This is a genomic window from Paraburkholderia nemoris, from assembly GCF_905221015.1.
Taxonomy (GTDB): Bacteria; Pseudomonadota; Gammaproteobacteria; order Burkholderiales; family Burkholderiaceae; genus Paraburkholderia; species Paraburkholderia nemoris.
The window spans coordinates 1-57,229 of the sequence record NZ_CAJNBO010000024.1 but is presented as its reverse complement, the minus strand read 5'-3'; the positions used below and the strand labels follow the sequence as shown (position 1 = coordinate 57,229).

Here is a 57,229-nt window from a genome sequence, read left to right as displayed (position 1 = left end):
GGATGCATGCGATGCAGCATGTCCAGATCTTCGTCGTGCAGATCGTGGCTGATCACCACCACGCCATCGCAATCACGGCCGATCAGAAAACGCACCGCCTCGATGGCCTGCTCGCGCGGCGACACTTCCCCGCAACCCGTCGCCACCACCACGTGACGGCGCACCGCGCGCAGTTCGGTGTCGGTCTGCTTGAGAATCGTGCCGTAGTAGGAGCCGAAGAAAGTCGGCACGAAAATACCGATCATGCCGAGCGATTGCGTCGCCATGGCCCGGCCGATGGACGACGGCCGGAAATTCAGCGCTTCGATCGCGGCCTTCACGCGCGCGGCGGCATCGGCTGAAATGGGTCCCTTACCGGAAATGGCTCGTGAGGCAGTCGACATGCCGACGCCGGCCAGTGCCGCGACATCCTTGAGTGTTGCCACGCGGTTCTCCGTCAAGCCTGTTGTATTCAACGACGCTGAATCCCGTCACTACAGACGCGCGCCGCCTTCTTCCTCGAACAGCGAAATATGAGCGCCATCGAACGAGAATGTCGCGGCATCCCCTATCGCCACCGGTGTCTTTGTCTGGTCGATCGACGCGATTTGCACTCCATGATAGTCGAGCCAAATGACACGGTGGTTGCCCATCGGCTCGATCAGTGAAATGTTCGCGCGCTCGCTCATTTTTGTGTTTGAGCCGCTTGATCCGATTGAGCCGCTTGACCCTTCCCCCGCGTGCACGTCTTCCGCTCGTACGCCGAGTACGCAAGACAGACGATCCGTTGGCAGGTTTTTGAAAGGATAGTGCGACACATCGAGCTGCAAATCCGCTGTACAAAAGTGTAGCGCGCCGTCGCGCGTCTCGAGCGTGCCCTTGAGCACATTCATTGCCGGCGAGCCCAGAAACGTCGCGACAAACAGATTGTTCGGCCGTGCATAGACTTCGGCGGGCGTGCCGAACTGCTGGATCACGCCGCCGCACATCACGGCCATGCGCGTGGCGAGCGTCATCGCTTCGACCTGATCGTGGGTCACGTAGATCATTGTCGCGCCCAGACGCTGGTGCAATTGCTTGAGTTCGCGACGCAATTCGGTGCGCAATTTGGCGTCGAGATTCGAGAGGGGCTCGTCGAACAGGAACACATCGGCCTCGCGCACGATTGCACGGCCGATCGCCACGCGCTGCCGCTGGCCGCCGGAGAGTTGCGCGGGCTTGCGCTTGAGCAGCGGTCCGAGTTGCAGCATCTCGGACGCCCGTTTGACACGCCGTTCAATCTCCGCCTTCGGCGTGCCGTTGATGCGCAACGCAAACGACAGATTACGCTCGACACTCATGGTCGGATACAACGCATATGACTGGAACACCAGCGCGATACGGCGATCTTTCGGATCGGCCCAGGTCATGTCTTCCCCGGCAATTTCGATGCTCCCGTCGGTCACGTCGATCAGGCCCGCAATGCTGTGCAGCAAAGTGGATTTGCCGCAACCCGATGGGCCGAGCAGCACAACGAACTCGCCCGCACGCACATCGAGATTGAGATTCTCGATCACCGTATTCGCGCCGAGCTGGATCTTCAGATTGCGCACCGATACGTTGGCCGGATTCGACAGGCCCGCGGTGTCCGCCACGTGGCCGACATTCGCTGCATCCGCCGGATTAGCCACGTCTGCCGCATTGATCAAATTAGCCAGGTTTGCCATGCTCTATCGCCCTATCCCTTGACGGCGCCGGACGCAATGCCGCGCACAAACCAGCGGCCCGAAATAAAGTAGACCGCAAGCGGCACCATGGAGGTCAGAATGGTCGCCGCCATATTGACGTTATAGAGCCGCTCGCCAGTCGTCGTATTGATGATGTTATTCAGTTGCACCGTCATCGGCAGGTTTTTCGTGCCGGCGAACACGAGGCCGAGAATGAAGTCGTTCCAGATGCCCGTCACCTGCATGATGACCGCGACGACGATGATCGGCGTGGACATCGGCAGCATCAGCTGCAAAAAGATGCGCCAGAAACCGCCGCCGTCGATGCGCGCCGCCTTGAACAGCTCCTGCGGAATCGACGCGTAATAGTTGCGAAACAGCAGCGTCATCACCGGCATGCCGAAGATGGTGTGGATCACCACGATACCCGGCAGCGAACTGAACAGATGCACGCTCGCGAGCACGCGCACGAGCGGATAGACCATCACCTGCACGGGAATGAAGGCGCCCATCAGCAGCACGCCGAATAGCAACCCTGCGCCGCGCGGCCGCCAGAACGACAGCGCATAGCCGTTCACCGCGCCGATCACGATCGATAACACCGTGCTGGGCACGACGATACGCACCGAATTCCAGAAGCCGACCTGGATACCGTTGCAATCGAGTCCCGTACAGGCGGATTGCCACGCGGCGCTCCATGCATCGAGTGTGAAATGCGCGGGGAAAGCGAGCAGATTGCCGAGGCGAATCTCGCTCATCGGCTTCACCGATGTGACGAGCATCACGTATAACGGCAACAGGAAGAACAACGCGGCGGTGAGTAAAAACGCGTAGACGCCGAGGCGTGCGGGTGTAAACGAACGGCGACGCCGGCGTGCCCGGCTCGGCGTGCCCCCCTTCAGTGGCGGACTGAGCGTGTTCATCACACCTCCTTGCGCAACGCAGCGCGGCTGCGGGCATAGAAGAACGGCGCGAGAATTGCCAGCACCGTAGCCAGCAGCACGATCGACGCGGCCGATGCGAGGCCGATATTGGCCCGGCCGAACAGGTAATCCATGATGAACTTCGCCGGCACTTCGCTCGCGGTGCCGGGGCCGCCTTGCGTCATCGCGACCACAGCATCGTAAAGCTTCACGACCATCACGAAGAGCAGCACGAAGGCTGTGGACAGGGAAGGCCCGAGCATCGGCACGACAATGCTCGCATACACGCGCCAACGCGGAATCCCGTCGATACGTGCGGCTTTCCACAGCTCGTCGTCGATACCGCGCAAGCCGGCCAGCAGCAGCGCCATCACGAGACCGGACGCCTGCCACACCGTCGCGATGACGATGGTGTAAATCACCCAATCCTGATCGACGATCCAGTCGAAGCGCGCATGCACGAAACCGAGCTTATGCAGCACGGCCTGCGCACCCAGCTCAGGATTCAGAATCCACTGCCAGACCAGACCCGTTGCGACAAACGACATCGCATACGGATAGAGAAACACCGTCCGCAGCGCGCCTTCGGCCACCACGCGCTGGTCGATGAAAATCGCCAGCAGCAAACCAATCACCATGCACGCGACAATGAAGCACGCACCGTAGATCACGATGTTTTGCAGCGACAGCAACCAGCGGTCGTTATTGAAGAGCCGCGTGTACTGCGTGAGGCCCGCGAAGTCGCCGGAAGGAAACGTGCGCGAATTGCTGAGAGATACGCGCGCGGTCCAGACCATCGTGCCGAGATACGCGAACACGACGGTCAGGACCATCGGCAGCAAGGCCAGCCATGCCGCTATCGGTAAACGCTTTTTTAGCGGCTTTTTCAGCGGCCCCTTGCGATGACTCGAGTCGGCGGCTGGCAGCTTGAGCGCGTGCATGCTGAGCGCCTAGCTCTTCAACGCACTGGCAAACGCCTTCTGCGCATCGTCGACCGACTGGTTCTTGTTCCAGAAGTTCGTGATGACGTCGATCAACGCGCCCTGCGTGTCAGGCGAGAGCAGCATTTCCGGATTCGGCAACTGACGCGACTTGTCCTTCATGATCGCTATACCCTCCTTCGCGCAGATGTCGAGACTGCTCGCGTCCACATCGGGTCGAATCGGAATCGAGCCTTTCTTCGCGCTGAATGCGACTTGCGCGGCCGGCGAGGTCATCACCGTGGCAAGCAGATTCTGCGCCTTGATTGCGTTGGCGTTGTCGGTTTTCGGAAACACGAACACGTCGCCCGCAACCAGATAAGGCGAATGCGGACCGAAACCCGGGAAGCAACCGAAGTCCTTGCCGGCAGTCTGGTTGGCCGCCGAGAATTCACCCTTGGCCCAGTCACCCATGATCTGCACGCCCGCCTTGCCGGAAATCACCAGCGCGGTGGCATCGTTCCAGTTGCGGCCAGGCGAGCCCGCATCGACGAAATCATGCAAGCGCTTGAACTGCGCGAGCACCTTCTTGAACGCATCCGATTTGACCGCGTTCATATCGCGATCGCGGTACACCTTCAGATAGAGATCGGGACCGCCGACGTCGGCGAAGACCGCGTCGAACGTGATCTTTTCCTGCCACGGCTGACCGCCGAGCGCGAGCGGGATCACGCCCGCCGCTTTCAGCTTGCCGAGATCGGCGAGGAATTCGCCATAGCTCTTCGGCTCGGCGGCAATGCCGGCCTTCTGGAACACCGGCTTCGAGTAGAAGAACCAGGCCGGCATGTGAATATCGACTGGCGCGGCGTAGTAGTGACCCTTCACCCGGATGCTGTCGATGATCGATTGCGGGAACACGCCGTTCCAGTTTTCTTTCGCGGCGACGTCGTCGACGTTGTTTAGCAGCCCCTGATCGATCAGGTCGTGAAACTGCTTGGAGGTATTGAACTGCGCGGCGGTGGGTGGATCGCCGCCGACGATCCGGTTGATTGCGGTGGAGCGCGCCTGATCGGCGCCGGCCACCGCGTTGTCGACCCACTGGCCACCGGCCTTGTTGTACGCATCGGCGAACTGGCGGATCGCGGCGGATTCGCCGCCGGAGGTCCACCAGTGGATTACGTTGGCCTTCAAGGGTTCCGCCGCGTGCGCGACGATGCCGTATAACGCCAGTGCCGCAACCACGCCTCGCAAGACCATTTTTCTGCTGTGCATTCCGTCTCCCCCGGGCTTTGCGCCCGTGTTCCAAGTCGACATACCAACCAGCTTCAATTGCCGTTAAGCCCTTGCCTTACGCTCCTTCAAAAATTTCTCCACTAACTCCGCACTCCGTTTGATCGTGCGCTTCTGCGTACTGTAGTCGACATGTACGACACCAAAGCGACGCTCATACCCAAACGCCCACTCGAAGTTATCCATCAGCGACCACAGAAAATAACCGCGAATATCCACGCCGGCCTTGATCGCCTGATCGACCGCTGCGAGATGGCGCTTGAGGAACGAGATGCGCTGCGTATCCTCCACATGACCGTCGGTCACTTGATCATCCGAGGCCATGCCGTTTTCGGTGATGTAGATCGGCGGCAGGTTGTGATAAGTCTTCTTGAAACCGGTCAGCAGATCGCGCAAGCCATCGGGATACACCTCCCAGCCCATCTGCGTGCGCTCGACGCCTTCAAGCGGGACGTCCCGGAATCCATGCGCGCCGTCGCTCGCGACGTTGGTGCGGAAGTAATAGTTGATGCCGAGGAAATCGAGCGGCGCGGAAATGGTCTGCATGTCGCCGTCGAGCACCAGCGGTTCAGTGCCCGGCCACAGTTCGAACAGGTCTTGCGGATACGAACCCTTGAGCAACGGATCGAGAATCCACGCATTGTGCTGGACTTCGAACAGATGCGCCGCGCGCTGATCCGCCGCGCTGTCGCTATTGGGCGTGCCGCGGCCGATGTTGGCGACGATACCTTTCTCCGAAGCCGGATCGTTGGCGCGCAAAACCGGCATCGCAAGGCCGTGCGCGAGCAGCAGATGATGCATCGCCTGCGTCGCAAAGCGGTCGTTGGCGAGACCCGGCGCGTGGTGGCCGTTGCCGTAGCCGAGATACGCCGAACACCACGGCTCGTTGAGCGTCGCCCATGCGTCGACCGTGCCGGCCAGTTCGCGGCTCATCAGGTCGGCGTAGTCGGCGAAACGGTAAGCGGTGTCGCGATTGAGCCAGCCGCCGCGATCTTCCAGATGTTGCGGAAGGTCCCAGTGATAGAGCGTCACGAAGGTCGTGATGCCCTTCTCTTTCAGACGGTTCAGGAGGCGCTTGTAGAAGTCGAGCCCTTTGCGATTGGGCGCGCCTGCCGCGTCCATCACGCGTGGCCACGCAATCGAGAGCCGGTAGCCTTCGAGACCGAGAGAGGCCAGCATCTCGACGTCCGCTTCCCAGCGATGATAGTGATCGCAAGCAACGGCGCCGGTGTCGCCGGCCAGCACCTTGCCGGGTATCGCCGAGAAGGTGTCCCAGATCGACGGCAAGCGGCCGTCTTCATTCACCGCGCCTTCGATCTGATACGAAGCGGTGGCGGCGCCAAGCAGGAAGTTCTTGCGCCACAGCGTGGAGTCCGCGGGCGGGGTGAAGGAATCGGCGAGCGAGCCCCTGGAAACTGCTGGGGATAGGGTGTCGAATACAGCGGATGCGTCGTTTGCCACGGATTCTCTCCTGCGCTGAGGTCATTGAACCGGGTACGGCAAAACTCGATGTGGATGCTGCCGGGCAGCTAGAGTGGAAGCGCTTCCACAAAGACCAGCGAACGATAGCAGTGGCGGATTGAACGCAGCAATCAGGGTTTGTCTGGAGGACTTGCTGGCATGCGCGGCGCCACGATGCGCCGCGCATTGAGTGTCCCTACGCCATGAGAGAGCGTCGCTCGGTTATGGCACTAACCTTTAGCCAAGATCGGGGCCAGCCTGGTTGGCTCAACTAATGGCAGGTTCAACCGCTGACTGTCCTAGTCGTAGTTCAGAACCACGGAACGCGATGGATCAACCTCCATCATCCCCCCTGAACTGGTCGGCTCGTCGATTGGGTGCGGCGTGACGTTCAGGTGTTGTTTGATGTCGGGTCGGCCCAATGCGATCGTATTGAGCATTGCAACTCCAAGTTGTCGTGCCAATTCGTCGTCAAACTTGAACTCTTCATCGTCCAGAAAAAACGGCACTTCCATGACTCCGCGAACGACCGTAGCCAGCTTGGCTGAATCGACAGCTTGCATGATCAACTGCTTAGGATCTTCGGTGTAGGTCAGAACCATGGAATATGGCGGATGTTTGGCCATTAATACCCTCTGCACTCTTGATAGATTTTGAATGCTCTCTGTTTACGCAGTGCGACGGCCCGGGCGCCGCCTATGTGGACAATCGCATTGCACATTTCGATTTGAGCTTCATAGCGCGCGAAGCATTCGCTCAAGATATCTCCGGCGGCGCGGCCCGCGCCGCCGGACGGTCGTGATAAGAGGACAGTTCGCACCTTTCCCACGAACACCATCAGGCTCGCTCCTGCCCCCTTGATACGATGACCAAACATGGGGCCATTGCGCTCGACCCTCTCGCCAATTACTCGTCTGACGGTCTGTCGGTCGGTGCCTCTGTAAAAGTTATGTATTGCTTGATATCGGGTTGACCCAGCGCGATCAGACTGAGCACGCCAGCACCAAATCGACGCGCAAATTCGTCGTCAAGTCTGAACTCGAATTCATCCAGTAAGACGGGCATTTCAATTGCCCCTTTCAACGCCGTGGCCATCCTTGCTCGCTCGACTGACTGCAAGATCAGCTGTTGACGGTCTTGGTCGTAAGTTACTACCACGGAACATGGTGGAAATCTAATCATCAGCGCCCCCTGCACTCCTGATAGTCATCAAATGCATTCTTCTTGCAAAGCGCGAGGCCCGCCAAACCACCCATATATTTGGCAAGCGAGTTACACCTGAACATATCGGACTCATACTTCGCGTGACAGTCCGCCTCACGCCACTCATTATCCCCGCTGCTCCCACACTTGACCATCCCACCGTTGCCACTTCCGGCTCCGAAGAGAGTGCTGTAAAGCGTTGACCTCTTCGCGGAGCTGGTCAGATCCGGCACAAGCGCAGGATACGGAACCTGCGACTGATCGCTCAGCATCAACTCAGTTGTCTCGCCCCACTTCGGAAGTGGTTCGCTCAGTTCACTACCAAAAAGCTTCCCCGTCAACTTGGCTTTCCACGCCATATAGCATTCAACGCAGAGCCCCGGAACGAAGGCCTTGGAGTCAGACTGAAGACCTGTGAGGTTCGCGGGTGGCGAAACCGGATCGTTACCCAACTCCCAATTGGTGAGCCACACACCAAGTTCAGCATCGCTGATCGGCTGCTGAACACCGCCATTCGCAGCCACCGTCGCTGTACGCGTCGACACCGTGCCGTTCGCAGCATAGCCGTACCGAACCACCAGTTTGCGGGCGAGTCCGCCGTTGACCACACCGGCCTTCTCGTCGTACTGAAAAACAGATACGCGCCCGCGCTCGTCGTAACTGATGTCCGCCTGACCGCTATTGCCAGCTATAGCTGTTGCACGATTCGCGGCGTCACGACTGAGCGTTCGCATCGACCAACCCGACACAGCGTCCCGTGTCGTTGCGATGTTGCCCCTTGCGTCGTACGTGTAGGTCCAGTCTTCAATCTTCGCGGCGTTCTGGGTTATCGTGGCCGACAGAAGACGGCCGGCATTGTCGTAGCGTGCGCCGACCGTCAGTTGGCTCCCCGTCCCGATCGCCTGCAGCCCCTGCTCGCCCGTCAGGTCGGTCGTGTTCCGCTCTGCGTAACCCGTAACGTTGCCGCGCGAGTCATAAACGAATGCGCGGATCTTGCCTGGCGTAGCGACCAAGTGCGGACGCAGCGAGCTGGCATCGTCATACTCAATCGTTATTACCGTCTTCTTCCCGGCGACTGTTGCAATCGCCTTCGTTGGCCGGTTGGCGCTATCCCATGTGTACTGCGTGTCTCCCTCAGGAGTCGTTCTCTGCGTCAGATTCCCTGCGATATCCCACTTGCGCGATATCGTTCCGGCCGGTGTAACGATTGAGCCAGGACGCCACTCATCCGGGAAACTGAAACTGTACGTGCTCGTGCCGTACATGTCGCTGAGCGTAGTCTTGCTGGAGTCATAGCTAAATGATGTATTGCGCGTCGTATCGGGATGGGAGACCGATATCACGCGTGCTTTGGCATCGTAAGTCCACGTCGCTATTCTCGATCCGGATTCGTCCTTTACGCCTGTCAACGCGTTGGGGAAACGGACATCCTCGTACAAATATTGACGAATGGAACCATCTGGATGGGTTACCGAAGCAAGATTACCTTTTACGTCGTACGCATACCGAGTGACCTTGCCCATGGGATCAACCATGCCAACAATTCGATCGCTATCGTCATACTGAAGATTGATCCTGAATCCGTTCGGCCCTATCTGATCGACCGGCCACTGGTTGATCTGCACCATTCGCTGTCTGTAGTCAAACCCAAACTTGCGGAGCATCCCCGTGCGAGTTGTTTCGGAATAGAGATTTCCGTTGCCCGAGTAAACTTCAGTCGTACCGAGTAGTTCGTCTGCCAGGTGGTAATCTCCATTGCCAGCTTTCGTCAAGGAGAGCCCACGATTTCCCAACGTGGCCCACGCCTTGCCGTTCCACTTGAACGTCAGAGGTTGCTGGTTACCCCGATAAGCAACGATTTGCGGCGTGCTCGCATTAACCGCCGTCAGATCAATTCTGCGCTGCCAGTTGTTGACCCAGTTGCGACCCATCGCTGCCTGCGAGGTGTCATAAAGCCTCGAAAAATAGGTGCGCCCAAAGAAGAGCGGGAGCGCATCACCGCTCGCAAAGTCAGTCTCGGAAAGCGTGACGATGCCCTCTGCCGGCAACACCGGGTCCGCTACCGGGCAGGAACCTTCCGGAGAAGGAGGGACCGGTGCGCCACTGCAATAGTCCCTTATCCAGTCCGAAGCATTGGGACAGTTGTAGTAATTCATGCTGCTGTACGGATCGTCTGCACCCCTCGACATGGGTGTCGTGCCGGCCACCTGGATAGCGCACGTCGGGGTTCCGGGAGTTCCGAGAGACTTCTGATATGCCTGCAAACATTGCATGTAGTCAGCCGCGTTGGCGCCAAACGCGACTATAAGCAGCATGGATGCGGCCAGCAGGCGAGCCGCCATGCCCGTCTGAGTCTCGGCAATTTTTCTATTTTTCATAGTCATCCTTATTAGCTTTACTCGGTTTAATCACAAGCAACCTATAAGGAGCATTCCATCCCCACTATCCAATAATTCATAAAATTACAATTTCCAGAATTCCCACACGCGCTTCTTTCAGACTTCCTACGTAACCTGTATGGAATTACGCAAGAGCCCGTCAGCCATCAACGCATCGCAGTAAGAAAACCAGAACGTCAGGCGTGAGCCAGCTCCACGCTGTCCCGTTGGACGCGAGATATACCTGCATGAAGATGGACGGGGACCGAGGGTCCGGTCAGAGATAGCCAGAAGGAAAAAGACAGGGTGCAGCGGCTGCCGCCCCAAAAGAGCGATGCAACGCGCTGGGCACCGCGTTAAGTGCCCAGCGTAACGCGCCGTTAAGACTTCTCTACCGGTAAACTAAACGCACCCCCATCATAAGCCTCGCAATACGCCTTCCAATCAGCCCCCACCTGCGCCTCACACTGCGTCGCGAGTTCAATCAACGGCAATTGCCAATCCTTGCGATTGCCGAACGCGATCAGTTCGTCCGCAATCGACGACTTCTGCCGGCCGCCGCTGCGCAGTTGCGCCCACGCGCTCAATTGAGCCATGCTGTTGACCACTTCTTCGAGCCGCGGCAGCTTGCCGTCCCAGTCGCTCAATGCCACACGGTCTTCCGAAGGCTGCAAGCTGCGCAGCACATACGAGCATTGATTGAAATCGACTGCATGCAGGAACGCCTGCGAAACCGCCTGATTGCGCCGCTGAACTTCAACCACACGCTGCGCCTCGCTCTGCCACTTCGGCTGCGGCGTTCGTACATGCGGCGTCACCGAAGAAGGCAGCGCCTCTTTCAGATCGAGCAGATAGTTACCGTCCGGCGAGCCTTTGCCTTCGACGAGGATCGCGTAGCGGTCCACGCCCAGGCTGCCGGTGCCGGCAATCCGCCGCGCCACGTCGATGATGCGATAGAAGTCCGGATTGGGTTGACCGGCGGCGAACTGATGCATGAAACCGGTGACTGTGGCGCGCGCCTTGTCACTCACCGGTAGCGCTTTCTTGCCATCCACTTTGAGCATGCGCGTCTTGCCCTTGAGCGTGGTGCGCCGGTCCAGATGCGCGGCGCGGGTGCGGCTCGCCAATGCGTCGAACAGATCGCGCACCATGCCGGTCGACGTCTCCGCTTCGATCCAGCGCGCTTTGCCGAAGGCGAGCGCGGCGCTATAGGAGTCGACCGCGGTATGGCAAAGCGCGAGTGCTTGCGCGCGGCTCAGCTTGAGGTCGTTCGCGCCGACCAGCACGCTCGTGAGGAGCCGCACCAGTTCGTAAAGACTCGGCGCGAGACAGGCTTCGTCGAAATCGTTGTTGTCGAAATAGACGAGGCGGTTGTCGCCCTTGTAGCTGCCGAAATTTTCCACATGCATATCGCCGCAAATCCACACCGGCGGCGCTTCGTCGAGCACCTTGTCGCGCGGCAGACGCGCGTAAAACAGATGACAGGTGCCGCGAAGAAACACGAACGGCGAGCTACGCATGAGCTTGTATTTCATTGCGAGCCGTTCAGGATCGCGGCCGGTATTGAAGCTGGCGATGGTCTGTGCGATATCGGACATGTGTTTCTCCTTCATGCGACTCGATGCGGATTCAGTACGGGTTCAATGCGAGCGGAACGAATCCGCGAGCGCATGGAGATTGAGTGGCTTCACGCGAATCACACCGCCGCGCGGGCTATCGATATCGGCGACCAGCATGAACGACAGCGACACGATCAGCGGAACGATCAGCAACAAGCCGGCTCCCGCTTTCAAACCACGTGCGCCGTAGCCGACCAGCACATTGGCGCACACGGCGATCAACACCATCAGCACCCACGCCGCGACAGGAATGCGATTCCACCACGCGGCCTGCGTGTAACCCTGCGTATTGAGCACGTCGTTCATTCCGGCAACAGCGAGCGCGGCCACCGGTGTGGGCTGCGCGGCAGCGGCATTCTTCACTGCGGTCCACATTACGCCCTGCAGGCGCGACGTCTCGGCGTTGACTTTGGCGAGCTCATCGGCGTCACGCGTCGTGTAGAACAGCACGCGTTCGTCGAGATAGGTTTTCAGCAAGCCGCGGACGATCGCCGCATCGGCGGCGGGCAACAGATCGGCGCGGACGTATTCGGTGCCGATCGCATTCGCCTCTTCTTCCTCGTAGTTCTTGCGTTGATCGTAGCGGCCTACCGCCATCGAAAAAGTGAAACCGATGATCAGCGCGAGCAGCGTCAGCGTGGCAGCCTGAATCACGCTGAAGTCGTCGCGTGCATCCTCGTCGATCTTTCTGAAGCGCCGCAGCAGCGACGCGCCGATGCGCGCCGACAGCCACAGTGCGACAAAGCAAATCATGAAAACAAGTGCCGGATAGTCGAAGAGGTTTTGCATGACGAGCGTTTTTCTTATCAGAGTTTTGTTGGCAGGAACGCTTTGAACAGCGATAAAACGTGCACGGCCACTGCATCATAAGAGACGCAGCGTGGATGGGGAAGCATGCAGGCGGCAACTGGACAGGCTCGCAACCTGCAGCATGCCGACCGTCAGGAGCCTGTCATCAAATAGTAACGTCCGTCCGCGCTGACGTTGAAGCCGAATCCGCATTCCGTCGGCGAGCCGTGTGTCGCTACGTCGAGCGTTTCCGGTGCGGAGAGTTTGAACTCGATCAGGCATTTGTCCGCACGCTTGTCCGTGGGTTTGTCCGCGTGTTTCTCCGCGTGTTTGTCATAAGGCGCGAGATTGGTGATCCTCGCGGTGGCGTCGAGCGGCGCACTACCTCCGTCATCGTTCACAGGCACGCGCGCCACGCCGTCGTAGAACCGCACGTAGGCCGACAGGCTGCCCATGTTCGCGCTCGGTTGACCGTCGGCGCCGACAGTCGGATACACGAAGTCGCCATCGATCCGGTAGACGCCGTGCCGCCCTTTCACCGGCTTCACCTCGATACTGTTCCACGCGCCAAAAAACATATAGCTGGCAAAGTGCGCGCCGGTCGGCGGCACACCGGCCACCACCGCTTTGTCCGCAATCGCTTCGAGACGTTGACGCGCGGCCGCTACCGCGCGGCCTAGCAGCGCGTCGTTGGGATACTCGTTGCCGCGGCTCACCGCGGTCCGGTAGTACGCGCGCGCATCCGGCAGCGCGCCCAGCTTCACTTGCACGTCGCCCTGATGGACCAGCGCCATCGCTACGCGAGCCCGCGCCGAACTGGTCGCTTTCGGCGAGTTCTCTTCGTTCGCCTGCATGGCGGTGGCCTCGGCGAGCGCGGCTTCCATCGCGACCAGCGTTTGCGCGTCCTTGAGGCGCCCTGCTTCGAGCGCGGCCACGCCCAGCGCCGCGCATGACGCGTTCGTGCGGCACGGCACGTCCTTGCCCGCCAGCAGGTTGCGGCGATAGAGTTCGGCGCGCGAATCGGCCGCTTCCGTTTGCGCAGCGACGAGCGCAGGCATGAGGGCTGCAATGGCAGCAGAAACGACAACGGCAACGGCGGCGATTTTGACGTTCATGAGCAGGAGAGGACGGTGGCGACGACGTGTTTCGAACACGCGCTTCAAGTAGCCGTATGCGCCGCACGTTTGACGTGGGTTGCCACGGATGCTGGCCGTGATGCTGACAGAAAACCGGCGATTGCGCGAACCCTTGCAAGGCGGCGAAACGGGCGGCCTTTCGCACGATTCGCTCGCAACGCCCGGCACGCGGCACTCCGTGACGTTTGAGCATGCACGGCGGCTTGCATGAAATGCGTTCGACCGGTCATGCGGCACGCATCAAGCCGCTTGTCATACGCGAGTCATGCCCGAGCCCTACATGATTTTGCGCATGGGCAATACGTTCGTTTGAAACTGTTCCCGTATGGGGGAACAGCAGAACGAAAAACGACACGCCTCTATCCGAGAGTCTGCACCCCGGCCTGCACCCCGAACTTCTTACGATACGCGCCTGGGCTCGTCAACGCGATACGCCGGAAATGCCGCCGCAGCGATTCTTCGGAACCGAAGCCCGCCAACTCAGCCACGCGCGCCATCGGCAATGGGGTCGGCGCCTCAAGCAGTTCTCGCGCGATCGCCACGCGTTCACGCACCAGCCATTCGTAGGGCGCCATGCCCGTAGCGTCGTGGAACTGCCGCTGCAGCGTACGTGGGCTCATCGCCGCCCGTTCGGCCAGCGAGCGCAAGGTGTGCGGCAACGCGGGATGGCGGCGCACCCAGTCCATCAGCTTCGCGAGGCGGCCGCCTTCGTCTTGCGGCATCGGCCGCGGCACGAACTGCGCCTGACCGCCTTCGCGATGCGGCGGCACCACGAGCCGCTGCGCGACCCGGTTGGCGATCGCGCTGCCGTGATCGCGCCGCACGAGATGCAGCAGCATGTCGAGCCCTGCCGCCGATCCAGCCGAAGTGATGATCTGTCCTTCGTCGACATATAACGCATCCGGCTGCACGCGTAATTGCGGATAGCGCTGCTGCAATTTGTCGGCGTAGCGCCAGTGTGTCGTGACGGTCTTGCCGTCGAGCACACCCGCAGCGGCCAGCACGAACACGCCCGAGCAGATCGAGCACAGGCGCGCGCCGCGTTCGTAGGCGGCGCGAATCTTTTTCAGCAGTGGCTCGGGCGGCAATTCGTCGGCATCGCGCCAGCCGGGGATCACGATCGTGTCAGCGCGATCCAGCAGCCTGAGCGTGTACGGCGCGGCGACGGTGATGCCGCCCGCTGCGCGAATCGGACCGGGTTCGCTCGCACATACCGCGAAGCGATACCAGTCCACGCCGAGCTCAGGACGCTCGAGCGCGAACAGTTCGGTCACGCAGCCGAATTCGAAGGTACAGAGCCGGTCGTAAGCCAGCGCGACGACAAGGTGATTGAGCATGGCGTGATGTTACCGGAGATTGACGATTGCGCCACTACCCCGGCACGTGGAGCGTCGCGACAATTAAGGCTCCAGAATCGCTTCGCCAGACCACCACGCTCACTGCTCAACCGGAACCCCGCCATGCCGACGCTCGCCCCCCTCACCGCCCACAACGCCGTCACCGCCATCCCTGCCGCCGATAGCGCTGCCGCCCTTGCCCACTTCCAGGCGTCGCTGCAATTCGAAACCGACTGCTCGGACGTGTCCGCAGCACTCGCGAGCGGCACGCCCGGCTTCGTGCTGCTCGACGTGCGCAGCCCGGCGCTGTTCGAGCAGGGCCACGTGCCGGGCGCGCTGAATCTGCCGCACGGCAAGATCGTCGCATCGAAGCTCGCCGGATACCCACAGGACACCCTGTTCGTCACCTACTGCGCAGGCCCGCACTGCAACGGCGCCGCACGCGGCGCACTGCGTCTCGCGCAGTTGGGACGCCCCGTCAAACTGATGATCGGCGGCATCACGGGCTGGCTCGACGAAGGATTAACCCTGGTAGACATCGCAGCCAGCCGGGAGGTGGTCAACGTCCATGACTAACATACGGAAAATCAATTAAATAAACGCCACCAACTGTCGATAACAAGTTCAGCCGCTTCCCTCTCGCGGTTGGACTTAACATGCAGAGCTCATACAATTTTTGGCTGGTCGGAATCTCGTTCGTCGTGGCGACGCTGGCGTCGTACACGGCGCTCGATTTGACGGGCCGCATCTTCCTGCTGGCATCGACTGGTCTGCGGCACGCGTGGCGTCTCGGCGGCGCCGCCGCGCTCGGTGTCGGCATCTGGTCGATGCACTTCATCGCCATGCTCGCGTTCTCGCTGCCGATTCCGCTCGGCTACGATTTCGCGACCACGGCTTATTCGCTCGGACTCGCGATCGGCGTGTCGTATCTGGCGCTGTTCGTGACGACTCATGCGCGGCTCACGCCGCTTCGACTCGTGGCCGGCGGCGTACTGATGGGCATCGGCATTGCCGGCATGCACTACACCGGCATGGCGGCGATGCAAATGGAGCCGGGCATCCACTATCAGCCGGCCTGGTTCGCCGGCTCGCTGGCGATTGCGATCGGCGCCTCGACCGCCGCGCTATGGATGGCGCGCGCACTCAGTAACGACGGCGAACGCCACGTTTTGCGCAAACGTTTCATTGCGGCACTGGTGATGGGCATCGCGATCAGCGGCATGCACTACGCCGGCATGGCGGCCGCCGAGTTCCCGCCCGGCGCCGTGTGCGGCGCGGCCAAGGGCGTGAACGCCGCATGGCTCGCGACTTCGGTGATCCTGTTCACGTTTGCGATTCTGATCGTCACGCTGATACTGTCGCGCTTCGACGCGCGCACCAGCTTTCTGGTCGGCGCGGTCTCCAAGCTGAACGGTCAGATCGTGCGGCTCGCCACGCTCGACACGCTGACGGGCCTGCCCAACCGCAGCACGCTCACCGAACGCATCGACCGCGCCATTCATAGCGCGCGCCGGCAGCGTTCGCTGTTCGCCATCCTGTTCATGGATCTCGACGGCTTCAAGACCATCAACGATTCACTCGGCCACTCGGCCGGCGACAAAGTGCTGTCCGCGTTCGCCCAGCGTCTTCTGCTATGTGTGCGCACGAGCGACACCGTCGCGCGTCTCGGCGGCGACGAGTTCGTCGTGCTGTCCGAGAACCTGACGTCACGGGAAGACGCCGGCACGATGGCCGAAGGCGTGCTCGAACGGATGCGCCAGGGCATATGGACCGATTCGCAGCCGCTGCAGGTGATGCCGAGCATCGGCATCGCGCTCTTTCCCTACGACGGCGATACCGTCGACACGCTGCTCAAGCATGCCGACGCGGCCATGTACGAAGCCAAGCGCGCGGGCCGCAGCACCTATCGCTTCTTTGAACAAAGCATGAACGAAGCCGCGACGCGCACGCTGCAAATTCAAAGCGCGCTGCACGAAGCGCTCACCGCCGGCCATTTCTCGCTGCACTTCCAGCCGAAGTTCCACGGCAGCGGCGACTCGCTGGCGGGTGCCGAAGCGTTGATCCGCCTGAATCATCCGCAACTCGGCGCACTCGCGCCGCTCGAGTTCATTCCGATTGCCGAGCGTTCGGGCCAGATCGTGCAGATCGGCTACTGGGTGCTGCGCGAGACGTGCCGGCAGATTCGCAATTGGGTCGAGCAGGGCCTGCCGTCGATGAAAGTGGCGATCAATCTGTCGCCGCGTCAACTGTCGCAACCGGACCTCGTCGCGACCATGCTCGAGATCGTGCAAGCCGAAGGCGTGCAATGCGCGCAGATCATGTTCGAAATCACCGAAACCGTCGCCATGCAGGACGCGCAGAAAACCATCGAGATGATCCGCGCGTTCCAGGCAAGCGGCTTTGAAATCGCCATCGATGATTTCGGCACCGGCTATTCGAGCCTCGCCTATCTGCAACGCTTTCGCGTCAAGCAGCTGAAGATCGACCGCTTCTTCACCAACGGGCTCGACGAGCACGGAGCGGAAGGCAGCGCGATCGTTTCCGCGATCATTGCGCTCGCCCACTCGCTGGAAATGGACGTGGTGGCCGAAGGCGTCGAAACCGAATCGCAGCTCGACATGCTCAAGTCAATGATGTGCGACGAGATGCAAGGCTTCCTGCTGGGCAAGCCGCTCACCGCCGAGGACTTCGGCGAGCTGCTGCGGACCAGAATGGTGGCCGCATGAACATCCTGATCTGTTTGAAATGTGTATACCGTTGCGACGCCGTTCGCCCATCATGGCGCGCCCGCTGCGTCGCCTCGTTTTATCTATAAGCAGGAACAAACAGATTGGCTGCTGGAGACTTCATGAAAATTGACGTAGCGACGTTCCAAACGGTGTGGCTGATCACGTTCCTGTGCAGCGCCCTCATCACGACAGCGCTTTCGCGTATGTTTGTGCAGGTCAACGCCTTCCGTTTCTGGGCCGTCGGTTTTTATCTGCTTGCCAGCGCCACGGCATGCTTCACGTTGCACAAGATCTGGCCCAGCGATCTGCTGTTGCTGGCCACCGCGACGCTGGCGTTGCAAAGCCGCATTCTGATCTGGACGGGCACGCGCGATCTGTTCGGCGCATCGGCGCCGTGGCGCGCCGGCCTCGTCGTCACTGCCGTGTTCTGCGTGCTGTATGGGAGCGTGCTGGCATGGAATGCGCCGCTGGCGGTCCGCGCCAGCCTGCTGGCGCTGTTTTTCGCGCCATGCCGCGCGGCGACGCTGTATGAAGTGTGCCGGCGGCGCCGTCCGCAACTTGGGGTGGCTCGTACGCTGGTGGCGGTGGGTAGCGGCATCGCGACGCTCAATGCCATCGTGCCGCTCGTGCTGGTGTTGCTCGACCGCTCCAACATGACACTGCTGTACGGCAATCCTCGCACTACCTCGGCGCTTTATGCGGTCGTGTTTGCAGGCGATCTGCTGCTGACCATCGGCCTGATCGTGCTGGCCTTGCACCATCTGATCGTCGAACGCGACATGCTCGCCACGCTCGACCGCGGCGCGCTGGAGCGTCTCGCCGAGTCACGGGAAATGCGCGGACTGCACGAATCACGCACGCCGCTCGGCGGCGTACTCGGCCACGACACGTCAACGCAACGCCAGTCGCTGCCGGGGCCGGTTTGACGCGCCGCTTAGTCGCTTAGTCGCTTTGCCGGTCAGCCGGCCTTGCGCGCCTCGCGGGCGGAATCGGCCACCGACACGAGAATCGGCGTCGCCGCCTGCGCGGCTTCACGCTTGGTAAGCTTGCCGTCCACCGAGGCGCCGCAATCCATCCGCAACTGCTGGTAGTAAATGTTGCCGGTCACGTGCGCATTGCTCTGCAACTCGACGAAATGATCGGCGATCACGTCGCCGACGATCCGGCCGTTGACCACCACGTCATAGCCATGCACGTTGCCCTCGATCGAGCCGCGGTCACTCAATACCAGCAGCGTCTGGGTGCCGGGTTCGCCGCTGACGTTGCCCTTCACGTGGCCGTCCATGCGCAGACCGTCGCTGAATACGAGGTCGCCCGTGATCCGCACATCGTGTGCGATGAGGGTGGCGAGCTTGGTCTGCTGGATGCCCGCGTGTTTTTTCTTGCTGAACATGAGTATTTCCTGGAAATGAAAATGTTCGTCGCGTGATGCTTGGCGGGCGACGAGCCGGGAGGTTGGTTGCTGGGTTGACGTATTAGCCGCGCGGCGCCCCCGCCTGTGCCGGCGGCTTCGTCTTGCTTTGGCCGCGCAGGAACTGCAATTCGGCATTCAAGCGGGCGACGTCGGCAGCGGCGCCGTCGGCGGTTTTCTGCACCGCGGCGCGCGCCGCGGATTCCTGCGCCAGCGCAAGCCGCGCACGGGCAAGTTCCGCCTGCTCGCTGCCTGCATCGACGGGCGCCGCGTTGCATTGTTCGGCCGGTGTAGCGGCGCGTTGCGCGTGCCACGTCGCGACGGACGCCGCGCCACCCGCCGCACTGAGCACGCACACGATCGCCCACATGGCCACGCGCAGACCGAGCGGCCGCGTGGGCTGCAACGTATAGGCGCGGTGAGTCAAACCGCCCGCATCGCGGGAAAAACGTCGTTCAGCCATGGGGCGTGGGCGCGAAGAGCGCGAGGTAGGCAGCCGGGTCGACCGGCGCGCCGTTGACCAGCACTTCGAAATGCAGATGCGGGCCGGTGGAGCGGCCGGTCGAGCCGACGTCGGCGACATACTGGCGCGGTAGCACCAGATCGCCGACGTGCACGACGATGCGCGACGCGTGGCCGTAGCGGGTCACGAGGCCGTTGCCATGGTCGATTTCGACCGCGTTGCCATATCCCGATTTTTCGCCGGCGAAGATCACCCGGCCGCCCGCTGCCGCAAGAATCGGCGTACCCGTTTTGGCGACCAGGTCGATACCAGGATGAAAACTCAAACGATGCGTGAACGGATCGGTGCGATTGCCGAACGACGAGCCGAAGCGCGCGCCGTCGGCGGGCATGCGGCCGGGAAAAGCGGCGTACGCGATCGCGTGGTCGGCGGTTTGTTGCTCGAGCGCGGAGAGCGTCGCGGCGATGCAATCCAGTTGCTGCCGGGTGCGCGCGGCATCGGCATGACTGGCCGGTTGCGGCATGACGTCCGTACAGCGGCGCGGCGGCAGTGAGGGTCCACCCTCGCCTTCGCTGTCGGTAGCGGACGTGTCCGGTTCAGAGGCAGAGCCTGGGGCGGCCGGTACGACCGGTGCGCGCGGCGCCGGTCGCGGTGTATTCAGACGTTGCTCGAAATCGCGCAACGCGCCGACCTGCATCGTCAGACGCGCGATGCGCGGTTCGATCTGCGCCACGGATGCATTCAACTTGCCGAGTTGATCGATTGCGTACTCGTGCTCGACACGGTTCGCCGTCTGATCGCCAGCGCCGCCGTGCGCCGGCCAATGCACTCCGATCGCGATGCCCGCGGCGAGCGCCAGCGCCGCTGCGCCGAACGCCGTAGCCACCGCGATGGTCAGCGCGGTGCGGCGTGTGACGAAGCTGACCGAGCCGCTGGAAAGCTGACTGCCGGCGCGAAACACGGAGAACATCAACGGCTCCCGGCGCGTGCCGTACGGCCCGCGCAAGGCTGCGTACGGGCGGCACAACGCACGTTCATCGTGTGCGGCTTGTTGAACGTGTTGAACGTGTTGAACGTGTTGAACGTGTTGAACGTGTTGAACGTGTTGAACGTGCTGAACGTGCTGAACGTGCCAAAGCGGGAGAGAAAATCGGCGGACAAGGCTAACGGCATGCGACATTCGCCGGACAACATGCCGGCGGCGATAATAGACAAAGGGCGCCGATTATCGCCTGGCATCACGAACCATCATCTCAAATACAGATGGCCGCAAGCGAATCCGCACTCAAGCCGCCTATGCCGCCACGTGCGTTTCTGTCCGATCAAGCCCCACCAGTTCCCTGAGCCGCGCGACCAGTGCATCGCCTGCACGCGTCATCGGCATACGCAACTCGTCGCGTATCAGGCCTTGCGCGGCGAGGAGAGCCTTCACCGGCGCCGGATTCGGTTCGGCGAACAGCGCCTGGATCAGCGGCGCGAGCTCATGAAAAATACGCCGTCCTTCGTCGAGCTGGCCCGCTGACAGCGCACGATACAGCGCGACGAACCGTTCCGGCCGCAGATGCGCCGAGGCCGCGATCGCCCCGCTCCCACCCAGACACAAGGTGTTGAAAATGTTGATGTCTTCGCCGGTCAGCACCTGCAAGCGTCCATCGCGAATCAGCGCGAGCGTGGTATCGAGCGAACCGGCGCAATCCTTCACCGCCTGAATCCGCGGATGCGCGGCGAGCGTCAGCAGCGTGTCGAGTTCGAGCCGCACCCCCGTTCTATAAGGAATGTCGTACAGCACGACGGGCTTGTCGCTCGCATCGGCAAGCGCCATGAAATGCCCGACGATGCCCGCTTGCGAAGGCCGGATGTAATACGGCGCGGCCATCAGCACACCGGCGATCGGCAGTGCGTTCAGTTGCTCGATACGCTCCTTCATGCTCGCCGTGTGATTGCCCGACACGCCAACCAGCACCGGCAGCGCTGGTGCGTCTGCACTGTGGGTGCTGTGAGCGCTGTGAGCGGCGGCTCGCGCTTCGTCGAGAATCGTCGCGAGCACGGCGTCCTGTTCGGCGTCGTCGAGCGCGGCCGGTTCGCCGGTGGTGCCGAGCGCGACCAGCCCGGCGATGCCCGCTTCGGCATAGCGGCGCACCAGCGCGCGCAACGCGGCGTGATCCACTTCGCCATCGGCGAACGGTGTGATGAGCGGAACCCAGATACCCGAAAAAATAGACATGTCTTTACCTCGATGACGACCGTATCGATTCCGATCAGCGGTGCGAGGGAGGAAAAACAGGGAATGCCGCAGGCGGGCGTTGACCGGCTGTTCCGTCGCAACATCTGACGGAACAGCAGCTCCGGTCAGATGAGCGGCTGTTTTTTGGCTTTGGCGCTAACGCTCGGGAAATCCGCGCGTGCGACCACGACGCTCGCAAACGCGAGACGGGCGATGGTTGACGAACGGAGTCGAAGCGTTTGGCCGGGATGCATGAAACGCAGTGTAACCGCGTCCGGGGCGAGTTTGCAAAGCAGGTTGGCAAACGGGCCTACCGAGGGTTTGCCAAACCCGGTTTGCCAAACTCGCAAAATTGCTTGACTTCTGCGACAGGGAAACTAATATACGCACCGCGTACATAGCCGGTACGCAGCCCTTTCCCGACAGGTGCCCGCATGAGCGTCCCACAACAAGCTTTCCTGCGCGACGCGATGCGTCGCATGAACATGACCCGCGAAACGTTCGCAAGCCGCATTGGCGTGTCACGCCGCGCGCTCGACACATGGCTCTTGCCGGACGATTCGCAGGAATCGCGGGCCATGCCGGAGATCGTGGAGCGATTCGTGTCGGAAATCGTGGTGCATGGCGAGCCGGGTGAAAACTATACGCAAAGCGTAGACTCACAGTCGCTGGCGAGCCAGATGCTGTTCGAGGGCAAGCCGCAGTTGCTGTCGGTCGATCAGTTCTCGCGCGACTCGGTCGAGGCGCTGTTTCGCGTCGCCGACATCATGCAGCCGATCGCGCGGCGCCGGAAAATCTCCCGCGTGCTCGAAGGCGCCGTGCTCGGCAATCTGTTTTTCGAGGCCAGCACGCGGACCCGCGTGAGCTTCGGCGCAGCTTTCTGCCGGCTCGGCGGTTCGGTGTGCGACACCACCGGCTTCACGTTTTCGTCGATGGCCAAGGGCGAATCGATCTACGACACCAGCCGCGTGATGAGCGGCTATGTGGATGCGCTGGTGATCCGCCATCCGGAGCAAGGCTCGGTGGCCGAATTCGCGCGCGCCACCAACGTGCCGGTGATCAACGGCGGCGATGGCCCGGGCGAGCATCCGAGCCAGGCGCTGCTCGACCTGTACACGATCCAGCGCGAGTTCTCGCGGCTGGGCAAGATCGTCGACGGTGCGCATATTGCGCTGGTCGGCGACCTGAAATATGGCCGCACGGTGCACTCGCTGGTCAAGCTGCTGGCGCTGTATCGCGGCATCAAGTTCACGCTGATCTCGCCGCCCATGCTCGAAATGCCGAGCTACATCATCGAGCAGATTTCGCGCAACGATCATGTGATCGAGCAAACCCACGATCTGCCCGCCGGGCTGCGCGGCGCCGACGTGGTGTACGCCACGCGCATCCAGAAAGAGCGCTTCACCGACGAATCTTTCGAAGGCTATACGCCGGACTTCCAGATCAATCAGGCGCTGATGGACAGCGTGTGCGGTCCCGACACGCTGATCATGCACCCGTTGCCGCGCGACAGCCGGCCTGGCGCGAACGATCTGAGCGTCGATCTGAATCACGATTCGCGTCTAGCGATTTTCCGCCAGACCGATAACGGCATCCCGGTGCGGATGGCGATTTTCGCGGTGCTGCTGGGCGTCGAAAAGCTGGTTCAGCATTCGATGCGCGACGCCGCATGGCGCCCGCCGGTTTATCTCGGTCCGGACGACGCGGTGTTTCACGGCATCGATTGATCAGGATTCGAGATTGAAAAGACGGCCTTGCGGATCGCCCGCAAGGCCGTTTCTGCATGCGCAATTTATATCTTCAGTACCCACGCGATTAAATCCGGACTAGACTGAATTCGTTAGTTCCCCCCTCAACCGCAACATCAACAGTGTCAGTCGCCTTTAAAGAAGTCGCTTATTGCAGTGCGTCACGGATCGATTCGATCCCGGATTCACCCACATACGAACAGGACGACTCATCATGGCTGACACGAGTTATATGGCGCGCAAATCCGTCGCGGATATTGTTGCGAGCGCGGAAGGCGGTGAGAACCATCTGTCGAAGTCGCTGGGCCCGTTCAGCATTACGGCGATGGGTATCGGCGCAATCATCGGCGCCGGCATCTTTGTCCTGACCGGCACGGCCGCAGCCCACTATGCGGGCCCGAGCATCATTCTTTCGTTTGTTCTCGGCGGGATTGCCTGCGCCTTTGTCGGACTCTGCTACTCCGAGCTGGCTGCCATGCTGCCTGTCTGCGGCAGCAGTTATACCTACACCTATGCCACGCTCGGCGAATTATTCGCGTGGATCATCGGCTGGGATCTGATCCTCGAATATGCGATGGGCGCGGCAACCGTTGCGGTCGGCTGGTCGGGCTATATCGTGAGTCTGCTGCACAACGTCGGGATAAACATTCCACCCACCATGGCGGCTGCGCCCGGCACCACGGTCACGCTCGCCGATGGCAGCACGGTGGCCGGTGTCGTCAATTTGCCGGCGGTCTTCATTATCGCCGTGCTGACCACCCTGCTCGTGCTCGGCACCAAGGAGTCCGCGCGGCTCAATAACATCATGGTGGCGGTCAAGCTGACCGTGGTATTGGCGTTTATCGTCATCGGCGCCTTCTTCGTGCATCCGGCCAACTGGCATCCGTTCATTCCGCAGAATACCGGCGAATTCGGCAACTTCGGCGCGAGCGGCATTCTGCGCGGATCGGCCGTCGTCTTCTTCGCTTTCATCGGTTTCGATGCGGTGTCCACCGCAGCCCAGGAGGCACGCAAGCCGCAGATCGACATGCCGATCGGCATTCTGGGCTCGCTGATAGTCTGCACGCTGCTCTACATTGCGGTCGCCGGCGTGCTGACCGGACTCGTGCCGTATGCCGAGCTCAACGTCCCGGATCCGATCGCGAAAGGTGTCGATGCGATCGGCGTCACCTGGTTTTCCGTGCTCATCAAGATCGGTGCGCTGACCGGCTTGACGACGGTGATACTCGTGCTGCTGTATGGCCAGAGCCGTATCTTCTTCACGATGTCGCAAGATGGCCTGCTGCCGCACCTGTTCGCGCGCGTCCACCCGCGCCTGCAAACACCCCATCTGAGTCAGATGATGATCGGCGCCATCGTCGCCGTTGTGGCGGCGTTCACACCGATCAACGTGTTGGGCGAGATGGTCAGCATCGGCACCCTGTTCGCATTCATTCTCGTGTGCGGCGCCGTGATCTATCTGCGCCGCAGCGACGCGGGAGCCGCGAGGCCGTTCCGCGCGCCGGGCGTGCCGGTGATCCCGATCCTCGGGATTCTGTTTTGCCTGCTGCTGATGGCAGGACTGCCACTCGTCACGTGGTTACGGCTCTTCGTCTGGCTCGTGATCGGGCTCATTGTTTACGGGATCTACGGTCGCAATCATTCGCGGCTTCGCTATCCGGAGCGGGCACCCGACTGATATCACAGACGATGCGGTATTTCACGGTATCGATGGACGACTGATCGACTGATTGACCGATCACGATCTGCCCATATAAAGCGGCCTTGCTGAAAACCAGCAAGGCCGCTTTTTTCCGCCATCGCTCGAACGCCCGTCACGGGCGCTTCGTCACCCCGTCATCCATGACTTCTGCTGGATTGTCCGCAGCGCGTAAGACACGCAAAGTGGCATCGCCGTCCATCGCGTCCGCGCACGCCGGCACTCTCCCACAGCAGGACATTCATCATGACTTCGCGACGCTATCTAACTCGAGCCTGCCGCGCTGCACGCTCAGCAATCGGCCACCGCAACGAACCGGGGAGCTGAAATGGGCATCGACCATTTTTCCAATCGGCTCCGGCTGCGCGCCGCACGTGGCAATGCCCTTCCTGATGGCGCATCGCCAGGCGCACTGCTGGCGCAATTGCGCGACGAATGCGAGGCGATGGCGCGCTACGCGTTGCATCACGGCCTACCCGTCGCGCCTGAAACCATCGCGCTACTGAGCGCGCTGATCGACTGCACCGCGCCTGAAAACCCGCCACCCGGCACTGCCGGCGACGCGCCTCGTTACGCCGCCACCTCGCAGCACTCGCTTGCATCGATTCACCGAAAACTCGCCGCGCTCATCGCGCCGGCCACACCGCAAGCCGTCACGCTGCTCGATGCGCAGCACCGTCTCGGCCGCCCGTTCGCGTGGCTCGGTCCAGTGCCGCTGATCAGGCTGTTGACGGTCGCGGCGATTGCGTTTCTGATCGCCGTGGTTGCAACGGGGCTTTCTCCCGACGTCTCCGCGGACAACGTCGAGCGTGGCTTCCTCGATTCACACGGTACGCAGCTGTTGTGGAACGCGCTGTTCCTGCTCTTTTGCGCGGGACTCGGTGCATCGTTCGCGACGCTGTTTCAGGCCCATCGTTATATCGCCGCTTCGACGTATGACCCGAAGTACGACGCATCCTACGGCGCGCGCCTGATTCTCGGGCTCATTGCCGGGTTGATCCTCGTCGAGATGCTGCCGTCGCGCCTCTTTGATCAGGGCAGCATGCACAGCTTCGGCAAGCCCGCCCTCTCGATGCTCGGCGGCTTCTCGGCAACGGCCGTACACCGACTGCTGCAAAGACTCGTCGACACGCTCGACACACTCGTGCGCGGCGATCGCTCGTCCGACGCGGATGCCGCCCAGCAAACACGCCGCGCCCAGGCCGTGAGCGAACGCACGCAATGGCAGAGCGAGATCGCCGCGAGCCTGCTCGAGCTTCAGCAGTCGCTCGATCGTCCGGATGCCGGCGACACCGTACGCCAACGCCTCGCGGATCTCACCCGCGCGATGCTCGCAGGCGAGCCGGCCCGGCTGTCCGTTACCCCCATTCCAAACGACCCGGAGTGACACGATGCTCTTCCTCTACAACATGCCCGCCGCCTTGATGGGTGCGCTGATCGTCGGCGCGACGCTCGCCGCGGCCCTGGGCGGCTATCTGCTGTTTCGCCGCTGCTTCCCGGTTCAACTCGATGCCGAACAGCGCGGCATGACAGTGGCGATGATGTCCGCGGTGACCACCATCAATTCGCTGCTGGTCGCGTTCGCCGCCATCACGGTCTGGGGCACCTACGACGCCGCGGCGGGCACGGTCTCGTCCGAGGCCGCGTGCGCCACCGAACTCGCCCACGATCTCGCGTCGTTCGGCAAGCCGGATGCGCTCACCGCGAGGAGCGAACTGATCATCTATATCGAGCATGTCGTTCGCGACGAATGGCCGCAAATGCAGCAGTACGCCCGCGCGGATGCCGGAACCCAGGCCGCGTTCGACAAGATGTTCGCGACGACCAACCGGATCGTGCCGTCGAACGATCGCGAGCGGGCACTCCTGACCGAAGTACTCGCCCGCGTAAATGAAATGACCAAGCTTCGCGAGCATCGGCTGCAGGCACTCGATGTCGCCATGCCGGTAACGCTGTGGGGTGTCATGCTGATCGCGAGCGCCCTCTCGCTGGTGCTGCTCTACGTGTTGCCCGTGACGCGCTTTCATCTTGGGCTCGTGACCATCTGGGCAACGACGCTCGGGCTCGCGTTCTTTTTCGTGCTGGCCGTCGACCGGCCGTTCGCCGGCGAAGTCAGCGTGAGTCCAGCGCCCATGCAGCACGCCATCGACACCCTTGCCGCTGAAGACGCCGGACATCAGATTGCACCGGCCTAGCCGGTCTTGCATCAGGCCCGTGCGCCGGGCCGGATGCAAGCGTGGCATTTACTCATGCGTGACGCATACGAGCGTCTGGCCGTGCACGTTTTCAGGTGTCACGTGACGTGCAAGCCAGAGCGCCGCCTCCGTGCGATTGCTGACGCCGATCTGCCGAAAAAGTGCGTACAGGTGGTTCTTGATGGTCCCCTCCGCGACGTTGAGCACCCGGCAGATCTGCTTGTTCGACTTCCCTTCGGCAAGCAGACGCAACACCTCACGCTGCCTCGGCGTCAGGCGCTCGAATGCCCGATCACTGGACTGCGCCTGGGCCGGCCCCAGCTCGGCGCCCAGGCCATAAGTGGGCGGAACATAGATCGCACCCGAGGCGACGCGGCAGAGCGCATCGGCGAATTCGTCCGCGCTCGCATGACGCTCGACGATGCCCGAGGCGCCCGCCATTAGCGCATCCGCGATCGCCTGGCGACACACCGTGCGCACCACGAATAGCCACGGCACCGTCCCCAGGGCGTCCTGCAGCACCTTCGGCCAGCCCATCCGCGCCGCTCGCTCGTCCCATTCGAGGGTGACCGCGCCGACCGTTCCCGGCGGCAGGCCTTCCCGGATACGGTAAATGTCTTCGGGACGCTGGGCCGACCACACCTGGCAACTGCTGTCCCGTCTCCATAAGACATCGGCTACCCCTGCCACAAATAGCGGCGGACTATCGATCATCAGAACGTTCATTTAAGCGTATCCCCTCGGTAGCGAGACGCTCGGGTTCACGTTATTTGCGTCTCTTCGGCTCGCTTTTACCGCTCTTTTGAAAATGGCGCACTAGACCTGTTGATCCGTGAAAAACGTTCTAATACAAAAGGCACTCCATTTCTTTCAGAATTAATATGTCGCCCACCCTTGCCGTCATGCATGACGGATGGCCTCTCCAAAGATTTCTCCAATTTATGTAATTTGAATAGAGACAGTGTATTCGCACTGTCACAAATTCACCATGGAGGTCTGTATGGATGCCAATTTCATCGGCTCTGTCATTAATGCCTTACCAATGGACCAAATGATCGCCGGTCCATTGAAAGCAATGATTTCAGCGCAAACCCAGGCGGCGAAAAGTTATGCCGATTTTCTGATGCAGGTATGCATTCAAAACGGCAAGGCAGTCGCCGTGCAGTTCGACTACGACGAAACACTGGTCGACGAGAGCGGCGTATCGAAAGGCGTGGTGCAGAAGACCATGCGTATTCCGCTGCTGGCCGCAATCGTTCATCCCATCATCGCGATCGAAGAAGGCACGATCGACTTCGAGATGGAAATCACGCAGTCGGAAAAGTCGTCGGAGTCCACGGATGCGAGCGGCGAATTCCAGGCGAAGTTTGGCTGGGGTCCGGTCAGCGTAAGCATCTCGGGACGTGTCTCGCACAAATCGGAGCAAACCCGCAGCACCGATACGCGCGCCAAATATTCGATCCACACGCAGATCAAGCGGCAGCCGCCGCCGGAAGCGTTGATGCGTGTGATCGACTTCCTGACGGACGCCGCCACCAAACCGGTCGTGACCGAAGACAAGGCGAAAGACGTCAAGCCGCTGCCGACCACGCCGACAGACGGCAAGCTGGTCGGCGAAACCACGCAAGCGAGCACGCAAGCGAGCACGCAGGCGAGCGGCCAGCAGCCTGTCCATCAGTAAGCACAGCGGCCACTGACGGCGGGCGGACACCATGTTCAACTTCTTCAAGCGGCGCCGCGGCGTGCCGGGTTCACACGGCACGCCGGCCGAAGGCGTGCCGCACGACGACGTCTCACAGCGCACGGCCTCGCAGGACGCTAGCGATAGCAAACCGGCCGCTGGGCACGAAACGCGCGAGCCGCCGGTGGCCGCGCAAGCCGCGCCGCCCGCCTCGGCGGCGGCAGGCGACGCCGACATGGCGAACGGCACTGGCGGGAACGTGCCGCCCGGCGCTCCACCGTCAGGCGGTGCGCCACCGTCGAGCGCGAGCGATCCACCGCCACCGCCGCGCGGTCTCGCGCTCGACGACATCACGCGCGGCATGCAACACGCGGCGGCCGCCGCGAACCAGTTGCTCTCGCTTCAGTACACCACCGTGCTCGACCAGTTCTTCGACCAGGACGAGAACGGCCTGCTCACACCGCGTGCTGTCGAGGTCGCGCTCGATGCAGAGCACACGATGCCGGTGCCGCTGGTCGCGCTGGCGACGCCACGCGGACTCGCGCTCGACAGGATGGTGGTGCATCTGACGGTGCGCGCGGACTTCACCGAAACGCTACCGGCAGGCGGATTGGCGGGCGGCGATCAACGCGGCCGTTTCTTCGTGACGCTCGCGCCGCCGTCCGCACGCCCGAACGCCCAAGGTGAGCAAGCGCAGCGCGACAGCCAGCACATCGACATCGAAATGCAGTTTGCGGCGCTCGCCCCGCCCGAAGCGATCATGCGCGTGATCGACGAATACACCCACCGCCTCGTACCGCGCGCACGGCACGACGACGAGGAGAAACGCCATGCCTGAGCAACCCACGTGCACCGGCACGCAAGGTATCGACCTGATCAAACAGTTCGAGGGGTTACGCCTGAACCGCTATCTCGACGCCGTCGGCAAACCGACTATCGGCTATGGGCATCTGATTCTGCCGCACGAAAGCTTCAACCGCCCGCTCTCGGAGTCCGAGGCGCTGGCGCTTCTGAGGCGCGACTTGCGCAGCGCCGAACTCGCGCTGCGCAAGCTGGTACGCGTCGCGATCACGCAGCAGCAATTCGATGCCTTGATGTCGTTCGTCTTCAACCTCGGCGCGGGGCGGCTGCGTTCTTCAACGCTGCTGCGCTATCTGAATGCGGGCGCAAGCAATCATGCCGCCGACCAGTTCCTCGTCTGGAACAAAGCGGGCGGCAAACCGCTCGCGGGGCTGACGCGCCGCCGCCAGGCCGAACGCAAGCTCTTTCTTTCCTAGTGCCATGACAGGAGGCTTCCCGATGATTTCAAACCATCACGACCGGACGGGTCGCGGGCTTAACACGCGTGTTGTCTGTGCAATCGCAGCCGCCGCCATCGTCCTCTATTCCATCGCTGATTCGCATGCCCAACAGTCTTCGCCTTCACTCACCTGCGCGGCTGAAGTCGTGCGCATCAGCCAGGCCTTGCAGATCGCGCACCAACCTGCGCTATGCGAACGCTGCGGCGAGCGGCTTGTGCGCACGCTCGACAGTCTTTACCGGCTCGGCGTGTTGCCCACCTTCTACGCATCCGCGGACAGCGCCAACTGGGACGACCCGCAGCGCCGGCCCGCGATGATGAGCGGTCGCAGTCTCGCCGGCATTCCGGACGGCGCCGACCTGCTGGCCGACATCGACAGTGGCTTCGGGCCGCGCGGCATCCACAGGTTGCGCTACACGCCGTCGAACCGGCCGGTGGCTATCACTACGGCCGACCGCAGCGTCTCGATACCGCTGGTGCCGTGCACACCCGGCGGCGCGCCCTGACAACCTGGCAATGCACGGCGGGTACGGCCCAGGCCATCCGTCCTATGTCGCCGTACCAGTCTTCCGCCCTATTCATGCGAACACGCCGCGCATCTACTCTGCAAGGGTAGTGAAACACAAGCAACGCATGCCTGAAACGTAGACCCGAACACTCATCGAGTACGCACCCAACAGGAGTAATGGCATGAATTCGGCAGCTATCCATAATGATTCGTTATCCAAACTTGGTAAGCAGAAACACAGATCCTGGCACGACGTCCTGCGCGCGCGGTTCGGCGCAGTGGTGCTGATCGTCGCGACCGTCTCGTGTGCACACGCCGCGGACCTCGCGCCGCTGCCCACGCTCGGCGCGGATCTGCAACACACGTCCGTCTCCGGACTCTCGTCCGGCGCTTTCATGGCGGCCCAGTTCGACGTTGCCTGGTCGAGCCGTCTGATCGGCGCGGGCATCGTGGCCGGTGGCGCGTTCGATTGCGCCGGGGAGTCGGCCTTTATCGCGCCTTCCGTGGCGGCGGTCACGCTGTGCATGCAGCCGGCAGGCGCGGCGCCGACTGCGGAAGGCGCATGGCATGCCGCGCAACGCTTTGCGAAAGCCGGCCAAATCGACGACCCGGCCAATCTTCGCGAGCAACGCATTTACCTCTTCAGCGGCGCGAAGGATACCGTCGTCGCGACCCGCGTGGTCGATCAGGCCGAGCGTTTCTATGAACTGGCTCAAGTGCCGGCAGCCGGCATCAAGTATCAACGCCATCCCGACGCCGGCCATGCACTGATCACGAACCGCCCGGAAGACTCACCCTGCGATGCGAACCAGAGCCCGTACATCAACAACTGCGGCTTCGAGCAATCGCACGAGATGCTGCGCTGGATCTATGCCAGACCCAATGCGCCGTTGAATGCACCCGCGACGCAGGCAAGCGGCCAGTTGCGGAGCTTCGATCAGCGCGAGTTCGATCGCGACCGCGGTGCTTCGCTCGCCGACGTGGCCTACGTGTACGTGCCGGCCGATTGTCTGCATGCGGCGTGCGCCGTCCATGTCGCGTTTCACGGCTGTGTGCAGAACGCCGATGCCGTCGGCCAACGATTCGTGCGCGGCGCCGGCTACAACGAGATCGCCGACACCAACCGCCTGATCGTGCTCTACCCGCAGGCTGCGAAATCGGCCGTCAATCCGCTCGGCTGCTGGGACTTCTGGGGCTACACGAGTCCGGACCCGGACCATCCCAACTTCAATACCCGCGAGGCGCCGCAAATGGCCGCCGTCATGAAGATGATCGAGCGCTTGGGCGGCGCACGTCAGTGAACGCGGTGATTGTCATCGCTCATCGAAACCGAAACCGAAACCGAAACCGAACCGATTAAGGATCCGTCATGCTCTCGACCCTCATCACGCAGTGGGAAAACGCCAATCTCGCCGCCTTCCAGTTATTTAGCAAGCTCGTGGCGCAGTCGGCCAATCCGGCGGGACTGCCGGGCGCCACGACGGATGTCCGCGCGTGGCGCGCCTTCGTACGCACCGCCCTGCAGAGCACCCAGCAGTACACGAGCGCAACGCAATCGGCATTCGACGCCGGCTGGCGCGAGCAGCGCGACCGTCTCGCACTGCCGGGCGCGGCCGCCGCGATCAAGGAGCTGGCCGCCATCAATGCCGACCTCGCGACGCGCATCGCCCAGGGTCACGTGCAGCACACCGGCGCGCTCACCGATGCGGCCGCCCAGTATCTCGACGACCTGTCCCGCAGCCGCAACGCCACGGACGCCGCGATGGCCTTCGGCCGGTTCGCGAACGACATGCAGGCGCAGAGCCGGGCGCAAGCGCTGCATACGTCGTCGGTCGCCGGCAGCGTGTCTCCCGCCATCACGCAATGGGTCGAGAAGCATCTTTCGGACGACGACACGGAGCCGGCGAAATGAACGTCAATCTTCGCTTCGTCAACCGCTCGAATGACTGCGGCAACAGCGAAGTCGTGCTGTTCCAGCGCAACGTGATTCCCGATTTCGACGAGCTCGCCATCGCATGGAAGGTGATTCGCTTCTGCGGCCGCGATTGCATCCATCCGTTCGTTTATTCGACGGAGATCGAGATCGCACTCGGCGACGAGCACGGCAACTACTCGCCGCGCATGACCGCGCAGCACGGCGAACGTTTCGTGATCGGGGTTCATCCGACCGGCCGCGCCCGGCTCACCGCCGAACCGGCACGGGCAAGCGGCGCCGACGGCGGTCCGGAAATCCAGGTCGCCAACCGGATGCCGCGCGGCGCGGTCAATGTCAACGCCTTCAACGCCGGCAAGCTGATTGCCGCCAAGCAGGCGGTGGCGCCGGCGCAGAAGGCCGTGTTCCGCTTCACGCCGGCACTGTGGATCGGCGTGGCCTCGCAGATCGAGGAAGGACGCGCGCTCAGTTCGGCGGTGCTGTCGAGTGACAACACGATGCTGCCCCTCGCCGGCATTGCCGCGGGCGACATCGTGATGACAGGCGGCGGCAGCGGCGTCGACGCACAGCCCTTCGCTTTCGCGTTCGAAAACGTCGTGCATCTCTAGCGTCGCATCTCTCGCGTTTTTAGCGCCTCGAGCCGGCACGACGCCCGCATCCGGCGTCTCACCTCTTCTTTCGTTTGACGGCCCGTCCAACCGGCAGGCCGGTGGCAAGGTGCGCGGCAAACCGATTGCCGTATTTCAACCTCAAGGAGCAGGCAAGTGGATATTCAACTGAACTTCGTCAACCGTTCGAACGACGCTAACAATTCGAACATCGTGATCTTCCAGAAAAACGTCGCGACGGATTTCGACGAACTGGCGATCGCGTGGAAAGTGATCCGCAACTGCGGCCAGGGCGACAATCATCCGTTCAAGTTTCCGATGACGATGAGCGTCAGCGCGAGCGACAGCTACGGCAACTACATGCCGCAGCAAACCGCGACCAACGGACAGGTCTTCCAGATCGTCCGTTCGACCTCGGGCGACGTGCTCACGCTCGGCACGGACCCGGGCAACAGCTCGGAAGTCCAGGTCCGTAACGATCTGCCGAACGGCGCCACGAACGCGACCATTTACAAGGACGGCAGCCCGCTTGCGACCAAAACATCGATCGCGCCGGGGCAAAAGGCCGTGTTCCAGTTCAAGCCGACTCTGTGGATCGGTGTCGCGTCGCAGATCGAACAGGGCGCGTTGCTGAATTCCGCCGTCATCTCCGACATCAACACGGAGCTGTCGCTGCTCGGCATTGCCAGCGCCGACATCGTGATGACGGGCGGCGGTCCCGGCCCGCGCTCGTTGCCGTTCACCTTCCGGCTCGAACACGTCGTGATGGCGTAGCGGACACGCGTTCGGCGTCGGAGGATTCGCCATTCGACGCCGCTTCACTCCACAAGGAAAAGGTTCGCCATGGACATCAAACTCAACTTCATCAACCTCTCCAACGACGTCAACAACAGTCAGATCGTGATCTTTCAGAAAAACGTCTCGACGGATTTCGACGAGCTCGCAGTCGCGTGGAAGGTCATCAGCAACTGCGGGCGCGGAGACAATCACCCGTTCGTCTTTCCGCTGCTCACCACGGTTACCGCCAGCGACTCGGACGGTAACTACATGCCGCAAAAAGTCGCGCAGAACGGCCAGATGTTCAGCGTAAGCCGCGCGGCATCCGGCAACGTGCTCGCTATCGCCGGCGCGTCGTCGAGCTCGCGCGAGATCCAGTTGCGCAACGATCTGCGCACGGGCGCCATCAGCGCCGGCGTGTTCAAGGACAACCGGCTGCTCGCGAAGAAGACCGGCATCGTGCCTGGGCAGAAGGCCGTGTTCGAGTTCAAGCCGACGCTCTGGATCGGCACCGCCTCGCAGATCGAACAAGGCAAGGTGATGAATTCCGCCGTGATCTCCGACATCAACACCGAGTTGTCGCTGCTCGGCATTGCACGCTGCGACATCGTGATGACGGGCGGTGGCGGCGGGACCACCGCGGTGCCGTATCAATTCAAGCTGGCGAATATCGTAATGGGCTGAACGGATGCATCTTCTGCAATACGACCGGCCCGCATGACGCGGACCGGCGCATTTCTCACAGCTTCGCCAGCCGGACCGCTCAGCGAGGACCGCAGTTAAGCCGCTACGCGTTCAACTCCACGCTTGCGGCGACCTGGCGTCCACCACCGTGCATTGCAAACCCGACATACGGCCGGCGGCGTCGATGGCCGCTTCCAGCTCGGCAAACGGATACGACTTCAACTCGATCGCGTCGAGCGGAATCTGCCCGGACGCGACGAGCGAAACCAGCGCGAGATAGTCGGCGCGCGTGTACATGAAGTGGCCGATCAATTCCCAGTTGTTCAGCAGCATCTCCCTGTAGCTAATCGGCAAATCCACTTGCATGCTGCCCATCAGCACGAGCCGTCCGCCGCGACGCAGGCTGCGTAGTGCGGCGAGGGTCGCGTTCGCGTCGGTGGCCTGCCCGACCATGTCGTATGCGAGGTCCGCGCCGCCACCGGTAGCCGCACGAATCGCCGCTATGTCTTGCGCGGCATCGCCACTCAGCACGACGGGCACCACACGCCCACGGCCTTTCTCGACCAGCGCCTGCAGCGGTTCAAGGCGCCGGCCGAGCGCGACCACCTTGCTCGCGCCGAGCGCCAGCGCCGCAAGCACGGCCGCCGAGCCGAAGTAACCGCTTGCGCCGTTGACCACCACTGTTTCGCCCGCTGACAGACGGCCGCGTCGCAAACCACCGAAGGGCACCGAGAATTTGCCCAGCACCGCGAGACGTGCGGCATCGACCTCGTCCAGACCGTCCAGCGCGATTAGCGTCGAGGCCGGGAATTCAGCCAGTTCGCGCAAGGTGCCGTGTGGAAACTCAGCCAGCAACGCCCCGCTGTCGGCGCTAATGGCGGTGAGCCCTAACAGCGCTTGCGCCGGCTCGCGCACCGTTTCGTCGGCGATCCAGTACGGATTCACGGCAACGCGTTGACCGGCGCGAAATGCCACCACCCCCTCGCCAACCGCGACGACCCGGCCAACCCCATTGGTGCCGGGCGAAAACGGTGTCGGCGGATACGCGTAGGGCAACTTCCCTTCGACGTATTCACGCGTGTAGCTGAGCAAGGGCACCGCCTCCATCCGCACCAGCACGGCGTTACGGCGCGGTTGCGGTTGGCTCACGTCGCGCAAGGCCAGCGGCTTGCCGGGTTCGTCGAGCATCCAGGCTTTCATGTTGAGCTTCCTTCAGTTCGTTTCGGTGCTTGAACTGTAGAGGCACGGTACGTATTCTAGAAATCAATTACTCATATGCGACCTATCAACATGGTTGATCTCCGCGGCATCGACCTGAATCTGCTGGTTTCGCTCGACGCGCTGCTCGCCGAGTCGAACGTCACACGTGCAGCCGAGCGGTTGCATCTGACGCAACCGGCCGTCTCCACGCAGCTTGCGCGCTTGCGGCAGATCTTCGGCGATCCGCTGCTGCTGCCCGCTGAAACCGGCCGCGGCATGACGCGCACGGCCCGGGCGCTGGAGTTGATGGAGCCGCTTCATGCCGCGTTGAAGAATCTCGAAGCGGTGGTGCGCCACCAGTCCGTCTTCGATCCCCAAACCGATACGCGGCGCTTCGTGATTGCCGCGCACGACAACGCCACCGCCGTGCTCGGCATGCGCCTGATGGAGCGCTTGCCGGCGTCGGCAGGGCCAGGCGTGCGCGTGGCGTTCGTGATCGGCGATCAGCCCACCGCCGCGTCGCGGCTCGAAAGCGGCGAGATCGACCTGCTGCTCGGTTCCGACCGGATGATTCCGCCGTCGATCAAGGTCCGCAAGCTGTACGACGAACATTTCGTGTTCGTGCAGCGCAAGGGCCACCCGCGCGGCGACGCCCCACTCGATCTCGACACCTACTGCGCGCTCGATCACGTGCTGGTGTCGACCAGCGGCGGCAGTTTTCACGGCTTCATGGACGAGCATCTCGACGAACTCGGCCGTGAACGGCGCGTTGCATTGTCGCTCCAGCACTTCGCGCTGGTGCCGGAGCTGCTGTCCAAAACCGACTACGTTTCGACGCTGCCATCGCGCTTCGCGGCACGCTACCTCGACCGGCTCGACACCTTTGCGCTGCCGTTCGAGGCGCGCGGCTTCACGTTGTACGCGGGCTGGCATCCGCGCAATCAGGCCGATCCGGCGCTCGTGTGGCTGCGCGAGATGCTGGCCGAGTTGGCCGCACAGTAGGAAATCGGGCGGACAGGATCCGCTTTGGACCAGAAGACAGAGACGCGTCACGCGCTATAGAAGGCGCTCGCGACGACAAAAGCGCAGGCATCTCCGCGCCTGCCGAAGCCATCAAACTCACCCATTCCACATTCATCTTCGTGGATCAAGAAGCCAACTCCATGAATTGGCGCACGCCTTCAATTCCCCGCCCGAAGATTTTCTGATGAGAACGCTTCTCAATTACAACCAGATTGCATAGAATGCATGCCGCAAACAATTTGTAATAAACATGGAATGTTCGGGTAAGAAATGCGTTGTTCACCCGGGCACCAGCACTCATGACGGGGATAAAAATGAAGTTGCGGTCCGACGAACCGAAGCTCGGCAAAATCAGCACGACCTTGTGCAGCATGTTGGCGGCAGGTCCCGCGCTCGCGCAGGGCACGGCCGGCACGGCGCCGCCTGACAAGGAAAGCCAGCTCGCGCCGATCGCCGTGCAAGGCCAAGCAGACGACGGCTTCAAGACCGACCACTCCGCGTCGGTCAAATTCACCGCGCCGCTGGTCGATACGCCGAAGTCGGTGACCGTGATTCCGCAGGAGTTGATCAAAAGCACGGGCGCCTCGACGCTGACCGAAGCGCTGCGCACGGTGCCGGGCATCACATTCGGTGCCGGCGAGGGCGGCAATCCGCTCGGCGACCGGCCGTTCATTCGCGGCTACGACGCCCAGGGCAGCACCTTCGTCGACGGCATGCGCGACATCGGCGCGACCACGCGCGAAGTGTTCAACATCGAAAGCGTGGAAGTGACCAAGGGTTCGGACGGCGCCTACGGCGGCCGCGGCGGCGCGGGCGGCAGCATCAACCTGATCACCAAGACCCCGCATCTGGGCAATGCCGCCGACGGCAGCGCGGGCCTCGGCACCGACCGCTACCGCCGCTTCACCGCCGACGGCAATTGGCAGATGGCCGATCACGCGGCCTTCCGCCTGAACGTGATGAGCCACAACAACGACGTGGCCGGCCGCGACGCGGTCAACAACGAACGCTGGGGCATCGCGCCGTCGTTCACCTATGGTCTCGGCACACCGACCCGCGTCACGGCGAGCTACTACCACCTCTCCACCGACGACCTGCCCGACAGCGGCATTCCGTACTTCTACACGACCACCAACAAGCCGGCCAACGTCGACACGATCTATCCGGCCAATGTGAACCGGCATAACTTTTACGGCCTGATCGACCGCGATTTCCGCAAGACGACGTCGGACGTCGGCACCGTGCGCATCGAGCACGACATCAACAGCAATCTGACGATCCGCAACACCACGCGTTATACGAAGTCGACTCAGGACTACATCTGGACGCAGCCGGACGACAGCCAGGGCAACGTCGTGAACGGCATGGTGTGGCGCCGCGCGAATACGCGTGCCAGCGACGTCTACAGCCTCGCGAACCAGACCGAACTGTTCGGCGAGTTCAGGACCGGCTTCCTGAAACACAGCTTCACCACCGGCCTCGAACTGTCGCGCGAAACCAGCGTGAATGATTCGTACACCGTTGCAACGGCCACCGGTGCGATCTGCAAGACCAAGGGCATCGGCGCGGCGTCGGGCTATAACTGCACGAGCCTGTGGTCGCCGAATCCGAATGACCCGTGGGCCGGCTCGGTCAAGCAAACGAACGATCCGAGCGAGCAGCGCACCACCACCAAATCGCTGTATGCGTTCGATACGATCGAACTCACCAAACGCTGGCAGGCCAACGTCGGCTTGCGTGTCGACGATTATTCGACCGATTTCCGCAACACGGTGGCCAATGGCGGCAAGCGCACCTCGCGCGACGACACGCTGTTCAACTACCAGTTCGGCCTCGTCTTCAAACCAGCTTCGAACGGCAGCGTGTATGCGTCGATCGCAACTTCGTCGACGCCGGCCGGCGCCCTCCTCGGCCAGGGCAGCGAAACGCAATCGCTGACGCCGGGCCGTGGCGGGGTCGGTGCGAACGCGGATCAGCTCGCGCCGGAAAAGAACCGTAGCGTCGAACTCGGCACCAAGTGGAATGTGCTCGACAACCATCTCTCGCTGACGGGCGCGCTGTTCCAGATCGACACGACCAACGCCCGCGTCACGCTGCCGAACAACGAATACGCGATGGTCGGCAACAAGCGCGTGCAAGGCTTCGAGTTCGGCGTGGCCGGTCAGTTGACGAACAAGTGGCAGGTGTTCGGCGGCTACACGTACATGAAGAGCCAGTTGCGCGACAACGGCAAGACCACCTCGGATAACGGCCACCAGTTCCCGAATACGCCGAAGAACAGCATCAGCCTGTGGACCAACTACGACGTGCTGCCGAAGTTCACGATCGGCGGTGGCGCGTTCTACATGTCGCAGGTGTACGGTGACACGGCGAACCTGCGTGCGGTGCCGTCGTACTGGCGCTTCGACGGCATGGCGACGTACCGGATCAACAAGAAGGTCGACCTGCAACTGAACGTGCAGAACATCTTCAACCGGACGTATTACGACCAGGCGTATCCGGCGCACTACGCGTCGATCGCAGCCGGCCGTTCCGCCTTCCTGACGCTCAACGCGCATTACTAAGCACGGCATGACGGAACAGGTAACGCTGAAGGCGCTGGCGAGCGTGTCGCATGACGAGCTCGCCGCGATTCTCTCCGGACCACCGGCCACTGCCGCCGCGTGGGTGGCGGCGGCCGCGCATAACGGCATCGTGGAAGCGCAGGCGGTGTACGGGCAATATCTGCTCGACGGCCATGGTGTGGAACGCAACGCCGAGGAAGCGTTGACCTGGTTCAAGCACGCGGCCAGGCAGGATCATCCGATGGCGATGAACATGTTGGGCCGTTGCTATGAGCACGGTTGGGGAATCGCCGCATGCGCGCCGGTGGCGGTCTACTGGTACCGCCTCGCGGCGCAGGTCGGACTCGACTGGGGCATGTACAACTATGCCTCCGCATTGGCGCTCGGCAATGGTGTGGCGTGCGATCGTGCACAGGCGCTGCAGTGGTTCAGGCGCGCTGCCGAAATGGGTCACACGAAGTCGATCAACTTTATCGGCAGCTTTTACGAGGACGGCTGGGAAGTCGATGCCAACGCAAACATCGCGCTCGACTATTACCGGCGTGCAGCGGTGGGCGGCGATTTTCGCGGCCAGTTCAACTGTGCGCGGCTACTCGCTGAACGCGGCGAGATCGATGCCGCACTTGCGTGGCTACAGCGCGTGCCAGTGACGGCAACGCCCGCGTTCGTCGAGAAAATGCAAGCGTGGCTGGCCGCTTCGCCAGTGGCCGCATTTCGTGCGCTGGCTAACGATATCGATGAACAGATCGATGCAGATATCAATGAAGAGGTGCGCGCATGATGCTGCATCTGCAAGGCGTACTCAGCAAACAACAGGTCGCGCAATGCCGCGAAATCCTCGACGCGGCACCATGGATCGACGGCAACGCGACTTCCGGCGAGCAGTCCGCGCAGGCCAAGCGCAACCAGCAATTGCCCGAAGGCTCCCCTGCCGCGCGCGCGATTGGCGATGCGATTCAGGACGCGCTCGGCCACAATCCACGCTTCTTTTCCGCCGCGTTGCCGCTGAAAGTCTTTCCGCCGCTCTTTAACCGCTATGCAGGCGGCGATGGTTTCGGCACGCACGTGGACAATGCGATCCGCCAGTTGCGCGGCACCGACTTCCGCATTCGCAGCGATCTGTCGGCTACGCTGTTTCTGGCCGAGCCGGAGTCCTACGACGGCGGCGAACTCTGCGTCGAAGACACCTACGGCGTGCATCGCGCGAAGCTGCCGGCCGGCGACATGGTGCTCTATCCCGCTTCGAGCCTGCATCACGTGAGCCCGGTGACGCGTGGCGTGCGGGTCGCCTCCTTCTTCTGGATTCAGAGCATGGTGCGCGACGACGGCGAACGCGCCATGCTGTTCCAACTCGACAACGACGTGCAACACCTCGCGGCCGAGAAAGGTTCGAACGATGCAACCGTGGTAAGTCTCACCGGCATCTATCACAATCTGCTGCGCCGCTGGGCCGACGCCTGATCTGGCGGACTCCTCGTCCTACACAAAACAGTCTTTCTTTTTGCACGCAGAAAGAAGGCACTTCCGCATATTTACTTTCCCGTTCGTTAAGCGCAACGTCCGTGGTTGACGCGCGTCGCTACGTTTCTGGTTGCGCTCGCAAGGATTCGACCCGATTCGCCATGACTCGATAGCCGGGTCGCAGCGGACCCGGTTGCGCCGCGTCCGCATATCGTTGCATCCGCAACGGCACCGAAATTGCTGATCGCAATGAGTCAGACCACGACGCTTCGGAAGCCAACGCGCGGGTATCCGCACGATGGCTATCAGTATGTCGCCAGCCTGCATTGACCTTTCAATGGAGCCAGCAGACCGTCATGTCCACGAAGAACGAACGTCCGGATTCGGACGACGCGGCCGCCGCCACGCCACCCCGACCGTCGCGCCGCCGCTTTCTGCAGTCGGCGGCCGCGGCCGCCACGGTCGGCGCGGCGCCGCATCTGCGCGCGCAAACACAAACGCCCACCCCGGCCGCGCCGCCTACAGAGGTGCGAGCACCAGTGCCGGGCCGTCCGGTCACGCTGACCATCAACGGCCGCGCTTACACGCTGCAACTCGAACCGCGCGTGACCTTGCTCGATGCGCTGCGTGAATACGCAGGCCTGATGGGCACAAAGAAAGGCTGTGACCGCGGACAGTGCGGCGCATGCACGGTGATCGCCGACGGCCGTCGCATCAATTCCTGCCTGACGCTCGCCGTGATGCATGAAGGAGAAAACATTACGACGGTGGAAGGACTCGCCAGCAACGGCGTGCTGAGTCCGTTGCAGCGAGCCTTCATCGAACACGATGCGTTCCAGTGCGGCTACTGTACGCCCGGGCAGTTGTGTTCCGCGACTGCCCTGCTGAACGAATTCCGTAACGGCACGGCCAGCACCGTAACCGCCGATGTCCGCAGCCGGCCTCCGCAACTTTCCGACGACGAGATTCGCGAACGGATGAGCGGCAATATCTGTCGCTGCGGGGCATATGTGAATATCGTCGCGGCGGTGCGCGCCGTGCATGAAGCCGGTGGGCAGAGCGTTGCGAGCGGCAGTGGCAGTGGTGGCATCGCCAGCAGTGTCATTGAAAACACCAGCGGCAGCGATCACCGCCGCAACGCCTGACGGAGCGACCAGCATGGATGCGATCTCTTACGAACGCGCCGGCGACGTCGCCGGCGCCGTGCGCGCGGCGCAGCAACCGGGTGCGGTATTCATCGGCGGTGGCACCAATCTGCTCGACCTGATGAAGGGCGGCGTGGCGCGGCCGCTGCGGCTCATTGATATCACGCACATCGGCGGACTCGATACGGTCACCACGCTGCCCAATGGCGGCATCCGTATCGGCGCCCTGGTGCGCAACAGCGATGCCGCCAATCACGCGCTGGTGCGCGAACAATATCCGCTGCTGTCGCAAGCGTTTCTGGCGGGTGCTTCAGCGCAGTTGCGCAATATGGCGACCGTCGGCGGCAATCTGATGCAGCGCACGCGCTGCGGCTACTTTTACGACACCGCCTTCACGCAGTGCAATAAGCGCATACCAGGCAGCGGTTGTGCAGCGCTCGAAGGCCACAATCGCACGCTGGCGATTCTCGGCGCGAGTCCGCAATGCATCGCCGTGAACCCCTCGGATATGAGCGTGGCGCTCGCCGCGCTCGACGCCGTCGTGCGCGTGAGCGGACCCATAAGCGGACCCGCAGGCGAGCGGACGATTCCGTTTGCTGACTTTCATCGGCTTCCCGGTGACCGGCCCGATATCGATACGACTTTGCAGGCGGGCGAGTTGATCACCGCCGTCGATTTGCCGCCACCTTTGTTCAGCGCGAACGCCCGCTATCTGAAGGTGCGTGATCGGGCCAGTTACGCATTTGCGCTAATCTCGGTGGCCGCCGCGTTGCAGATGGACGGCGACCACGTGAAAACCGCACGCATCGCGTTGGGCGGCGTCGCGCACAAACCGTGGCGTGCAAGTGCGGCCGAGCAGATGCTCAACGGCCAGCCGCTCACGCAGGCGAGGTTGCATGACGCCGCAGCCGCCGCGCTACGCGATGCGCGGCCCCTGCACGAGAATGCGTTCAAGGTGCAGCTCGCGCAACGCGCGATCGTGCGCGCAGTCAATCTGGCCGCGGGCCGCAGCGGAGGTGTCGCATGAATCTGATCGGTCAACCGCTCGACCGCATCGACGGTCTGCTGAAAGTCACCGGCGAAGCGCGCTACGCCGCCGAGTTTCCCGAGGCGCGGCTTGCGCATGCGGTGCTGGTCACCAGCACGATTGCAAGCGGCACGATTGCGTCGATCGACGCGAGCCGCGCGCAGGCGTTGCCAGGCGTGCTGCTGGTGATGACGTATCAGAACGCGCCGCGCCTGCCGAATGGCGGCAAACCGGCCTTGACGCCGCCGGCAGGCAGACGACTGTCGCTGCTGCAGGACAACCAGGTTCACTACAACAACGAGCCGGTCGCGGTGGTGGTTGCCGATACGCTCGAACATGCCACCGACGCCGCGCGCCAGTTGCGCATCACGTATCAGAGCAGCGCCGCGGTACTCGATTTCACGCAAGCGAAGCCGAACGGACATGCGCCCGACAAACCGCAAGGCCGCACAACCGACACGCAACGCGGCGACTTCGCGGACGGCATGCGCAGCGGCGCGGTCCATGTCGATGCCGTTTACACCACGCCGATCGAGCATCACAACCCGATGGAACCGCACGCCACGATGGCGCACTGGGACGGCCCACAACTCACGCTGTACGACTCGACGCAAGGCGTGAGCAATGCGGCGCAGGCGGTTGCCAAAACGTTCGGCATGCCGCCCGGCGACGTGCGCGTGATTTCGCCGTTTATCGGCGGTGGCTTCGGTTGCAAGGGCTCGTCTTGGTCGCACGTATCGTTGTGCGCGATGGCCGCGAAACAGACCGGGCGTCCCGTGCGTCTCGTGCTCGAGCGGCCGCAGATGTTCGGCTCCGTCGGCGCGCGGCCGCGTACCGAGCAGCATTTCACGCTTGCCGCACGGCACGACGGCACGCTGACGGCGATGCGCCACGACAGTACGTCGAACACGTCAATGTTCGAAGACCGGACCGAGACCTGCTGCATGGTCACGCGCATGTTGTATGCGGTGCCCAATCAGATCACGACGCACCGGATCGTGCCGATGAATCTCGGCACGCCGACCTTCATGCGCGCGCCCGGCGAGACAACCGGCTCGTTCGCGCTCGAATCGGCGATGGACGAACTCGCCGTCGCGTTGAAGATGGACCCGCTCGCGCTGCGTCTGAAGAATTACGCCGATGCCGATCCGCAGGAAAACAAGCCGTGGTCGAGCAAATCCTTGCGCGAGTGCTATCAGATCGGCGCGGAGAAATTCGGCTGGTCGCGGCGCACTGCCGCGCCACGCTCGATGCGCAACGGCAATACGCTGATCGGCATGGGCATGGCCACCGCCACCTATCCGGCCAACCGCAGCGAAGCCGCGGCCATCGCGCGGATTCTGCCGGACGGCAGCGCCATGGTTGCCTCCGGCACGCAGGATCTCGGCACTGGCACCTATACGGTGATGACCCAGGTGGCCGCCGACGCCCTCGGCTTCGCGCCGGAAAACATCCACTTCGCTCTCGGCGACTCGTCGCTGCCGAGAGCGCCGGGATCGGGCGGCTCGCAATCGGCGGCGAGCGTTTCGCCTGCCGTGCGCGAGGCCGCAAGCCAGGCGCGTAGCCAACTGATCGCCTTGGCGCTCGCCGACGAAGCCTCGCCGGTGCACGGCATCGCGCTCGACGACATCACGGTGGAAAACGGCTGGGTCATGAGCCGCTCACAACCGGCGAAGCGCGATCCAGCGGCGGCCATCATCGCGCGCTCAGGCGGCAAACCGATCGAAGCCACCGCGACGGTCAAACCCGGCGAGGAAAGGCAGAAGTACTCGCTTCACTCGTTTGGCGCCGTGTTTGCCGAAGTCCATGTCGACGCGGACCTCAGCACGATTCGCGTGGCGCGCGTGGTCGGTGTTTATGACGTGGGCCGCGTGCTGAACCAGAAAACCGCGCGCAGCCAGATGCTGGGCGGCATCGTGTGGGGCGTGGGAGCGGCGCTCCAGGAAGATACCTCGCTCGATACGCGCTATGGGCGCTTCACTAACGCAAATCTCGGCGAGTACCACGTGCCAGTGAATGCCGACATCGGTTCGCTCGACATCACGTTCATCGATCGGCCTGACCCGTATGTGAACTCGCTCGGCGTGCGCGGCATCGGCGAGATTGGCATCACCGGCGTGCCGGCGGCCATCGCGAATGCCGTGTATCACGCGACCGGCGTGCGCGTGCGCGATCTGCCGGTGACGCTCGACAAGGTAATGGGGACGATGCGCGCATAACGGCTGATGCATTGGCGCTTGCCTGCCGATGCGTTGCATCGCACAATCGGGCACGTCCCTTCTATCGGTGCCCGTCCATGGCCTACGCCTCGCTCGCTACTGGCGTGTTGCTCGCCGCCGGCTTCGGCTCCCGCTTCGACCCGGACGGGCTGCACAACAAGCTCCTCGCGCAGATGCCCGACGGCACGCCCGTCGCGCACGAAGCGGCGCACCGGCTGCTACGGGTTGTCTCTCATGTGCTGGCCGTGGTGCGGCCGGGCTCGGACGCCCTCGCGCGCCTCCTGAACGACGCCGGCTGCGACGTCGTGTTCGCCGAGAGCGCCAATCGTGGCATGGGTGCGAGTCTCGCCGCCGGCATCGAAGCCAGCGACGACGCCGAAGGCTGGATCGTCGCGCTTGCCGATATGCCGCGCATCGCCACCCCGACGATCGAAGAAGTGGCGCGTGCGCTCGACGGCGGCGCTTCGATCGTCGCGCCGTTTTATCAGGGCCAGCGCGGCCATCCGGTCGGCTTCGGCATCGAGCATCGGGACGCATTGATCGCGCTCGACGGCGACACCGGCGCACGCGCGCTGTTGACTTCGCAGCGGGTCATGCGGCTGGACGTCGACGATCCCGGGATTCTGCGCGACGTGGATACGCCGGAAGATCTGCGCAACGTTTAACCCGATGACACCTGCTGACGGCACATTCTAAGAATCAGTTGCCGAAGCCAACGATGCACCGGGTCATTCTCCAAACGCGGATGCCACATCTGGGAAACCGTAAAACCCTCAGTCGCCACAGGAAGCTCGAATGCGCAGACGCTGGCAGCTGCGCCGGGCTGAGTGTTCACAAAAGAGGCCGGCAGAAGCGCGACCAGATCGGACGCTCGTGCCACCGCTAACGCGGCCGGAAAGCTCGGCACAACCGCTATGGTCGTTCGCTCCAAACCCGCCAGGGCAATCGCAGCGTCAAGCGTATCGATTGTCTGGCGACCGTACGGCGCGACGACGTGGCCATACGCTGCGTATTGCTCGATCGTCACGTCCTGTTTCAGGTCCAGGGGATGCCCCTTTTTTACAACGCCTACGTAGCGGTCTCTGAACAATGCCTGGACGCGAATTTCAGGTCCCATTTCCTCCAGCACACCAATCTCGAGATCGGCGGAGCCGTTGCGCAGATATTCCGCGTTCTTTTCCGGCTTGGACGAAAAGTGCAAACGCACAAACGGCGCCAATGCAGTCACTTCTGCAATCAATGGCGCACCGAAGGCTTCCACGAAAGCTTCGTTCACACGAATCGTGAGGGTTCTGCGCAAGGTTGAAAAATCCAGCGCTGCGGGCGACGGGCGCAGTAAGGAACGTGCCTCTTGAACGATATTTTGTGTTCGCTCGCGAATCCCCTCGGCATACGGCGTCAGCACCATCTGACGCCCGGCCCGGACCAGTAGTGGATCGCCGGTCGCGGCACGCAGGCGAGTCAGCGTGCGGCTCATTGCCGACGCACTCAAATGCAACGACCGGGCCGCGCGTGTCACGTTTTTCTCGGCGAGCAACGCATCGAGCGCGAAAAGGAGATTCAGGTCCGGTTCAGGCATTTTTTATCGTAGTCAGCGGAGGTGAGGTAAGGCGTCTGATGCAGATATTAGTTGCATTCAGCGCGGCTTCCGCCATTCCCTGCGCATCGCTATATTGGTTCGAACGATTTACCTACGAGGATCGCTCTCGTTACGTTCAGATTCGAGAGTGGCTTCGTTTACCGGGAGTGCCAATGCAAAACACACATTCACAGAAAACTGTCCTTCTGATCGGCGCCTCGCGCGGCCTTGGATTTGCGATGGTCGAGGAGTATTTGAAGCGCGGCTATCAGGTCATCGCCACCGGGCGAACCGGTTCGACCGACAAGCTTCGGCAGGTCGCGAAAGCCGCCGCTGGCGCGCTCGAAGTGGAAACTGTCGATATCACGATTCCCGAGCAGATCGCAGCGCTACGCGCCCGCCTTGCAGATCGGCGTATCGATGTGCTCTTTGTGAACGCAGGCGTCGTCAACGAAGATGGTGAAACGATCGCGGACGTCTCGACCGAGGAATTTGTGCGGGTGATGGTAACGAACTCGCTGAGTCCGATGAGAGTTATCGACGCGTTTCAGGACCTTGTCCCGCCGACTGGAACGATCGGTGTCATGTCGTCGGGGCAAGGCAGCCTCACGAATGCCACCAACGCGAATTTCGAAGTCTACCGAGGGAGCAAGGCCGCACTGAATATGTTCATGCGGACTTTCGCGGCGCGCAGCGCCGAATCTCCGCGCAGCCTCCTGCTGATGGCGCCTGGATGGGTCCAGACAGACATGGGCGGTCCTACGGCGCGCTTGACCATCGGGGAAAGCATTCCGAACCTGGTCAATACGATCGAGGCTTATGAAGGGCGCGCCGGTTTGCACTACCTTGATTACCTCGGAAGGGTCGTTCCTTGGTGACGGGCCTGCGGACGTGTCTCTGCCCCAGTTGCAATGACGTGCGCCCGTTGTTGCACCGGCTTGATCCGGCTGACTTGATCCAGACCGGCGTTTTATCGCATACTGTATATCCATACAGTATTTCGGCCGCATAGGTACACGCGTCTCGATGCGCGCATCCACGGCGCGTCAGCATGAAACGCATTTCGATCGAACCGTCTTTCGCCATCTGGCGGCGCGCCGCGCGGGTGCTGCTGCAGCAAGGTGTCGAGCCCTCGCAGATCGAGTGGCTTGAGTCTGAAGGGTCTGAAGGTGAAGCCGGGGCGCCGGGTCTGCCGGCTACTGAATCCGCACTCGCCACGGCGAGCGCCTCCGAGACAGGAGTCGCCCCTGCCCCTGCCCCTGCCCCCGTCCTCGCCACGCCCGCGATTCCCCGCGAACTGCTCTCCTGGCTGAAAACGGCCGCGTGCTTCCGTGCGCCGGACCGCTGGGCTCTGCTGTATCGCGTCCTATGGCGCTGGACGCGCGGCGAGCGCAACGTCCTCGATCTCGATGACCCCGACGGCGCGCTGCTGGATCGACGCATCCGCACTATCGAGCGGGAAACCGAGGATCTGCTGACACTCACCTTGTTCAGACGGCGAGATCCGTCGATGGAGCCGCCCGAATTCGTCGGCTGGTACGAGCCGCATCACGACTTGCTGGAGCACGCCGCCGAGCGGTTCGCCAAGCGCACGGGCAATTCCACGTGGATGTTCGCCACGCCGCACGGCGCGGTGTTCTGGAACGGCATGCTGCTGCGCACCGACCGGCCGATGATGGCGGAACGCGAGCAAGCCGAGCCGGTATTGGAGGCCAACGCCATGACCGGCGAGGCCATCACCAGCACCCCCACGGAAGCGCTCTGGCTCGCGTACTACTGCAATGCCTTCAATGCCCAGCCCTCACCGGTGCCGCTGCGCTACTGGAGAAGGCCGCCCGCGGGTCCACCGCTGCCCGCACACCTCGCGCGCGAACGCAGCCGTCTCGGCGCGCAAAGCGCGGCCGTCACCGTTCCGCCCATGCCGCCAATCGAGTATTCGGCCGTGACGCCCCCTTTGCGGGAGCCCACTGGCCCGCTCGCCACCTGCCGGCGCTGCGCGTTATGGCGCAACGCGAAACAGGCGGTTGCGGGCGCCGGGCCCGCGCCTGCCGCGATCATGGTGATCGGCGAGCAGCCGGGCGAGCACGAGAACCAGCACGGCGAGCCCTTCACCGGGCCGGCCGGCCAACTGCTGGACACCGTGCTGGCGCGCGCCGGACTGGAGCGCGAGGCGCTGTATCTGACGTATGCCGTCAAGCATTACAAATGGGAAACGCTCGACCAGCAGCGCGTCCATCGCACGCCCGTGTGGCGCGAACTCGAGGCTTGCCAGTACTGGCTGGAAAAAGAACTGGCGCAGGTCGCGCCACGCGTGGTCGTCACGCTGGGCGCGACGGCGTTGCAAACGCTGACCGGCCCGCACGTCAATCTGTCCGAATACCTCGGGCAAACCATCGCTCACAACGGCCGCCTGATCGTGCCGACCTGGCACCCGTCGTATGCACTAGGAATGACCGACGCCACGTTGCGCGACGACGTCGTGGCGACCATCGCGGCGGCGTTCAGCCGCGCGGCGGCGCTGGCGGGAGATGGTGCCGCGTAGTTTTCGCGCTCGAGGCGCGGCGCCCCTTTGCTCAGAGCAACGACGCCGCCACCGTCATTTGCCCATTCTCGAACGCAGGTTGAAAGGCATCGAGGTCGTCGTCGGTCATGCCAACCGGTGCCGATCTCGCGACACGCTTCCAATCTCTGACTGCCTTGTAGACCTCACCGAGGACACGCTTAGCCTCGCCCGCATCGAGCCTGAAGTAACCGGCTTCATTCACCACGGCCTCAATCGAGTCGACTGGGCCATAGTCCTCATTCAGCCATAGTTTCAATTCGGGATCCTTATCCGGGAACGGGTTGACGTCGAACGCCGGCGCGAGCCGCCATTGCCCATGCTCAACATGCAGGAAACCATGATTTTGCACATGGTCGTCCACGTTGGTGATAAGCAGATTGAACACAAGTCGCCGCCACAACTCCTCAAGGTCGCGCTTCGGGTCGGCGCAACGCGCGATGATGCAATCAGCTATCTGAGTGTAGGCGTGCTCGTCTTGCCGTGAGGCCTGAAGCATGGAGCCGGCTGAGAGGTACGGAATCCGGCCTCCGTGCGCGACACGGTCAAACCGGCGCACCAGTGCCACGGGGACGTCTTCCGACATGACGATACGCGACTCCGCGACCGTGATACCCGCGACCGCGGCCAGATGAAGAGCGAGGACCTCGCCGCGTGTCACGCTGCGGTCGTCCTTGATGCTCGGAAACTTGCCGATGGCCAAATGCCCATCTTCATCAAAGACAGTGCACTTGGGCCGCATGCCACCGAGAGATGTGCCGCGACCTTGCAGGTACTTCAGGTCCGCCTCCGTTTCCTTGTTCATCTCGACCGCGCGCGTGGCGCCAATCAAGTGCGCCAGTTCGAGCAGCGGCGGCGTGCCGCGGCCTCCATCTTCGGTGGCGCGCAGATAGTTACCCGCCTCGTCCATAAGTCGCAGTGCACCGATGCGGCTCATGTCGTCGACGCCCAGTAGGTAGTCCATCTCCGTAAGCCCGGCGCGCAGAGTCTCTTCGCCCCTCCCCTGTGCCGACTTGCGACGCCTGGCGTGGTCGCGCGCGATGACCCGGCATCCCCATCCATCGGGCTCGGTGTCCGCAAATGCAAAATGGAAAATCGAGTCGTCCCTGGATGACTGCTTGCGAAACTGATGACCATCCACCAACCGCAGGTCAGGCGAAATCTCGAAACGGTCGGCCGATGTCAGCCAGGCATCATGGTAGGCGAACGTTGAACTTTCCCGCGCACCGTCCTTATTGAAAGTCAGTCTGCCAACCGGAAGCGCGGCCTGACCGAGTGCGACCTTGACGCTCTGTTGCAAAACTGACCGCTTCATAGCGCCCCCGATTCGGGCGTGACGCGCTTTTTGCGAACACGCTGCGGCAATTGCTGGTTCATAAGAGTCAGTCCGATGCCGTCGGCTGCCGTATCGAGCAGTCCGTTGATTTTGTCCAGCTCGCCGAGCACCAGAAATGCTTGCGCAATGGTGCCGATCGAGATGCGTTCGTCCCCATGCTCCATGCGGCGCAACGTGGCCACCGACGTCTGGATGCGTTCAGCCAGCGACGCCTGGGTCAGCCTTCGGCGGCGCCGCGCCAGCGCGAGGTCGGCACCCAACTTTTTCAGCGCGCGCGAAACTGGCGCAGGAATTGAGTCCCGTGATTTTTTAACGCTCACAGATGAGCGTTTATCTTCTTTTATAGTGTCCATGTGAGCGATACTACTGATTCAGACGATGCCCTCATTATCGGCGCGCGCAAGCTTTCCGGTCAAGAGGAGAGCCATTTAATCACTCACTGATGAGCGATTAGTCAGTTTTATCGCTCATTTGTAAGTGATAAATGTCAATCCAAGCATTCTGCTCGTGCCCAGACACTTGGACAAATACTCGGTTGAGTAAGCAGCTTAACCCGCGGGAAACAAAACCATAGTTAACTACTCATTCACGAGCTGTTAAGTCCCATAACCAATCACTAATGAGCGGTAGTGAGCAGACGTATGCTGTACCTGCGCCCGTCGGGCCCTCGGCAGGGGGTGAGTAAGTTCGGGAACCGCAGAATGCTGAACGGTGAGCTTCTACGGGATGCCGCTACAGCGTCGAGGCCGGCTAGGCATGCGGCTTGCGGCGGCCACACCGGTTACACAAGTCGCGACAATTCCGCCTAAGCTGATGTGACGCCGCCAATCCAGCAAGTTTGTCGCGCGCAATATCGAAGCTTCGAATGCGGCCCCGCGCGTTTCGAAACTACCCCATGTCCCATGAGCGAAACCAGCCCACGCCTTTTCATCGTCTCGCCCCATTTCGACGACGCCGTCTTCAGTTGCGGCGCACTACTCGCCGCCCATCCTGACGCCGCGGTCTGCACGGTGTTTGCCGCGCCGCCCGAGCACGAAATGCATACCGAATGGGATCAAAAATCGGGTTTCGCGAACGCCCATCAGGCCACCCACGCCCGCACGCTCGAAGACAACGTCGCCCTGGAAGTGCTCGACGCGATTCCACTGCGCATGCCGTTTCGCGGCAGCCAATATCTGGACTCGCCGTCGATCAGCAAACTGGCCGCCGTGCTTGAAGAAACCATCTACCGTACGACCGCGAACACGCTGCTCATGCCGCTCGGCCTGCATCATGACGATCATGTGCTGGTATTCGAAGCCTGCTGCGAAATCCTGCCGCGCCTGTCGCACCTCACGTGGTTTGCCTATGAGGACGCAATTCACCGCCGCACGCCCGGCGTCGTGCAGGCGCGGCTCGCCGACCTCGCGCAACGCGGCGTCGTCGCGACGCCGGCCTATCCGAGCGTCGGCCACACGATCGATCTCCCGCGCCGCACACAGCTCAAACGCGAAGCGGTGAACGCTTACGCAAGCCAGCTGCGCGCCTTTGGCGCGGGCAATTACGATGACGTTTTCGACACCGAACGCTACTGGCAATTGAGCGTGGGGCGCCGCAGGAAAAAGTAAGGGGTGCGCGGCCTGCTGGATCGCCTACGCTAGAAGGAAACGGCTGGCGTGTGGGTGAACTCGACCGACAGCGGCCGGACCGCCCGCTTTCCGTTCGCCTCTCAACTCAAAGGTGATGCAATGAGCTACGACATGCATACCAGCCCGATTCCCGACCCGAACGCCGATCCGAACCGGGACCCGGAAGCCGATCCGCTCGTGCCGCCGTCGCCGGGTCATCACACCGAAGAGCCGCAGCGGCCCGATGGACCGCCGGACAAAGACCCGGTGTGACGGCAGCGTGCGCTTGTTACCGGATCGCTACCGGACCACGAAAGCAAGCGCGACTGATCGCGAGCTTTAGCGCGTCAGCTCGCTAAAACCCTGCAGCAGGCGGTCGATGTCGGCGGCGTGGATGTTGCCCATCGTCGAGATGCGGAACAGCTCGGCCGACAAGCCGCCTTGACCGGCATAGATGACAAAGCCGCGCGCCTTCAGCGCGTCGTGCAGTTGCGGATACGCGACGCCGTCCGGCAGACGATACGCGCGCAGCACCACCGACGATTGCTCCGGCGGCAACACGCTGCCGATGCCCCGTTCGGCCAGGCCCGCGCGAGCCTGCTCGGCGAGCGCCGCGTAACGCGCGTGGCGCGCCTGCCAGCCGCCTTCGTCGGCGAGTTCGCGCAGCGCTTCGACCAGCGCGTAATACGCATGGACCGACGGCGTGAACGGCGTATTGCGCTGATCCTGCAAACGCGCGAGACGCCCAAGGTCCAGGTAATACGTGCGGCTCGCCGCCTGCGCGAGCGCTGCGCGCCGCACCAGCACGAAGGATGCGCCCGGCACGCCGTGCAGACACTTATTCGCGGTAGCCGCGACGGCGTCGAGACTCGTGTCGGCGAAATCGATCGCTTCAGCGCCGAAGCTGCTCACGCCATCCACCAGCAGACGCAGACCGCGCTCACGGCACAGCGCGCCGAGCGCTTGCAGATCGTTCAGACGGCCAGTCGTCGTTTCGTGATGAATCACGGCGACGTGCGTGAACGCTTTGTCCGCGTCGAGGCGTTCGGCGATCTTCGCGCGATCCGGCGCCTGCATCCAGTCGTGTTTCAGCGACTCATGCGCGATGCCGTATTGCGTGGCGATCTGCGAAATACGCTCACCGTATACGCCGTTTTCCACGACAAGCAGCTTGCCGTTTTGCGGCACCAACGCGGCGGTCATGCTTTCAACAGCAGCCGTGCCGGAACCGGTCATCAGCACCGCTTGCCATTCGCCTGCGTCGAGACCGTACAGATCGACCAGGCGCGTGCGCGCCTCTTCCTGCAAGTCGAAAAACTCGCTTTCGCGGTGGCACAGATCGGTTTGCAACAGGCTGTTGCGGACGCGTTCGGTGAGCGTCACCGGGCCGGGATTGAGCAGCAGCATCGAGCGCACTCCTTAAGCGGCGCCGATGTGGCGCATCAGGCGCGTCTTCACATCGGGCGGGGTGATAGTGGGACGCGGCAGGCCATCGGGCGTGCCGCGGCGAATCGCCAGTCGGGCGAAGCGCGGACCATGGGGCGACGGCGCTGTTTCGAACAGTTCGTCGATCACGTTGACGTCGTCGCTTTCGACCGCCGACGCGTAACCGCAAGCCGCGGCCACACCTGCAAACGAGACTTGCGACGATACCGTCGCCTGGCCACCGGTCGAGTCGTGCGCGGCGTTATCGAGCAGCACGTGCGTGAGATTCGACGGCCCGTACGCGCCGAGCGTCGCGAATGCGCCCATGCGCATCAACGCAGCGCCGTCGCCGTCGAGCGCGACCACGTGCAGGTCGGGGCGCGCGAGTGCGAGACCCAACGCGAACGGCGTCACGCAACCCATCGAGCCGACCATGTACAACTGATTGGGACGGTCGTCGATGGCATAGAGTTCACGGCCGCAAAAGCCGGTCGACGCGAGCACCACCGTCGATTCAAGCGGCGTGTGCGCGATGACTTTCTGCAGCGCATCGTGACGCGAAGCCAATTCATTCCCCGCGACGTTTTTGAATTGCGAATGCGGCGCGACCGGCACGCGGCGAGCGCCGCCGGCGCCCTCTTTCAACTCGTACGGCGCCACGCTGCCCTTCTGCATCACGAGCGCGTACGGCCGGCCGGTTTCATCCATATGAGCAATCGCACGATCCAGCGCCGGACCGATCGCGTCGGCTTCGGTCGGGAAGGTCTCCCACGGAATCTCCATCGTATCGAGCATCGCGGGCGTGACCGGGCCCATCAGCGCGTGCTGCGGTTCGTCCGCGACGCCGGGTTGCCCGCGCCACGTCACGATCAGCAACTGCGGCAGACGGAAGGTCCACGTGAGCGAGGTCAACGGGCTCACGGCATTGCCGAGGCCGGAGTTCTGCATCATCGTGATGCCACGCCGGCCGTTCTGCGCGCCGAGCGTGACACCGGCGATCAATGCAACCGCATCGCCTTCATTGGCTGCCGAGACGTAGTGCAGCGATTCGTCCTGCAACACGTAGTTGATGAACGGCGTCAGATACGAGCACGGTACACCTGCATACCAGTCGAAGCCGCGCTCACGCGCCGCCTCGACGAACTGTGCCGCCTCGATCATTGCGCGGCTCCGCTGGCTGCGTCGGTCCGGTTGCCGGCTGCTGCCGCGAACGGCGCTTGTGCATGCGCGAAATCGCCGGCACGACGGAAGTCTTCCAGATCGTTCACACCGCGCCAGTGGCCATGCACGTATTGAACTTCGATCGACTCACCCGCTTCGATCAGCGCGTTCAGCAGCGCGGGCATATCGAGCGAATCGAAGTCCGGGTGCGCCTGCAGTTTGCCGAGTACCGCTTGCAAACGCTCACGCCCTTCGCCGCGCACATTCAGCAGACCGACCCAGCGGCCATGCGGCGTTTGCGAAGCGATGGCGGACGTTGCCTCCTGCCCGCTCGACACATGACGCAGCGTGACCTTGTTGCCGAACAGCCCGCGATCGTCGGCTGCCGAGCACCATGCGAAGTCGCGCACGCTGGCGTTTTCTGCATCGGTCAGCGACGAATCGACCACCACGCTGAACGCGGCTTCGCTCTCGACCAGGTCGCGCAGAATGTAGCTGCGGAACAGCAGATCGCCGTAGGAGATAACCGTATCGCCGGCGAGCTTGTCGACGGCGCAAGCGAGCGACGCCAGTTCGCCGGTTTGCGCGTGACGTTCGTTGACGACCAGCTTGATGCCGGCCGTATCGATCGCATCGGCGCGATAGCCGCCGACCACGGTGATGTCATTGACGCTCTGTTTCTTGAACGCATCGATGAGCCAGCGCAACAGCGGCTTGCCCGCGATCGGCAGCATGACTTTCGGACGATCTTCGGTGACGGCTTCGAGCCCCTTGCCGCGGCTTGCCGCGAGCACGATGGCGGAGCCCGCCGAGCGTCCGCTCGACAGATAGCGGTCTTCGGCTTCCGAGTATTCGTCCGCGTCTTGCAGGCGGAAGATTTCATTGACAGCGGCGATGCTGTCTTCGACGTTGACGAGCGTTTCGCTCGAATGAATTTCCTTGGCGACGGCCTGCATGGCCGAGGTCGCTGCACGGATCAGATGATTGGCCCAGATCACCGTGCTGATGCCGGCTTCGCGGAACACTTCGGTGGGGGTGCTGTAGTACTTGGTCGGCACGATGACGAGCGGCCCGCGGCCGGCCCATTCACGCGCGAACTCGAGGATTTCATCGGGACGCGAGAGCTTGCTGTGAATCAGGATCGCGTCGGCGCCGGCTTGCCGATAGGCTTCCGCGCGACGCAGTGCTTCGTCCATCCCCCAGCCGGCGATCAGTGCTTCGACGCGCGCGACGATCGAGAAATTTTCATCCGACTGCGAGTCTTTACCGGCTTTGATCTTGCCGCAGAACTCGTCCATATCGGCGAGCGGCTGCGCTTCGCCGTTGATGAAGCTATTCGTTTTCGGGAATTGCTTGTCTTCGATGCAGACGCCGGCGATGCCGCGTTGTTCGAGCTTGCGCACGAGGCGTCGCACGTTGTTGAAGTTGCCGTAGCCGGTGTCGCCATCGAGGAGGATGGGCAGATCGCTGGCGTCGGCCATGAATTCGAGGTTGTCGACGACTTGCGTCCAGCTCGCTTCGTTGTTGTCGCGCACGCCGAATTGGGCGGAGATCGCGAGACCCGAACCCCAGATCGCCTTGAAGCCGGCTTCGCGGACGATACGGGCGGAGAGACCGTTATGGGCCTCCATCATGAATTCGAGTTCGTTGCTGACGAGCATCTGGCGCAGGCGTGCGCTGCGGGAAGCGGAGACGAAAGCAGGTTCGCGGGCGTTCATTTTCTTTACTCCTTGTGGCGGGCTTATTGATGCTCTTTTGTTGCCCGGCTGGTGCTGGAAAATGGCGACTATAGCTGAAATCGTTTTTATCCGGTGTTGAGGTGGCATTAGGTTTTTTTGATGTTGCTGTTAAGTGGGGAAATGTGTTGTTTTTTGCATTTCATGCGGTGGGGTTTAGGTTTGGATTTTTTTGGCGTTATGTGGGGAAATGTGAGTAGGCCCTGCGGGGCATGGGTTTGGGGTCGTTTTTTCGCTTTTCTTATTTGATTTTGGTGTTGTTGTATTTTCTTTGTTTATTCCGGCTTTTCATTAATTTTGATATTGGCGCGCTTATTGTCAGTATTCTTATGGCTTTGGCCTTTCCTTGTTCTGGCTTTGGTGCCTTTCCTTGAATTGTTAGTGGTCTATTAGCGTTGCCCCTGTGCGGGGCGGCACCTACTTCTCTTTGCCGGCTGCAAAGAGAAGTAGGCAAGAGAAAGCAGCTCAAACCGCTAATGCTAAGT

At 62.4% G+C, this 57,229-nt stretch carries 54 protein-coding genes and 1 pseudogene (1 of these 55 cut by a window edge); 28 read left to right on the top strand and 27 right to left on the bottom strand.

From position 1 onward, the window contains the following. The 13 genes from KHO33_RS30550 to ftrA form a co-directional block, all read right to left on the bottom strand. A protein-coding gene (locus KHO33_RS30550) for a LacI family DNA-binding transcriptional regulator (protein ID WP_200566576.1) crosses the window boundary here: on the bottom strand, nt 1-425 show its 5' portion. 631 nt of this gene lie to the left of the window's left edge; the window shows 425 of its 1,056 coding nt (coding positions 1-425); the start codon lies at nt 423-425; its stop codon lies off the left edge, out of view. 48 nt (nt 426-473) lie between these two features. Further along, entirely contained in the window at nt 474-1,685 is a 1,212-nt protein-coding gene (locus KHO33_RS30545; protein WP_200566577.1) for an ABC transporter ATP-binding protein, read from the bottom strand. A gap of 11 nt (nt 1,686-1,696) precedes the next feature. Continuing rightward, a complete protein-coding gene (locus tag KHO33_RS30540; protein ID WP_093632942.1) occupies nt 1,697-2,608 on the bottom strand; it encodes a carbohydrate ABC transporter permease in 912 nt (303 codons plus the stop codon). Continuing rightward, nucleotides 2,608-3,549: a carbohydrate ABC transporter permease gene (locus KHO33_RS30535; protein WP_054038822.1), complete on the bottom strand. Its 942-nt coding sequence runs from the start codon at nt 3,547-3,549 to the stop codon at nt 2,608-2,610. The genes KHO33_RS30540 and KHO33_RS30535 overlap by 1 nt, the downstream gene beginning before the upstream one ends. A 9-nt stretch (nt 3,550-3,558) precedes the next feature. Continuing rightward, a complete protein-coding gene (locus KHO33_RS30530; RefSeq protein WP_200566578.1) occupies nt 3,559-4,800 on the bottom strand; it encodes an ABC transporter substrate-binding protein in 1,242 nt (413 codons plus the stop codon). Between the two features lie 63 nt (nt 4,801-4,863). Further along, on the bottom strand, nt 4,864-6,279 hold the full coding sequence (locus KHO33_RS30525; protein ID WP_200566579.1) for a GH1 family beta-glucosidase: 1,416 nt from the start codon (nt 6,277-6,279) through the stop codon (nt 4,864-4,866). 299 nt (nt 6,280-6,578) lie between these two features. Next, the gene (locus KHO33_RS30520; RefSeq protein ID WP_054038824.1) at nt 6,579-6,905 is read right to left on the bottom strand and encodes a hypothetical protein; all 327 of its coding nucleotides are present in this window, start codon (nt 6,903-6,905) and stop codon (nt 6,579-6,581) included. A 280-nt stretch (nt 6,906-7,185) separates the two neighbouring features. Beyond that, complete coding sequence (locus tag KHO33_RS30515; RefSeq protein ID WP_328822815.1) at nt 7,186-7,374, bottom strand: hypothetical protein; 189 nt, start codon at nt 7,372-7,374, stop codon at nt 7,186-7,188. A gap of 86 nt (nt 7,375-7,460) precedes the next feature. Further along, entirely contained in the window at nt 7,461-9,860 is a 2,400-nt protein-coding gene (locus tag KHO33_RS30510) for a DUF6531 domain-containing protein (protein ID WP_200566581.1), read from the bottom strand. A 380-nt stretch (nt 9,861-10,240) separates the two neighbouring features. After that, nucleotides 10,241-11,458, bottom strand: coding sequence for a DUF2252 domain-containing protein (locus KHO33_RS30505; protein ID WP_200566582.1), 1,218 nt, complete (start codon nt 11,456-11,458; stop codon nt 10,241-10,243). A 42-nt stretch (nt 11,459-11,500) separates the two neighbouring features. Beyond that, the gene (locus tag KHO33_RS30500; protein WP_054038830.1) at nt 11,501-12,268 is read right to left on the bottom strand and encodes a bestrophin-like domain; all 768 of its coding nucleotides are present in this window, start codon (nt 12,266-12,268) and stop codon (nt 11,501-11,503) included. A gap of 152 nt (nt 12,269-12,420) precedes the next feature. Further along, nucleotides 12,421-13,326: a hypothetical protein gene (locus KHO33_RS30495; protein ID WP_200566583.1), complete on the bottom strand. Its 906-nt coding sequence runs from the start codon at nt 13,324-13,326 to the stop codon at nt 12,421-12,423. A gap of 437 nt (nt 13,327-13,763) precedes the next feature. Continuing rightward, the gene (ftrA, locus tag KHO33_RS30490) at nt 13,764-14,741 is read right to left on the bottom strand and encodes a transcriptional regulator FtrA (RefSeq protein WP_200566584.1); all 978 of its coding nucleotides are present in this window, start codon (nt 14,739-14,741) and stop codon (nt 13,764-13,766) included. A 123-nt stretch (nt 14,742-14,864) separates the two neighbouring features. Between ftrA and KHO33_RS30485 the strand changes: the two genes are divergently transcribed. The 3 genes from KHO33_RS30485 to KHO33_RS30475 all read left to right on the top strand — a co-directional run bounded on the left by KHO33_RS30485 (nt 14,865) and on the right by KHO33_RS30475 (nt 18,396). Then, nucleotides 14,865-15,317: a rhodanese-like domain-containing protein gene (locus tag KHO33_RS30485; protein WP_054038838.1), complete on the top strand. Its 453-nt coding sequence runs from the start codon at nt 14,865-14,867 to the stop codon at nt 15,315-15,317. Between the two features lie 80 nt (nt 15,318-15,397). Further along, nucleotides 15,398-17,467, top strand: coding sequence for a putative bifunctional diguanylate cyclase/phosphodiesterase (locus KHO33_RS30480; RefSeq protein ID WP_200566585.1), 2,070 nt, complete (start codon nt 15,398-15,400; stop codon nt 17,465-17,467). Between the two features lie 122 nt (nt 17,468-17,589). Beyond that, nucleotides 17,590-18,396 carry a hypothetical protein gene (locus KHO33_RS30475; protein ID WP_200566586.1) on the top strand — a complete coding sequence of 269 codons (807 nt, stop codon included), beginning with the start codon at nt 17,590-17,592 and terminating at the stop codon, nt 18,394-18,396. 32 nt (nt 18,397-18,428) lie between these two features. Here the strand turns inward: KHO33_RS30475 and KHO33_RS30470 are convergent, their stop codons facing one another. The 5 genes from KHO33_RS30470 to dapA all read right to left on the bottom strand — a co-directional run bounded on the left by KHO33_RS30470 (nt 18,429) and on the right by dapA (nt 21,568). Further along, nucleotides 18,429-18,863, bottom strand: coding sequence for a bactofilin family protein (locus tag KHO33_RS30470; RefSeq protein WP_054038843.1), 435 nt, complete (start codon nt 18,861-18,863; stop codon nt 18,429-18,431). A gap of 82 nt (nt 18,864-18,945) precedes the next feature. Next, nucleotides 18,946-19,344: a hypothetical protein gene (locus KHO33_RS30465; protein WP_200566587.1), complete on the bottom strand. Its 399-nt coding sequence runs from the start codon at nt 19,342-19,344 to the stop codon at nt 18,946-18,948. Beyond that, nucleotides 19,337-20,314 (bottom strand): M23 family metallopeptidase, encoded by a 978-nt coding sequence (locus KHO33_RS30460; RefSeq protein ID WP_200566588.1) that lies wholly within the window; start codon nt 20,312-20,314, stop codon nt 19,337-19,339. Before KHO33_RS30460 ends, KHO33_RS30465 begins: the two co-directional genes overlap by 8 nt. Continuing rightward, on the bottom strand, nt 20,314-20,517 hold the full coding sequence (locus KHO33_RS30455) for a hypothetical protein (protein WP_200566589.1): 204 nt from the start codon (nt 20,515-20,517) through the stop codon (nt 20,314-20,316). Before KHO33_RS30455 ends, KHO33_RS30460 begins: the two co-directional genes overlap by 1 nt. 121 nt (nt 20,518-20,638) lie before the next feature. Continuing rightward, complete coding sequence (gene dapA / locus KHO33_RS30450) at nt 20,639-21,568, bottom strand: 4-hydroxy-tetrahydrodipicolinate synthase (protein ID WP_200566590.1); 930 nt, start codon at nt 21,566-21,568, stop codon at nt 20,639-20,641. 434 nt (nt 21,569-22,002) lie between these two features. Here dapA and KHO33_RS30445 point away from each other — a divergent pair, with 434 nt between their 5' ends. The 4 genes from KHO33_RS30445 to KHO33_RS30430 all read left to right on the top strand — a co-directional run bounded on the left by KHO33_RS30445 (nt 22,003) and on the right by KHO33_RS30430 (nt 27,210). Then, nucleotides 22,003-23,295: an aspartate carbamoyltransferase gene (locus KHO33_RS30445; RefSeq protein ID WP_054038849.1), complete on the top strand. Its 1,293-nt coding sequence runs from the start codon at nt 22,003-22,005 to the stop codon at nt 23,293-23,295. Nucleotides 23,296-23,530: 235 nt separating this feature from the next. Beyond that, entirely contained in the window at nt 23,531-24,994 is a 1,464-nt protein-coding gene (locus KHO33_RS30440) for an amino acid permease (protein ID WP_200566591.1), read from the top strand. A gap of 349 nt (nt 24,995-25,343) precedes the next feature. After that, complete coding sequence (locus KHO33_RS30435) at nt 25,344-26,402, top strand: hypothetical protein (protein ID WP_234480703.1); 1,059 nt, start codon at nt 25,344-25,346, stop codon at nt 26,400-26,402. A 4-nt stretch (nt 26,403-26,406) separates the two neighbouring features. Next, nucleotides 26,407-27,210 carry a bestrophin-like domain gene (locus KHO33_RS30430; RefSeq protein WP_054038852.1) on the top strand — a complete coding sequence of 268 codons (804 nt, stop codon included), beginning with the start codon at nt 26,407-26,409 and terminating at the stop codon, nt 27,208-27,210. Between the two features lie 48 nt (nt 27,211-27,258). On the opposite strand, the gene KHO33_RS30425 is transcribed toward KHO33_RS30430, so the two are convergent. After that, nucleotides 27,259-27,936, bottom strand: a complete 678-nt coding sequence (locus KHO33_RS30425) for a response regulator transcription factor (RefSeq protein WP_054038854.1) — start codon at nt 27,934-27,936, stop codon at nt 27,259-27,261. Nucleotides 27,937-28,210: 274 nt separating this feature from the next. Between KHO33_RS30425 and KHO33_RS30420 the strand changes: the two genes are divergently transcribed. The 9 genes from KHO33_RS30420 (at nt 28,211) to KHO33_RS30380 (ending at nt 34,701) form a co-directional block, all read left to right on the top strand. Continuing rightward, entirely contained in the window at nt 28,211-28,891 is a 681-nt protein-coding gene (locus tag KHO33_RS30420) for a DUF2589 domain-containing protein (protein ID WP_328822814.1), read from the top strand. A gap of 31 nt (nt 28,892-28,922) precedes the next feature. After that, nucleotides 28,923-29,729 (top strand): DUF2589 domain-containing protein, encoded by an 807-nt coding sequence (locus tag KHO33_RS30415; RefSeq protein WP_234480705.1) that lies wholly within the window; start codon nt 28,923-28,925, stop codon nt 29,727-29,729. Next, nucleotides 29,722-30,168: a lysozyme gene (locus KHO33_RS30410; protein WP_200566593.1), complete on the top strand. Its 447-nt coding sequence runs from the start codon at nt 29,722-29,724 to the stop codon at nt 30,166-30,168. The genes KHO33_RS30415 and KHO33_RS30410 overlap by 8 nt, the downstream gene beginning before the upstream one ends. A gap of 22 nt (nt 30,169-30,190) precedes the next feature. Continuing rightward, a complete protein-coding gene (locus tag KHO33_RS30405; protein ID WP_200566594.1) occupies nt 30,191-30,697 on the top strand; it encodes a hypothetical protein in 507 nt (168 codons plus the stop codon). A 184-nt stretch (nt 30,698-30,881) separates the two neighbouring features. After that, nucleotides 30,882-32,000: an extracellular catalytic domain type 2 short-chain-length polyhydroxyalkanoate depolymerase gene (locus KHO33_RS30400; RefSeq protein ID WP_200566595.1), complete on the top strand. Its 1,119-nt coding sequence runs from the start codon at nt 30,882-30,884 to the stop codon at nt 31,998-32,000. Between the two features lie 68 nt (nt 32,001-32,068). Continuing rightward, on the top strand, nt 32,069-32,611 hold the full coding sequence (locus KHO33_RS30395) for a hypothetical protein (RefSeq protein WP_054038922.1): 543 nt from the start codon (nt 32,069-32,071) through the stop codon (nt 32,609-32,611). After that, complete coding sequence (locus tag KHO33_RS30390; RefSeq protein ID WP_200566596.1) at nt 32,608-33,240, top strand: hypothetical protein; 633 nt, start codon at nt 32,608-32,610, stop codon at nt 33,238-33,240. Before KHO33_RS30395 ends, KHO33_RS30390 begins: the two co-directional genes overlap by 4 nt. 156 nt (nt 33,241-33,396) lie before the next feature. Then, entirely contained in the window at nt 33,397-34,014 is a 618-nt protein-coding gene (locus KHO33_RS30385) for a hypothetical protein (RefSeq protein ID WP_200566597.1), read from the top strand. A 69-nt stretch (nt 34,015-34,083) separates the two neighbouring features. Continuing rightward, complete coding sequence (locus KHO33_RS30380; RefSeq protein WP_054038865.1) at nt 34,084-34,701, top strand: hypothetical protein; 618 nt, start codon at nt 34,084-34,086, stop codon at nt 34,699-34,701. Between the two features lie 111 nt (nt 34,702-34,812). On the opposite strand, the gene KHO33_RS30375 is transcribed toward KHO33_RS30380, so the two are convergent. Further along, complete coding sequence (locus tag KHO33_RS30375) at nt 34,813-35,901, bottom strand: zinc-binding dehydrogenase (RefSeq protein WP_200566598.1); 1,089 nt, start codon at nt 35,899-35,901, stop codon at nt 34,813-34,815. Between the two features lie 90 nt (nt 35,902-35,991). On the opposite strand from KHO33_RS30375, the gene KHO33_RS30370 reads away from it, so the two are divergent. From KHO33_RS30370 to KHO33_RS30335, 8 genes are all read left to right on the top strand, one after another. Then, nucleotides 35,992-36,903 (top strand): LysR family transcriptional regulator, encoded by a 912-nt coding sequence (locus tag KHO33_RS30370; RefSeq protein ID WP_200566599.1) that lies wholly within the window; start codon nt 35,992-35,994, stop codon nt 36,901-36,903. Nucleotides 36,904-37,238: 335 nt separating this feature from the next. Beyond that, entirely contained in the window at nt 37,239-39,488 is a 2,250-nt protein-coding gene (locus KHO33_RS30365; RefSeq protein WP_200566600.1) for a TonB-dependent receptor, read from the top strand. 7 nt (nt 39,489-39,495) lie between these two features. Beyond that, the gene (locus KHO33_RS30360) at nt 39,496-40,269 is read left to right on the top strand and encodes a tetratricopeptide repeat protein (RefSeq protein ID WP_200566601.1); all 774 of its coding nucleotides are present in this window, start codon (nt 39,496-39,498) and stop codon (nt 40,267-40,269) included. After that, on the top strand, nt 40,266-40,949 hold the full coding sequence (locus KHO33_RS30355) for a Fe2+-dependent dioxygenase (protein WP_200566602.1): 684 nt from the start codon (nt 40,266-40,268) through the stop codon (nt 40,947-40,949). The genes KHO33_RS30360 and KHO33_RS30355 overlap by 4 nt, the downstream gene beginning before the upstream one ends. Nucleotides 40,950-41,305: 356 nt before the next feature. Continuing rightward, nucleotides 41,306-42,094, top strand: coding sequence for a (2Fe-2S)-binding protein (locus KHO33_RS30350; protein WP_200566603.1), 789 nt, complete (start codon nt 41,306-41,308; stop codon nt 42,092-42,094). Between the two features lie 13 nt (nt 42,095-42,107). Then, entirely contained in the window at nt 42,108-43,121 is a 1,014-nt protein-coding gene (locus tag KHO33_RS30345) for an FAD binding domain-containing protein (RefSeq protein WP_200566604.1), read from the top strand. Then, complete coding sequence (locus KHO33_RS30340) at nt 43,118-45,340, top strand: xanthine dehydrogenase family protein molybdopterin-binding subunit (protein ID WP_200566605.1); 2,223 nt, start codon at nt 43,118-43,120, stop codon at nt 45,338-45,340. Before KHO33_RS30345 ends, KHO33_RS30340 begins: the two co-directional genes overlap by 4 nt. 77 nt (nt 45,341-45,417) lie before the next feature. After that, on the top strand, nt 45,418-46,005 hold the full coding sequence (locus KHO33_RS30335) for a nucleotidyltransferase family protein (RefSeq protein WP_054038876.1): 588 nt from the start codon (nt 45,418-45,420) through the stop codon (nt 46,003-46,005). Here KHO33_RS30335 and KHO33_RS30330 read toward each other — a convergent pair. Continuing rightward, a complete protein-coding gene (locus KHO33_RS30330) occupies nt 46,002-46,919 on the bottom strand; it encodes a LysR family transcriptional regulator (protein ID WP_200566606.1) in 918 nt (305 codons plus the stop codon). The two genes, KHO33_RS30335 and KHO33_RS30330, sit on opposite strands and share 4 nt — an antisense overlap. Before the next feature lie 173 nt (nt 46,920-47,092). On the opposite strand from KHO33_RS30330, the gene KHO33_RS30325 reads away from it, so the two are divergent. Together KHO33_RS30325 and KHO33_RS30320 are read left to right on the top strand one after the other, a co-directional pair. Continuing rightward, nucleotides 47,093-47,797 carry an SDR family NAD(P)-dependent oxidoreductase gene (locus KHO33_RS30325; RefSeq protein ID WP_200566616.1) on the top strand — a complete coding sequence of 235 codons (705 nt, stop codon included), beginning with the start codon at nt 47,093-47,095 and terminating at the stop codon, nt 47,795-47,797. A 173-nt stretch (nt 47,798-47,970) separates the two neighbouring features. Further along, nucleotides 47,971-49,461 carry a UdgX family uracil-DNA binding protein gene (locus KHO33_RS30320; RefSeq protein ID WP_200566607.1) on the top strand — a complete coding sequence of 497 codons (1,491 nt, stop codon included), beginning with the start codon at nt 47,971-47,973 and terminating at the stop codon, nt 49,459-49,461. 31 nt (nt 49,462-49,492) lie between these two features. Here the strand turns inward: KHO33_RS30320 and KHO33_RS30315 are convergent, their stop codons facing one another. Together KHO33_RS30315 and KHO33_RS30310 are read right to left on the bottom strand one after the other, a co-directional pair. After that, nucleotides 49,493-50,794 (bottom strand): type II toxin-antitoxin system HipA family toxin, encoded by a 1,302-nt coding sequence (locus tag KHO33_RS30315; RefSeq protein WP_200566608.1) that lies wholly within the window; start codon nt 50,792-50,794, stop codon nt 49,493-49,495. Next, complete coding sequence (locus tag KHO33_RS30310) at nt 50,791-51,075, bottom strand: helix-turn-helix domain-containing protein (RefSeq protein WP_234475261.1); 285 nt, start codon at nt 51,073-51,075, stop codon at nt 50,791-50,793. The genes KHO33_RS30315 and KHO33_RS30310 overlap by 4 nt, the downstream gene beginning before the upstream one ends. 642 nt (nt 51,076-51,717) lie before the next feature. Between KHO33_RS30310 and KHO33_RS30305 the strand changes: the two genes are divergently transcribed. Together KHO33_RS30305 and KHO33_RS30300 are read left to right on the top strand one after the other, a co-directional pair. Further along, the gene (locus tag KHO33_RS30305) at nt 51,718-52,422 is read left to right on the top strand and encodes a PIG-L family deacetylase (RefSeq protein ID WP_054038880.1); all 705 of its coding nucleotides are present in this window, start codon (nt 51,718-51,720) and stop codon (nt 52,420-52,422) included. A gap of 120 nt (nt 52,423-52,542) precedes the next feature. Next, a complete protein-coding gene (locus KHO33_RS30300; RefSeq protein WP_165614491.1) occupies nt 52,543-52,695 on the top strand; it encodes a hypothetical protein in 153 nt (50 codons plus the stop codon). 66 nt (nt 52,696-52,761) lie between these two features. Here KHO33_RS30300 and KHO33_RS30295 read toward each other — a convergent pair whose 3' ends face one another. The 4 genes and pseudogenes from KHO33_RS30295 to KHO33_RS30280 all read right to left on the bottom strand — a co-directional run. Next, entirely contained in the window at nt 52,762-53,829 is a 1,068-nt protein-coding gene (locus tag KHO33_RS30295) for a 2-aminoethylphosphonate aminotransferase (RefSeq protein WP_200566610.1), read from the bottom strand. Nucleotides 53,830-53,841: 12 nt separating this feature from the next. Further along, a complete protein-coding gene (gene aepY / locus KHO33_RS30290; protein WP_200566611.1) occupies nt 53,842-55,008 on the bottom strand; it encodes a phosphonopyruvate decarboxylase in 1,167 nt (388 codons plus the stop codon). Beyond that, the gene (gene aepX / locus KHO33_RS30285) at nt 55,005-56,726 is read right to left on the bottom strand and encodes a phosphoenolpyruvate mutase (protein WP_200566612.1); all 1,722 of its coding nucleotides are present in this window, start codon (nt 56,724-56,726) and stop codon (nt 55,005-55,007) included. The genes aepY and aepX overlap by 4 nt, the downstream gene beginning before the upstream one ends. Before the next feature lie 259 nt (nt 56,727-56,985). After that, nucleotides 56,986-57,229 (bottom strand): annotated as a pseudogene (locus KHO33_RS30280) (hypothetical protein); the annotation flags it as partial.

Bases quoted from the DNA above. Each gene is read 5' to 3' on its own strand.
- KHO33_RS30545 (WP_200566577.1), bottom strand. From the start codon at position 1,685: ATGGCAAACCTGGCTAATTTGATCAATGCGGCAGACGTGGCTAATCCG.
- KHO33_RS30540 (WP_093632942.1), bottom strand. From the start codon at position 2,608: ATGAACACGCTCAGTCCGCCACTGAAGGGGGGCACGCCGAGCCGGGCA.
- KHO33_RS30535 (WP_054038822.1), bottom strand. From the start codon at position 3,549: ATGCACGCGCTCAAGCTGCCAGCCGCCGACTCGAGTCATCGCAAGGGG.
- KHO33_RS30530 (WP_200566578.1), bottom strand. From the start codon at position 4,800: ATGCACAGCAGAAAAATGGTCTTGCGAGGCGTGGTTGCGGCACTGGCG.
- KHO33_RS30520 (WP_054038824.1), bottom strand. From the start codon at position 6,905: ATGGCCAAACATCCGCCATATTCCATGGTTCTGACCTACACCGAAGAT.
- KHO33_RS30515 (WP_328822815.1), bottom strand. From the start codon at position 7,374: ATGGCCACGGCGTTGAAAGGGGCAATTGAAATGCCCGTCTTACTGGAT.
- KHO33_RS30510 (WP_200566581.1), bottom strand. From the start codon at position 9,860: ATGAAAAATAGAAAAATTGCCGAGACTCAGACGGGCATGGCGGCTCGC.
- KHO33_RS30505 (WP_200566582.1), bottom strand. From the start codon at position 11,458: ATGTCCGATATCGCACAGACCATCGCCAGCTTCAATACCGGCCGCGAT.
- KHO33_RS30500 (WP_054038830.1), bottom strand. From the start codon at position 12,268: ATGCAAAACCTCTTCGACTATCCGGCACTTGTTTTCATGATTTGCTTT.
- KHO33_RS30495 (WP_200566583.1), bottom strand. From the start codon at position 13,326: ATGCCTGCGCTCGTCGCTGCGCAAACGGAAGCGGCCGATTCGCGCGCC.
- ftrA (WP_200566584.1), bottom strand. From the start codon at position 14,741: ATGCTCAATCACCTTGTCGTCGCGCTGGCTTACGACCGGCTCTGTACC.
- KHO33_RS30485 (WP_054038838.1), top strand. From the start codon at position 14,865: ATGCCGACGCTCGCCCCCCTCACCGCCCACAACGCCGTCACCGCCATC.
- KHO33_RS30480 (WP_200566585.1), top strand. From the start codon at position 15,398: ATGCAGAGCTCATACAATTTTTGGCTGGTCGGAATCTCGTTCGTCGTG.
- KHO33_RS30475 (WP_200566586.1), top strand. From the start codon at position 17,590: ATGAAAATTGACGTAGCGACGTTCCAAACGGTGTGGCTGATCACGTTC.
- KHO33_RS30470 (WP_054038843.1), bottom strand. From the start codon at position 18,863: ATGTTCAGCAAGAAAAAACACGCGGGCATCCAGCAGACCAAGCTCGCC.
- KHO33_RS30465 (WP_200566587.1), bottom strand. From the start codon at position 19,344: ATGGCTGAACGACGTTTTTCCCGCGATGCGGGCGGTTTGACTCACCGC.
- KHO33_RS30460 (WP_200566588.1), bottom strand. From the start codon at position 20,314: ATGTTCTCCGTGTTTCGCGCCGGCAGTCAGCTTTCCAGCGGCTCGGTC.
- KHO33_RS30455 (WP_200566589.1), bottom strand. From the start codon at position 20,517: ATGCCGTTAGCCTTGTCCGCCGATTTTCTCTCCCGCTTTGGCACGTTC.
- dapA (WP_200566590.1), bottom strand. From the start codon at position 21,568: ATGTCTATTTTTTCGGGTATCTGGGTTCCGCTCATCACACCGTTCGCC.
- KHO33_RS30445 (WP_054038849.1), top strand. From the start codon at position 22,003: ATGAGCGTCCCACAACAAGCTTTCCTGCGCGACGCGATGCGTCGCATG.
- KHO33_RS30440 (WP_200566591.1), top strand. From the start codon at position 23,531: ATGGCTGACACGAGTTATATGGCGCGCAAATCCGTCGCGGATATTGTT.
- KHO33_RS30435 (WP_234480703.1), top strand. From the start codon at position 25,344: ATGGGCATCGACCATTTTTCCAATCGGCTCCGGCTGCGCGCCGCACGT.
- KHO33_RS30430 (WP_054038852.1), top strand. From the start codon at position 26,407: ATGCTCTTCCTCTACAACATGCCCGCCGCCTTGATGGGTGCGCTGATC.
- KHO33_RS30425 (WP_054038854.1), bottom strand. From the start codon at position 27,936: ATGAACGTTCTGATGATCGATAGTCCGCCGCTATTTGTGGCAGGGGTA.
- KHO33_RS30420 (WP_328822814.1), top strand. From the start codon at position 28,211: ATGGATGCCAATTTCATCGGCTCTGTCATTAATGCCTTACCAATGGAC.
- KHO33_RS30415 (WP_234480705.1), top strand. From the start codon at position 28,923: ATGTTCAACTTCTTCAAGCGGCGCCGCGGCGTGCCGGGTTCACACGGC.
- KHO33_RS30410 (WP_200566593.1), top strand. From the start codon at position 29,722: ATGCCTGAGCAACCCACGTGCACCGGCACGCAAGGTATCGACCTGATC.
- KHO33_RS30405 (WP_200566594.1), top strand. From the start codon at position 30,191: ATGATTTCAAACCATCACGACCGGACGGGTCGCGGGCTTAACACGCGT.
- KHO33_RS30400 (WP_200566595.1), top strand. From the start codon at position 30,882: ATGAATTCGGCAGCTATCCATAATGATTCGTTATCCAAACTTGGTAAG.
- KHO33_RS30395 (WP_054038922.1), top strand. From the start codon at position 32,069: ATGCTCTCGACCCTCATCACGCAGTGGGAAAACGCCAATCTCGCCGCC.
- KHO33_RS30390 (WP_200566596.1), top strand. From the start codon at position 32,608: ATGAACGTCAATCTTCGCTTCGTCAACCGCTCGAATGACTGCGGCAAC.
- KHO33_RS30380 (WP_054038865.1), top strand. From the start codon at position 34,084: ATGGACATCAAACTCAACTTCATCAACCTCTCCAACGACGTCAACAAC.
- KHO33_RS30375 (WP_200566598.1), bottom strand. From the start codon at position 35,901: ATGAAAGCCTGGATGCTCGACGAACCCGGCAAGCCGCTGGCCTTGCGC.
- KHO33_RS30370 (WP_200566599.1), top strand. From the start codon at position 35,992: ATGGTTGATCTCCGCGGCATCGACCTGAATCTGCTGGTTTCGCTCGAC.
- KHO33_RS30365 (WP_200566600.1), top strand. From the start codon at position 37,239: ATGAAGTTGCGGTCCGACGAACCGAAGCTCGGCAAAATCAGCACGACC.
- KHO33_RS30360 (WP_200566601.1), top strand. From the start codon at position 39,496: ATGACGGAACAGGTAACGCTGAAGGCGCTGGCGAGCGTGTCGCATGAC.
- KHO33_RS30355 (WP_200566602.1), top strand. From the start codon at position 40,266: ATGATGCTGCATCTGCAAGGCGTACTCAGCAAACAACAGGTCGCGCAA.
- KHO33_RS30350 (WP_200566603.1), top strand. From the start codon at position 41,306: ATGTCCACGAAGAACGAACGTCCGGATTCGGACGACGCGGCCGCCGCC.
- KHO33_RS30345 (WP_200566604.1), top strand. From the start codon at position 42,108: ATGGATGCGATCTCTTACGAACGCGCCGGCGACGTCGCCGGCGCCGTG.
- KHO33_RS30340 (WP_200566605.1), top strand. From the start codon at position 43,118: ATGAATCTGATCGGTCAACCGCTCGACCGCATCGACGGTCTGCTGAAA.
- KHO33_RS30335 (WP_054038876.1), top strand. From the start codon at position 45,418: ATGGCCTACGCCTCGCTCGCTACTGGCGTGTTGCTCGCCGCCGGCTTC.
- KHO33_RS30330 (WP_200566606.1), bottom strand. From the start codon at position 46,919: ATGCCTGAACCGGACCTGAATCTCCTTTTCGCGCTCGATGCGTTGCTC.
- KHO33_RS30325 (WP_200566616.1), top strand. From the start codon at position 47,093: ATGCAAAACACACATTCACAGAAAACTGTCCTTCTGATCGGCGCCTCG.
- KHO33_RS30320 (WP_200566607.1), top strand. From the start codon at position 47,971: ATGAAACGCATTTCGATCGAACCGTCTTTCGCCATCTGGCGGCGCGCC.
- KHO33_RS30315 (WP_200566608.1), bottom strand. From the start codon at position 50,794: ATGAAGCGGTCAGTTTTGCAACAGAGCGTCAAGGTCGCACTCGGTCAG.
- KHO33_RS30305 (WP_054038880.1), top strand. From the start codon at position 51,718: ATGAGCGAAACCAGCCCACGCCTTTTCATCGTCTCGCCCCATTTCGAC.
- KHO33_RS30300 (WP_165614491.1), top strand. From the start codon at position 52,543: ATGAGCTACGACATGCATACCAGCCCGATTCCCGACCCGAACGCCGAT.
- KHO33_RS30295 (WP_200566610.1), bottom strand. From the start codon at position 53,829: ATGCTGCTGCTCAATCCCGGCCCGGTGACGCTCACCGAACGCGTCCGC.
- aepY (WP_200566611.1), bottom strand. From the start codon at position 55,008: ATGATCGAGGCGGCACAGTTCGTCGAGGCGGCGCGTGAGCGCGGCTTC.
- aepX (WP_200566612.1), bottom strand. From the start codon at position 56,726: ATGAACGCCCGCGAACCTGCTTTCGTCTCCGCTTCCCGCAGCGCACGC.